This is a genomic window from Chromobacterium sp. Rain0013 (assembly GCF_015291765.1).
Taxonomy (GTDB): domain Bacteria; phylum Pseudomonadota; class Gammaproteobacteria; order Burkholderiales; family Chromobacteriaceae; genus Chromobacterium; species Chromobacterium haemolyticum.
The window spans coordinates 1,690,607-1,748,277 of the sequence record NZ_CP031514.1; the positions used below are offsets into that span (position 1 = coordinate 1,690,607).

The window sequence follows — 57,671 nt, forward strand, 5'->3', positions numbered from 1 at the left end:
ACGACGTCAGCCTGCGCAATCTGATCCCCAACGAACTGGCCAAGGGTTTCGGCTTTTTCCAGAGCAAGCCCGCCACCGCCTTCTCGCCGGTTGCGGTGACCCCGGATGAGCTGGGCGCGGCCTGGCGCGACGGCAAGGCGCATTTGCCGCTGCTGGTTGAATACAATGGCGCGCCTTACGGCCATCCCAACGCCGGCGTGGAAATGCAGTTCAGCTTCCCGCAGTTGGTGGCTCACGTGGCCAAGACCCGAGAACTGGCGGCCGGCTCCATCATCGGCTCCGGCACCGTGTCCAATCACGACCGCAGCGTAGGCTCCTGCTGCCTGGCGGAACAGCGGATGATAGAGACCATCGAGACTGGCGCGCCGACGACTCCGTTCATGAAAGTGGGCGACCGCGTTCGCATCGAGATGAAGGACGCCGCCGGCGCCAGCATCTTCGGCGCCATTGAGCAGATTGTGGTGAAGCATGACTGAACGCGTGCTGTACGGTTATTTCCGTTCCAGCGCCGCCTATCGGGTGCGTATCGCGCTGAATCTCAAGGGGCTGGATTACCGTTATCAAGCGGTCAATTTGCTCAAGGGCGAGCAGCGCAGCCCCGAGTATCTGGCGATCAACCCACAGGGCTTGGTGCCGTTACTGGATGACGGCGGGGTCAAGATCGCGCAGTCCCTGGCCATCTGCGAATATCTGGACGAAGCCTATCCGGATACGCCGCGGCTACTGCCGGCCGGCGTGGCGGCGAGGGCTCGGGTCCGCGCGCTGGCGCTGGCCATCGCCGCGGACATCCATCCCTTGCAGAACACTCGGGTCGGCAAGTATCTGCAGACCGAGTACGGCAAGGACGAGGAAGGCAAGTCGGAGTGGATACGGCATTGGATTCGCACCGGCTTCGACGCGCTGGAGCCGCTGCTGGCTGCAACGCCTGGCCGCTACGCGGCGGGCGAGCAGCCGACGCTGGCCGATGTCTGCCTGCTGCCGCAGGTATTCAGTGCTCGGCGTTTCGGCGTGGATCTGGCGGCTTACCCGAACATTGTCCGCGTGGCGGACGCGCTTGAGCAGGTGCCGGCTTTCGCCGATGCGCATCCATCTCGTCAGCCGGACGCAATCTAAACGCGATCCAATAACGTGTTTACGATCTTGCGAGCAAGAGCGAGATAAGGCGAAAACCGCTGAGGAAGCGGAATGGTCATGCGGTACATGAGCATTTCGAAGCGGTACTCTCCGTGTCCGTCTCTCGGCGCGCAGCGGATGGTAAACAGGTTCTAAGTCGTTGATCTGGCGGGCCGGTCCCTTGAGAGGGCCGGCCCGTCTGTTTTTTCTGCCTGGCTGGCGTCCGTTTTTTTGCAATTATTCCTTGACGTGAATAGCGTCCTCTGATTAAATGCGTGGCTCTGACGGCGCGACAGCGCAGCAGTGATGGCCAGTTAGCTCAGTTGGTAGAGCAGCGGATTGAAAATCCGCGTGTCCGTGGTTCGATTCCGCGACTGGCCACCATCACCGCCTTGCCATAGCACTCGTCGGCCAGTTAGCTCAGTTGGTAGAGCAGCGGATTGAAAATCCGCGTGTCCGTGGTTCGATTCCGCGACTGGCCACCAGATACCAAAAAAGCCGAACTCATTGAGTTCGGCTTTTTGCATTGGCACGGGGGATCTCCTTGGGCCTGGCCCTGATTGGGGTCATGTCATAATGCAGCGATGAAACCGCTACCTCCACTTTATACCCTGATCGCCTTTGAAGCCGTGGCCCGGCTCTCCAGCTTTACTCAGGCCGCCGCGGAACTGAATTTGTCGCAAGGTGCGGTGAGCCGCCAGTTACTGCTGCTGGAGGACTATCTGGGGTGCAAGCTGTTGCAGCGCGGCACTCGTAAAGTGGAGCTGACACTGGCTGGCGAGCAGTATCTGGCAGAGGTGCGTTCGGCCCTGGAGCAATTGGTCGGCGCCACCGCCAGTCTGATGCATTGGCAGCAAGACAAGCAGGTCACCGTAGCCTGTTCCACCGCGATCGCCTCCTTATGGCTAATGCCTCATCTATCCGCCTTTCGCCAAGCGCAGCCGGATCTGTCTATCCGCATCCTGGCTAACGATAATGTCCAGGAACTCCAGGCGGGCGACTTCGATCTCGGCGTTTACTATTTTCGTCAGCCCCCCAAGGGGGCCAATGCGGTGGCCTTGTTCGATGAGCAAATGTACGCGGTTTGCAGCCCTGCTTATTTGCTCGCGGGGCCGCTGTCGGCGGAGGCTTTATTGGATGAGAGGCTGATCACCATGGATGGCGGCCAGCGGGATTGGTTCAACTGGCCGCAATGGTTTTCCGCTCAAGGCATCGCCTGGCGACCGGCAGCCAGACAGTTGAGCGTGACGAATCACCACTTGGCGGTGCAGGCCGCATTGGCCGGGCAAGGGGTGGCGCTGGCCTGGGCTTATTTGATAGACAGCTACCTGGCCAGCGGCACGTTGGTGATGGCGGCGGAGGCCAAGGTAACGATGAGTGGCGCCTTTTATCTGCTGCGTCCGGAACGTAGGCCGCTCAAGCCGGCTGCCCGGTTGTTTGCCGATTGGCTGACCTCGCTGGTGGCGCAGTCATAACGGCAGATGGCCGGGGCCCTCGATATGCGGGTAGCGCAGGAGGATTGATGAGCTGGGAACATAAATCTATCTAAAACTATCGTTTGTTTCGGGCTGGACTTATCGCCGACACTGGTCTGGCCGGCGCAATAGGCTCCGGCTTGTCTGCAAGCCGCGCCGGCCTTAGACCGGCAGCCCTCGTGGCGATAGCGGCGGCAGGCTCCATCAAGGAGACAAACCATGCATCGTTCTCATCGCATCAGGCCTCTGGTGTTCTGGCCCACTTTCTTGCTTCTGCTGGCGGCCTTGCTGTTCAGCTATCTGGACCTGCCGGCCTTTCTCGGCATGGCCGCCGCCGCCAATAAATGGATACTCAGTCACTTTTCCTGGCTGTTCAGTCTGGCCAGTTTCAGCCTGCTGTTGACCTGTGTCTGGGTCTATTGCTCGCCGATAGGCAAGCTGCGTATCGGCGGTGTGGACGCCAAGCCGCTATTGAATCGCAAGCGTTGGTTTGCCGTCACCTTGATGACGACCATGGCGGTTGGGGTGCTGTTCTGGACTACGGCCGAGCCGATTTACCATCTGTACTACCCTCCGGCGTCTTATCACCTGAGTGCAGGCAGCGCCGAGGCCGCGAGTTTCGCCATGTCGGCGATGTTTCTGCACTGGACGTTCACCCCTTATGCCATTTACACCGTGCCGGCGCTGTTGTTCGGCTTGGTGTTTTACAACCTCAAGCAGCCGTTTTCGGTGGGCAGCATGTTGCGGCCCTTGCTGGGGCGCTGGGTGGATGGCCGCAGCGGGCAATTGATAGATGCGCTGGCGCTGTATGCCTTGGTGGCCGGGATGGCGTCCAGCTTGGGCACCGGCGCGTTGGCGTTGGTGGGGGGGATCAATCAGTATCTGCCACTACCTGCCAGCCCGTTCAGCATCGGGCTGGTCATTGCCGCCATTGTGCTGACCTTTGTCGGCTCTGCGCTCAGCGGCCTGCACCGCGGGTTGACTTGGCTGTCCAGCATCAATACCTGGATATTGCTGGCGCTGGCCGGTTTTTTGCTGATCTTTGGGCCGACCACCTTCATCCTGGCGTTTGGTCTGGAATCATTCGGCAACTATTTGAACCAGTTTTTCCGGCTAAGCCTGTCCACCGGCGCGGCCAGCCAGGATGGCTGGGCCGGGTCATGGACCATCTTCTACTGGGCGGTATGGTTTGCCTGGGCGCCGATCAGCGCCATGTTCCTCGGCAAGATCTCCCGCGGCTACACCGTGCGCGAGGTGATTGTAATGAACCTGCTGCTGCCCGCCGGTTTTACCGCGCTGTGGATCATGATTTTCAGCGGCTCCGCCCTTGCCATTGATCTGGGCCAGGCAGGTCTGCTGAAAGGAGTGTTGGAGAGCCGGGGCGTGGAGAATGTGCTGTACACCATCATCCGCCAACTGCCAATGAGCGAAACCATGGTGGCCATGGTGGTGTTCATCGCTTTTCTCAACTATGTCACCGCGGCGGACAGCAATACCGATGCGATCAGCAATTTGTGCACCGCTGGCTTTTCAGCCGACAGCGCCGAAAGTGCCGGCATGGGCATGAAAGTCGTGTGGGGCGCGGTGATTGGCGTGGTGTCCTGGGTGATGACCAGCTACGCCGGCGGCGTCGATGGCGTCAAGATGATGTCCAACCTCGGGGGCTTGCCGGCCCTGCTCATCATTATGGGCTGCATGCTGTCGCTCATCATCCTGGTGAATTCCGGCAAGCTGGTCTCTCGGACTGATATTCAGGAATCCGCTGCCGCGAAGGAGACACAAGCATGAAAACCGTTACGCAGTTTCCGCACGCCATTCGCGAAGTGGAGCATTTCACCATCACGCTGGCTGATGGCTGCCAATTGGCGGCGAGGATGTGGCTGCCGCTGGACGCAGAAGCGAGGCCAGTGCCGGCGATTCTGGAGTACCTGCCTTATCGCAAGCGAGACGGCACCGCTGTGCGCGATCAACTGACCCATCCGTATTTCGCCGGCCACGGCTATGCCTGTCTCCGGGTGGATATGCGGGGGTGTGGCGAATCCGACGGCGAGTGTGTCGATGAATACCTGCGGCAGGAGCAGGACGATGCCTTGGAAGTGATTGCCTGGATCGCCGCGCAGCCATGGTGTAGCGGCAAGGTGGGCATGATGGGCATTTCCTGGGGCGGTTTCAACAGCCTGCAAGTGGCCGCTCGTCAGCCGGAAGCCTTGAAAGCCGTCATTACCATATGCTCCACCGACCACCGCTACGCCGACGACATCCATTACAAAGGCGGTGCTTTATTGCTGGAGAACCTGGGTTGGGCCGGCACTATGTTCAGCTACTGCGCCGCCGTACCCGATCCGCTGTTGGTGGGCGAAGCATGGCGCGAACGATGGTTGCAACGGCTGGAGCGAATGCCGCTGCTGCTCAAGACCTGGTTGAGTCATCAGACTGACGATGACTATTGGCGGCATGGTTCCATCTGCACCGATTACAGCGCCATCAAGGCCGCCGTCTACGCGGTGGGCGGTTGGGGGGACGCCTACCATAACGCCGTCGGCCGGATGATGCAGCAACTGAGTTGTCCGAAAAAAGCGCTGATCGGTCCGTGGGCCCATAAGTACCCGCATTTCGCAGTGCCGGATCCGGCGATTGGCTTTTTGCAGGAAGCGCTGCGCTGGTGGGACTACTGGTTGAAGGATATTGACACCGGCATCATGGCGGAAGACCCAGTCACGTTGTATCTGCAAGACGCAGTGCCCCCGCAGGCCAGTTACGCCGCGCGTCCGGGGGTTTGGCTGCGCGATCCGGCCTGGCCCAGCCCGCATGTCGGGCCGCAGCAATGGGGGCTGAGCGCCGCGGGCGAACTGCGACCGGGGGCGTCCGATACCGGCGAACTCAGCATTCGTTCGCCCCTGACCACCGGCGCCGCTTGCGGCGAATACTGTGTGATTTGGCTGGGGCCGGAGTTTCCGCTGGATCAACGCCGCGACGATGCCGGCTCGCTGGTGTTCGACAGCAGCGCGCTGGAGCGGGAACTGCCGCTGCTAGGCGCGCCGGTGCTGTGGCTGAGGCTGAAGTGCGATAGTTCCAGCGGTCAACTGGCGGTGCGGCTCAACGATGTGGCGCCGGATGGCGCCGTGACCCGCATCAGTTACGGGGTGCTGAACCTGGCGCTGCGCGACGACTATCAACAGCTGCAGGCGGTAAGACCGGACGAATGGATGCAGATCCGGCTGCAACTGGATGATTGCGGCTACCGTCTGCCGGCTGGCCATCGGCTGCGGCTGAGCGTTTCCAGCGCCTACTTCCCGCTGATCTGGCCGGCGGCCGATCATGCCCGGCTGACCTTGGACTTGGCGAGTGCCGAGCTAAGCCTGCCAGTGCATGATTTGAGCACCGTGGTGGTGGAGCCCTTTGCCGCGCCAGAAGCCGCGCCGCCGCTGGCCTTGAGTTATTTACGTTCTCGCGCCAGCAGCCGCGAAATCATCGAGGACGCGATGAGCGGTGAGGTCCGCACCGTGATCCGAGACGATTTCGGCCACTATCGTTTTGACGACCACGGTTTGGAAGTGGCGCAAACCTGCGAGGAAATCTACCGCATCCGGCCTGATCAGCCCTTGTCGGCCAGCGGCGTGGTGAAGTGGAGTTATGGCGCGGGGCGTGGTGATTGGCAAGTCAGGGTGGAGAGCGAGCTGGCGCTGACGGCGGATGCCGGCCATTTCCGCATCATGGCGCGGCAAAGCGCCTGGGAGGGGGAGCAACTGCTACAGCAGCGGGAATGGGACGAGTATGTGCCGCGCCGTGCCCAATAGGGTAGGGCTCCTCAAGGGGAGGGGGCGTCATGATGTGGTATGACTGGATAGGACTGATCGGAGTGTTTTTCTATCTATTGGCTTACAGCCTGTTGCAATGGAGGCTGGTGGATTTGAACGACTACAGCTATAGCGGCTTCAATCTGATTGGTGCACTGCTGCTGTTGATCTCGCTGTGCTATGCCTTTAATTTGGCGTCACTGCTGGCGCAAGTGCTGTGGATAGTCATCAGCTTGGTGGGCATGCGCAAGACGCGTAAGGAGCGTTTGCTGGCCTTGCCGGGAAGGGGCGGTGTTTAGGCGGGCAAGGGGGCTGCTTATCGTAAAGAAGAGGAGCGCGGGATGGCGTGGTCGCGCGGCCATGCTGTCTTCGTGTCGCGATAGGGCTTGCTTTTATCTTTCAATATATGATTAAATATAATATATATTGTTATTTTGATGAGGCAGGCCATGAGTTACAGCTATCCCGAATTAAGCGCGGAACTCGGCGCGGAGTTGAGCAAGCTGCGCAAGGAAATCCCGGAAACCATGAAAGGCTTCGGCCAGATGAGCCGCGCCGCTCACGCGGACGGCGCATTGTCGAACCGGACCAAGGAGCTGATCGCTCTGGCCATCGGCATCGCCAACCGTTGTCATGGTTGCCTGGCTTTCCACGCCAAGGCGCTGGTGGAACTGGGTTGCAGCCGCGCCGAATTCATGGAGATGCTGCAGGTGGCCGTCTATATGGGCGGTGGTCCGTCCTTGATGACGGCGGCGGAGGCCTTGCAGGCCTATGAGCAATTTGGCGGCGAGGGCGCGCCCAACTGATCCCGGTTCGGACCAGAAAGCATTCGCTCGCATTGATGGGCAGCGTCGTCGGCCGCGCGTATAATGTACGCTTCTGTTGTCGCGGGAGTTTGATGGTGTATCACTTCATCGCATCCGATCTGGATGGCACCTTGCTGGACCCCAACCACGCGGTGGACCCGTTCACCGCCGCCACGTTGCAGACCTTGCAGGCGCGCGGCGTGCGATTCGCCATCGCCACCGGCCGCCATTATCTGGACGTGCAGGGCATTCGTCAGGCGCTGGGCATCCGGGCTCACCTGATTACTTCCAACGGCGCGCGGGTCCATGATCCCGACGACAAGCTGGTGCATCGCCAGGATATCGATCCCGCCTTGGTGCGCAGGCTGGCGCAGGCGGAATTCGCTGCCGGCACGGTACTGAACTTCTATCTGGACGACGCTTGGCTGATTGATCAGCCTTGCCAGTATCTGCTCAATTTCCACGCCGATTCCGGTTTGCGCTATCAATTGGCGGATCTGGCCGGGCACAACGGCTCGGGCGTGGGCAAAGTGCTCTACATCGGCGAGCACGCGCATTTGCTGGAGGTGGAGCGCAAGCTGCACCAGGCCTTTGGCGATGAGCTGTACATTACTTTCTCGGCCGACGACTGCCTGGAAGTGATGGCGCCCGGCGTATCCAAAGGTCACGCGCTGGAACTGGTGTTGGCGGATCTGGGCCTGGACAAGGCGCATTGCCTGGCTTTCGGCGATGGTCAGAATGATATCGAACTGCTGCGCACCGCCGGCCATCCGAGAATGATGGGCAACGCCCAGGCTCGTCTGGCAGAGCAACTGCCGGATGTGCCGCGCATAGGCAGCAACCGCGAGGCAGGGGTGGCCCGCCATTTGCGCGAGCTGTTCGCCTTGTAGATCGAATCGGGAGTTCCAATAAAAAACGCCAGCGCAAGCGCTGGCGTTTTGCATGTCGGGGCGCGCCCGTTCAGTCTTGCAGCGCTTGCGCCAGGCCGGCCGCCCGGTCGCCGACGATTAGGTGCCAGACGCCGGGAGCCACTTCCTGCATCGCCGCCACGCCGGCCGCGTGGGCGGCGTCTTGATTGAACTGAGAGCCCTGTTTCAGCTCCACGCGCAAACGGGTATGAGCGATGGCTTCCACCTTGGCCAGGTTGGCCTTGCCGCCCAGCGCCTGGAGCAGCGCCGCTGCTTGGTTCTGATCGGCGGCGGGCGTCGGTGTTGCGGCATGAAGCACTGGAGCCGGCGCGCTGGCGGGCGCGTCGACTTCGGCGTCCGCGCCGGCGCCGCGCAGATAGATTTCCATATCGGTTTTCAGGTTTTCCGACTGCGGGCCGAAGATGGCCTGGATGCCGGTGCCCACTACCACCACGCCGGATGCGCCCATGCTCTTGAGCTTGGCCTGATTCACCTTGGCGGGTTCCCGCACCGCGATGCGCAGGCGAGTGATGCAGGCGTCCAGGCTGCTGATGTTGCTGCGGCCACCAAAGGCCAGCACCAGTTCGCGCGCGCGCGCGTCTTCGCTGACTGTTTCGCCAGCATCGGCGCTCTCGTCCTCGCGGCCCGGGGTTTTCAGGTTGAACTTGGCGATGACGAAGCGGAACACCCCGTAGTAGATGGCCGCGTAGATCGGACCGAGGATGAACACGTACCAGGCGTGCTTGGCCTTGTCTCCGATCAGGTTGAACATCAGGAAATCGATGCCGCCCTGGGAGAAGGTGAAGCCCATGTGCATGTCCAGGGTGTTGGCGATGAATTGCGCCGACGCCGCCAGGCAGGCATGGAGGAAATACAGCACCGGCGCCACGAACAGGAAGGAGAATTCGATGGGCTCGGTAATGCCGGTGAGGAAGGACGTTAGCGCGGCGGAAATCATGATGCCGCCCACTTTGACGCGGTTCTCCGGTTTGGCCGAATGCCATATGGCGATGGCCGCGGCCGGCAGGCCGAACATCTTGAACAGGAAGGCCCCGGACAGGATGCCCGCGGTGGGGTCGCCGGCGAAGAAGCGGTTGATGTCGCCGTGTATCATTTTGCCGCTTACCGCGTCGGGGAAGGCGCCGATTTCAAAGAAGAAGGGCACGTTCCAGATGTGGTGCAGGCCAAAGGGCAGCAGCAGACGCTCGACAAAGCCGTAGACGGTGGCGGCGGTGCGCGGATCGCTGACCGCGGCCCACTGCGAGAAGCTCTTGATGGCGTTGCCTATCGGCGGCCAGATGAAGGACAGAGCCACGCCCAGCGCGATGGCGCTGATGGCGGTGACGATGGGCACAAAGCGCTTGCCGGCGAAGAAGCCCAGATATTCGGGCAATTTGATCCGGTAATAGCGGTTGAACATATACGCCGCCAGTCCGCCGGCGAGAATGCCGCCGAACACGCCGGTCTGTATCGACGGCAAGCCCATGATGGTATCGGGTTTGACGCCCATCAGGCCGGCCATCACCCCTAGTGTGACGGTGGTGACCAGATGGCCGATCACCGCGGCGATCGCGGCCACGCCATCGTTCTCGGTAAAGCCCAGCGCCACGCCGACGGCGAAGATCAGCGGCAGATTGCCGAAGATCACGTCGCCGGCGTTTTTCATCAGCGACAGGATGGCCAGCGCCACGGTGCTCTGGGTGTGGAAATCGGTGGCGCCTATGCCCAGCAGCAGGCCGGCTACCGGCAGCACGGCCACCGGCAGCATCAGCGCTTTGCCGATCTTTTGCAGAAATGCGAATGATTGACTAAACATGGTGGTTCATTCCTTGCTCAACAGCGTAGGAAATAGCGGGCGGCGTTCGCCGCCCCACATCGCTCCGGGTGACCGGAGAGTTTCGTTTATCGAGCTTGCGCGTTCAGATGCTCGCGGACTTCGCTCGCCGTGGACAGGGCCAGAGCCTGCTGCGCCAGGGTCCGGCACTCCGCCGCGCTCCAGCGCGACAGCGTGGCCTTGACCGCGGCCAGCGCCGGGGTGCTGACCGATAGCTCGGTGACGCCCATGCCCACCAGCAGCGGCGCGGCGCGTTCGTCCGAGGCGAGGCCGCCGCAGATGCCCACCCATTTGCCGTGGGCGCGGGCGCCGTCGCAGGTCATCGCGATCATCGCCAGCACCGCCGGGTGCAGCGCGTCGGCTTGCTTGGCCAGCTGCGGGTGGCCGCGGTCCATCGCCAGCACGTACTGAGTCAGGTCGTTGGTGCCTATGGAGAAGAAGTCCACTTCCGGCGCGAAGCGTGCGGCCATGACTGCGGCGGAAGGCACTTCCACCATAATGCCCACTTTGACGTCTTGCCTGCCGCTTGCGGCCTGCTCTTCGGCCAGCACGGCCTTGGCGGCGCGCAGCTCGTCCAGCGAGGCCACCATCGGGAACATGATGTGCAAGCGGGTCAGCGGCGCGGCCTGCAAGATGGCGCGCAACTGGGTGCGCAGCAGGTCCGGACGTTCCAGGCTGACGCGGATGCCGCGCAAGCCCAGGAAGGGGTTGTCTTCCTTGGGCAGGGGCAGGTAAGACAAGGGCTTGTCGCCGCCCACGTCCAGCGTGCGCACCACCAATGGGCGTTCCGTGCCCAGCGCGCGGGCCACCGCACAGTATTCATCAGCTTGTTCCTGCTCGCTGGGCGGGGTGTCGCGGTTGTCGAACAGGAACTCCGAACGCAGCAGGCCGACGCCCTCGGCGCCCATGGCCACCGCTTCGCGCGCGTCGGCGGCGTTGCGGATATTGGCCACCACTTCGATGCGGACGCCGTCGCTGGTGCGGGCTTCCCGCTGCGACATCGCCGCCTCGGCTGCTCGGCGTTCCGCGATCTGCGCGATCTCCGCCTCGGCGGTGGCCAGTTGTTCGGCGTTCGGCGCGATGCGCAGCGTGCCGCGGCCGCCGTCGATGATGACTTGTTCGCTGTCGGGCAGGGCCAGCGCGGCTTGGGAGATGCCGCAGATCGCCGGGATGCCCAGCGAACGGGCCAGGATGGCCACGTGGCTGGTGGCGCCGCCGGTGCGGGTACAGAAACCCAGCACTTTTTTGGGGTCCAGCGCGGCGGTGTCGGACGGCGCCAGGTCTTCCGCGATCAGAATGGAGCCGGCCGGCACGTCCAGGCTGGCCTGTTTGATGCCTGCCAGCAAGGCCAGCACCCGGCGGCCCACGTCGCGGATGTCGTTGGCGCGCTCTCGCAGCAGCGCGTTGTCTTGCGCTTCCAGGCGCGCGGAGTAGGAACTGAAGGCGGCGCGCCAGGACCAGGCGGCGGATTTGCCGTCCGCCAGGCCGGCGTAGGTTTGCGCCAGCAGGTCCGGGTCTTGCAGCAGTTCCTGGTGCATGGACAGGATGGCCTGTTTGGCTTTGTCGGTCAGCTGGTTTTTGACCGCGTCTATCTGCTGGGCCGCTTCTTCAGTGGCGCGGGCGAAGTGTTGCTGCTCCAGGCTGGCGCCTTGGCCGAACTCGGGCACGTCGAATTCCTGCAGCCGGTGATGGTAGACGCGGCCGATGGCCAGGCCGGGCGAGGCGCCGACGCCGACCAGCAGCTCCGCGCTTTCCTGTTGTTGGGCCACGGCGGCGATGGGCGCGGGCGCTGCCGGCGCTTCGTCTTCGGCCTCGCCGCAGCGGTCCAGCAGCAGCTGGGTGAGTTCGGCCAGCGCCTGCTCCGCGTCCGCGCCGGCGGCTTCGATGCGCACTTTGTCGCCCTTGCGGGTGGACAGGCCCATCACGCCAACCACGGACTTGGCGTTGGCGGACTGTTCGTCCAACAGCAAGTGGATGTCTGACTGGAAGCTTTTCGCCTTGCTGGCGAACACGGCGGCCGGGCGAGCGTGAAGGCCGGCGGGATTGGTGATTTCGATTTCCGGCGAAAGCAGTTTGGCTCCGCCTGCCGCCGGCGCCGCCGCGGCGGCCGCGCCGGCCAGTTCCAGTTCCAGCACCGCTGTCTTGCCGGCCTCGGCGAGGCCGCTCGCACGGTGCATGGCGCTGACGGTTTCGTCGCCGTTGGTGATGATGATCTGGGTCAGCAGGCTTTGCGCGTTGCGCGCCACCAAATCCAGATTGAAGTCGATCAGCGCCTGACCGGCGTTGACGCTCTGCCCTTGTTCCACCAGCGGCTGGAAGCCCTGGCCTTTGAGCATGACGGTGTCGATGCCGATGTGCACCATGACTTCAACCCCTTCGGGCGAAGTGATGGTGAGCGCGTGGTGCGCGGAATGGAGGTTGCTGACAACGCCGGAGACCGGCGCGAGCAGACTGCAGGAGGTAGGGTCCAGCGAGATGCCGTCTCCCACCATCTTGCCGGCGAACACCGGATCCGGGACGGTGTCCAGGGCGACCAGCCACCCGGAGAGGGGGGCGAGGATCTTCAGTCTTGGCAAGGGTGTGCTCATATGTAACTCCTCAGATCGGGAATTTATCAGTTGTTTTATTACGAGCGTCGGCCGGCTTCTTCATGAGCGGTTCCGCATTGGCGTGCCGGATAGGGTACACCGTACGGAAAGGCCTGTCTTGATTCGATGGCGCTGTGACATTCATGGCGCAGCAACAGTACAGACGCTTACTGTCCAACTGGCGATATGATGCCAATATTGTAGTTTAACTACATCGAAATAACGGTGCAGCTTGATGGCAATCAAGAAATTGCGCAAGTAGGAATTCACGTATTTGCACTAGTTCGCGCCTTGTCGGCGGTGGAGGGAGGGAAGCGGTGGCGGCGGATATTGATTTTGCGTGGAAAAGAAGCCGCCTTGGCCGCGAGCGCGGCAACGGGGCGGCTGTTGCATTTTTGTTATGCCTGAAATGAAAAACGGCGGCCCGTTGGGGGCCGCCGCCTTGCCGCGCGCCGGAGGCGCCGACGTTTCAAGCCTGGCGCTTGTTGTCGCCGAGGAAGAACAAGGCCAGCGAGCCGGCGATCAGGAAGGCCGGGTATTCCCAGCCGCCGCCTTCGTTGGCGAACATCCAGCCGTGGGCGCCGTGCACCAGCACGATGGTGCCGAGCAGCAGAGGGGTCAGCGCCAATGCCACCCAGCGGGCGAAGAAACCGGACAGCAGCAGCAGGCCGCCGCCGACTTCGGCCAGGATGGCCAGGTAGCCGACAAAGCCGGGCAGGCCCAGGCTGGCGAAGTAGCCGGCGGTGCCGGCCGGGGTGAACACCAGCAGTTTGAGCAGGCCGTGGGACAAGTACATCAGACCCAGCGACAGACGCAGGATCAAGGTGCCGAGGGCGGGGTTCTGGAAGCGGTTCATGGTGGGTTCCAATCAAGTTTGCGATGGGGTGCATTTGACCATGTAGAGAAAGCTCAATAAATCCGCTATTAATAAAAATATTGTTTACCTATAGGAAATGATCATGGACCGCTTTTCGGAAATCCGCGCCTTCGTTTGCGTGGCGGAGTTGGGCAGTTTTGCCGCCGCCGCGGAGCGGCTGGAGCTGTCGCGAGCGATGGTGACCAAGCTGGTGTCCAGTCTGGAAGGGCGTTTGGGGGTGCGGCTCATGCATCGCACCACGCGGCGTTTGTCGCTGACCGAGGCGGGCGAGACTTATCTGGGCCAGGCTGGCGGACTGTTGGCCGAGCTTGACGATCTGGACGCCCGTTTATCGCAGGGCGCCAGCAGTCCGGTGGGCCGCTTGCGGGTGTCCGCACCGGTTTCCTTCGGCATGCGCTATCTGGGACGCGTGGTGGCCGGTTTTCATCAGCAGTATCCGCAGATCGAAGTGGAGCTCAATTTGAACGACAGGCGGGTGGACTTGGTGGAGGAAGGCTTCGACCTGGGGTTGAGGGTGTCGAATCTGTCGGACTCCTCCCTGGTGGCGCGCCGGCTGGCGCGGATACGCGACCTGGTCGTCGCCGCGCCCAGCTATCTGCAGCGCTGCGGCACGCCGGCGACGCCGGCGGATCTGGCCGAGCATCAATGCCTGTTGTACGCGCTGACAACACAGCCCAATTTATGGGATTTCACCGCGCCGGACGGCAGCAGCGGCCGGGTCAAGGTCAAGGGCATGCTGCGAGCCAACAACGGCGACATCCTGACGGACGCCGCCATCCACGGCATGGGGGTGATTCTGCAGCCGCGCTTTCTGGTGGAGCAGGGCTTGGCCGAGGGCACGCTGGTGCCGCTGCTCAGCGATTACGACTGGCATTGCCTGGACCTGTCTGCGGTGTACCCGGCGCGGCGGCACGTGCCGGGCAAGGTCCGGGCTTTTGTCGATTATCTGCAGCAGTTCTTTCAATAGCGAACGGCCGACGACACTCAGCATGCGCTGGACGCCGTCGGCCGTTGCCAAGCTAAGAACCTGTTTACGATCTGCTGCACGTCGGCGATACGGCGTTGAAAACGGCTTCGAAATGCTCATGTACCACACGTACATTCCGCTTTCTCAGCCATTTTCGCCTTGTCTCGCCTTAGCTCGCGAGATCGTAAACACGTTCTAAGAGACGGCTTATTCGTGCATCGCCAGGAAGCCCTTGAGCCGGCTTTCAATAATGCGCGGGTTTTCGCCGTTGGCGATGGAGACCAGGCCTTCCACCACCAGTTCTTTCAAGGCGACCTCCGAGGCGATCAGGTGCTTGAGCTTGTTGGCGATGGGCAGAAACAGCAAGTTGGCGGAGCCGACGCCGTAGACGGTGGCGACGAAGGCCACGGCGATCCCGGCGCCCAGTTTGGACGGGTCCGACAGGTTTTCCATTACGTGGATCAGGCCTAGTACCGCGCCCAGAATGCCCATGGTCGGCGCGTAGCCGCCGGCGGATTCCCAGATCCGCGCCGCTTGTTTGCGCGCGTGTTCGAACATGGAGATCTCCACGTCCATCACTGAACGCAAGGTGTCCGGCTCCGCGCCGTCCACCAGCATTTGCAGCGCCTTCTTGATGAAGGGATCCTTCTGAAGGTTGATGTAGCCTTCCAAAGCCAGCAGGCCGCCCTTGCGCGCGGTCTGGCTCCAGTTGATGATCTCTCGGATCATTTTGTCGTGGTCCAGCACCGGCGGCTGGAAAATCCATTTGAGCATGCGCACGCCGGCGGCGAATTGTTTGGGCGTGCTTTGCAGCATCACCGCGCTGATCGTGCCGCCGATGACGATCATGAAGGCGGTCAGCTGCATCAGGGAGCCGATGTTGCCGCCTTCCAGCGCCTGTCCCGCGATAATGGCGGTCAGGCCCATCAGAATGGCTACAATGCTTATTTTGTCCACGCGAAGTTCCGGTTTTTAATGTTATGCCGCGTCAGGGCGCGGAGGTTCAGAGCCAGTCCTTGATGCGCGCGCGCAGCCGGGCGATGGCCTGGCTGTGCAGTTGGCTGACCCGCGATTCGGAGACACCCAGCACCGCGCCGATTTCCTTCAGGTTCAACTCCTGCTCATAGTACAAGGACATCACCAACTGGTCGCGTTCCGGCAGCAGTTTGATGCCGTCTATCAGCGCTTGGCGGAAGCCGCCGTCGGCCAGCGCGGCGAACGGGTCCGGAGAGTCCTCGTCGGCGACATTAGCCACCGCGTCCGGCAGCGTGTCCCCGTCGTCGTTGGAAAAATCCTCGAAATGCAGCAAGGTCATGCCGCGGCAATCGCCAAGCATGTCCTGGTATTGCTCCAGCTCCAGTCCCATTAGGGCCGCGATTTCCGACTCCAGAGGCGAGCGGCCCAGCTGATGTTCTAGCTGGCGGACGGCGTCCTCGATCTGGCGCGAGTGGCGGCGGGCTTGGCGCGGCATCCAGTCCTCGCGGCGCAGTTCGTCCAGCATCGCGCCGCGCACGCGTTGGCTGGCGAAGGTTTCGAACATGACGCCCTGAGCCGGATCGAACTGGCGCGCGGCCTCTATCAGGCCGATGACGCCGACCTGAATCAGGTCGTCGATGTCGACCGAGGCCGGCAGGCGGGCGATCATCATGCCGGCCAGCTTCTTGACCAGCGGCGCGTAAGCCTCCACGTCGATCTCGACGGGGGGCGAGGCGGCGACGTAGCCGGTTCGGCGTAAGGACGGCAAGGTCATAGCGGTTTGACTCCATCCGCCTCGGCCCAGTCGCGCGAGGCGGCAATCAACAAATCCATGAATCCGGTGCCGCTGCGCGGCGTTTCCTGGGTGTCCCACTGCGGCAGCACCGCGGCTAGCTGAGAGAAGGCCATCGCGGCCTCGCTGTCCGGAAACGCCTCCATCAGCGGCCGGCGCAGCGTCTGGCTGCGGCGCACCGCGTTGTCCATCGGCACAAAGCCTACCCAGCGCAGCGACACCGACAAGAATTCGCCGGTGGCGGCGGACAGCCGGGTGAACAGTTCGCGAGCTTCCTCCAGATGGCGCGCGCGGTTGATCAGCACATTGAAGCGCTGGCGGCCGTAGCTGCCGGACAACCTCTTGATATTAGCGTAGGCCGTTGTCAGCGACTCCGCCGCCGGCGTGAGTACTAATACCAAATTGTCCGCCACGCTGGCGGGCACCGGGTCGTGAGCGGGGCTGGGGGCGTCAACCAATAACACCGAGGCGTCGCGCTCCAGCGCGGCGAACTCGCTGCCCAAGCGCAGCCATAACTGGGCGGAGAACAGCGCGCGCTCTTCCGGGCGCGCGTAGAGATTGATCAACTGAATGCCTTGGCGCGAGCTCACCATCATCTCATCCAGCCCGCCCAGGGTCAGCACCTGGCTTTCCAGCGTGGCGGTGGTGGGCACGCCCAGCCGGCGCGCCTGCACTTGGCCCAGCGTGCAGTCCACCAGCAGCGGCCGCTGGCCGGCGTAGGCCAGGCCCAGCGCCAGTTCGGTGGCCAGAGTGCTGGCGCCGGCGCTGGCGGAACCGATGAAGGCGAAGCTGGGCGCGCGCGAGGACCGGGCGCTGAGCAGGCGGAGGCTGGCGGCTTGATCCTGCATCGCGCTTACAGCCATCCGGCCTGGGCCGCGTTCATGATGGGCAGTTCGTCGGCCTGAAGGGTGAAGGGGGAATGCTGCTGCTGCGAGCGCATCGCGCGGTCCACTAGGAAGCCGGCGTGGGCGGCGTGCAGGTCTTCCGGCACGCGCTGTCCGTTGGTGATGTAGAACAGACGCAGCCTATTGCGGATGATTACGTCCAAGCTGGGGCCCATCGCCACGGATTCGTCTATTTTGGACAAGACGCAGCCGGTGAGGCCGTCGCCGCGATAGCGGCGCACCACGTCTTCCAGCGTCTGGCCGTCGGCGTTGGAGGCCAGCAGCAGCAGCCGCTCTATCGGCCGGCCGGCGGTGCGGAACATTTCAATCTGCGCCAGTACGCGGGCGTCGCGCTGGCCCATGCCCACGGTGTCGATGAAGACGATGTGGCGGTTGGAAAGATCCGCCAGCGTTAGCTGCAGATCGCCCTCGTTCTGGATGGAGAACACCGGGATGCCGAGAATCTTGCCGTAAATGCGCAATTGGTCCTGAGCGCCGATTCGGTAGCTGTCGGTGGTGATCAAAGCCACATGCTGGGCGCCGAAGCGCATGGTGGCGCGCGCCGCCAGCTTGGCCACGGTGGTGGTTTTGCCCACGCCGGTGGGGCCGACCAGCGCGTAGATGCCGCCGCGGTCCATGATTTCCTTGTCGGAGTCCGCGCACTTCAGGTTGTGCATCAGCGCCGAGCGCGCCCATTTGACCGCGACCTCGGCCTCGTACTGAGCCGGCATCTTTTCGATCAGTTGGCGGATCAGGTGGGCGGAAAAACCCATGGCCAGCAGGTGCTTGAACAATTCGAGGCGATTGGGCGCCTTGCCTTCCATATCGGACCAGGCGAAGCTGGCCAACTGGCTTTGCAGCAGGCTGCGCAGCAGTTTGATCTCGTCGCCGATCTGCTTGAGTTCCTGAGCCATCACCTCCGGCTCCTCGCCGTTGGTTGCGACGGGAGGCACAGCGGGGCGCGGCGGCGGGGCGCTTGGAGCCGGCGCTTGCGCGCGCGGCGCGGCGGCGGCTTGAGGCGCGGCTTGCGCGTATTGCTGTGGCGTATAGGAGGGCTGGACCGGCCGGGGCGCGGCCTGGGGTTCCGGCGCAAAGGCCGGTTCGATGCGCTGGCGCGGCTGTTGCGCCTCGATGCGCGGCGGCGGCGGGCTGTCCAGCGGCTCAACCGGCATCGCGTAAGTGCGGGCAATGGCGCGGTTGACCGCCGCTCCCGCCGGGGTGGGCAGCGGCGAGGGCGCGCGGTTGACCACCGGCGGCGCGTTGCGCGGCGGGTGCTTGCTGGAGGAGGTGGCCAGGTTGGTGGCGAGGTTGGCGACGTCGGCGTCCGCCACCGCCATGATTTCCACCCCTCCGCCCATGGTGGGGCGGTTGGACAAAATCAGGGCGTCCGCGCCCAGTTCTTCTCGAACTTGTCTGAGCGCGTCACGCGTGGTTTTGCCGAAAAACTTTTTCACCACCATGTTCGATTAGCCCTTGCTTCCCCCAATTACAGCAATTATACGAATTGATTTATTGTCCGGTATCTCATTATGAGAAATAACACGCAGCTGCGGCAGCGCGCGGCGCAAGAAGCGCGCGAGCAAGGGCCGCAGGCCCGGCGCGGTCAAGAGTACCGGATTGTACCCTTGAATTTCCACTTGTTCGGTTTCCTGGGCGGCGCTGGCCAGCAGATTTTCCGCCAGGCCGGGTTCCAGGCCGCCTCCGGTCTTGGACTGGACCGCCTGCATCAGCACATTTTCCAATGTCGGTTCCAGGGTCATCAAGGGTAATTCTTGCTCGCCGGGGAATAATTGCTGGACGATGACGCGGGACAAGGCGGTGCGGACGATGTTGGTCAGCTCGTCGATGTCCTGGGTGGTGGTCACGTGATCGGCCAGCGTTTCCAGTATGGTGCGGAAATCGCGGATGTGGATGCCTTCGGTCAACAACTGCTGCAGCACTTTTTGCAGCGTGCCCACCGGCACCACCTTGGGCACCAGGTCTTCGATCAGCTTGGGCGACTCCTTGGCCTGGTGATCAATCAAGGCCTGCACTTCCTCACGGCCCAGCAGCTCCGCTGCGTGGGTCTGCAGCAAGTTGGAGATGTGGGTGGCCACCACGGTGCTGGCGTCCACCACGGTGTAGCCCAGGCTCTGCGCCTCTTCGCGCTTGCCGGCGTCTATCCAGATCGCCGGCAGGCCGAAGGCCGGATCGGTAGTGGGAGTGCCGGCGAGTTCGCCGTTGACCCGGCCTGGATTGATGGCCAGGTATTGGCCGATGAAGGCTTCGCCGGTGCCCAGCTCCACGCCCTTGAGCAGGATGCGGTAGGCGTTGGGCTTGATTTCCAGGTTGTCGCGGATATGGACCGGCGGCACCAGAAAGCCCAGTTCCTGCGCAATTTTTTTGCGGATGCCGCGGATGCGGCGTAGCAGCTCCCCGTCTTGGCTGCGGTCCACCAGCGGAATCAGCCGGTAACCCACCTCCATGCCCAGCTGGTCCACGTGCTGTACATCGTTCCAGCTCACCTCCGTCGTGGTGTGTTCCGGCGGCGGCGCGGCCTGTTGCTGCTGTTCGGCCTGCAGCGCCTCGGCTTTCTGGCGCTTCTCCATCACCCGGCCCAGCAGGCCCAGGCTGCCGGCGATCAGCAGGAAGGAGAAGTGGGGCATATTGGGAATCAGGCCAACCATGCCTATCACCGCGGCGGTGATATACAGCACTTGAGGTTTGGTGAACATCTGGCCGAGGAATTGCTCGGACATGTCCTTGTCGGTGCCCACGCGCGACACCACGATGCCGGCTGCGGTGGAGATGATGAGGGCGGGGATTTGCGCCACCAGACCATCGCCGATGGTCAGCAGAGTGTAAGTCTTGGCGGCGACGCCGGCGTCCAGATCATGCTGGACCATGCCGACGATCAGACCGCCTAAGATATTGATGACGATGATCAGGATGCCGGCCATGGCGTCGCCGCGCACGAACTTGGAGGCGCCGTCCATCGCGCCGAAGAAGTTGGCTTCCTCCGCGATGGTGGAGCGGCGCGTGCGCGCTTCGTCCTCGCCGATCAGGCCGGCGTTGAGGTCGGCGTCGATCGCCATCTGTTTGCCGGGCATCGCGTCCAGCGTGAAGCGGGCGCTCACTTCGGCGATGCGGCCGGCGCCCTTGGTGATCACCACGAAGTTGATGATGGTGATGATGACGAACACCACGATGCCGATGGCGACGTTGTCGCCGATCAGGAAGTGGGCGAAGGATTCGATCACCTTGCCGGCGGCGTCCGGCCCGGAGTGCCCCTCCAGCAGGATCACCCGGCTGGAGGCTACGTTCAGCGACAGCCGCAGCAGGGTGGTGACCAGCAGCACGGTGGGGAAGGCGGAAAAGTCCAGCGGTTTACGCACGTTGATCCCCACCAACAACACGATCACCGAGACGGCGATGTTGAAAGTGAAGAAAATGTCCAGCAGCACCGGAGGCAGCGGCAGCACCATCATCGCCAGAATCAGGATGATGAGCACGGGGCCGGCCAACTGGGTGACTTTGAAGCGCTTCAGTATGTCTAGTATGGAGTCCATGCTGGATTTATGGCTCAAGCCGGTCGAATCGGTTCGTCGACCTTATCATTATGGTGGCGTCGCATCTTGCTGGCGTTTGCTTTGCGGGTCAAGTTCGGCGGGTACGTCCAACTGGTCCGGGAACACCGGGGCCAGGCCGCCGTTGTCCTGATAGCTTTTGAGCTGGAACACATAGGCCAGCACTTGGGCGGCGGCGGCGTAGAGCTTGGCGGGGATGTCGTCGCCTAGCTCGGCGTGGAAGTACAGCGCGCGGGCGAAGCTGGGCGAGCGCATGACGATGACGCGGTGCTCTTTGCCGGTGTCTATGATTTTTTCCGCCAGCTTAAGCGAACCCTTGGCCACTACTTGCGGCGCGCGCATGCCGTCGTCGTACTTGATCGCCACCGCGTAGTGGGTAGGGTTGGTGACGATGACGTTGGCGCTGGGGATCTCCTGCATCATGCGTTTGCGGGCGGCTTCGCGCTGCATTTGGCGGATGCGGCCTTTGACCTCGGGCGAGCCTTCGGCTTCCTTGTATTCCTGCTTGACCTCTTCCTTGGTCATGCGCAGTTTCTTGTGATAGCTCCACAGCTGAAACGGCACGTCGATGGCCACCAGCAGAATCATCGCCGAAGTCACCACGAAGAAGGTGGTGATGATCATATCGGTCATCTTGGCGATGCCGGTAGGCAGGGGCATGGAAATCAAGCCTATGATCTCAGTGCGTTCGCGCCAGATGAACCAGGTGGCGATGCCGCCGATCAGCACGCTTTTGAGAATAGCCTTGACGGCCTCGGTGGCGGCGTTGACGGAGAACATGCGCTTGATGCCGGGCAGCGGGTTGAGTTTGCTGAATTTGGGCTCGATCGCTTTGAAAGTGAGGTTCCAGCCGCCCACCAGCATGGGCACGAACAGCGCCACCAGCGCCAGGCCGGTCAGCAGCGGAGCCAGGCTCCACAGCGCGCTGAAAATGGTTTCCTTGAAGCGGAGCAGCGCCGGCTCCACATTGCGCACCGTGGTCTGGTCGAAGGTGAGCAGGGCGCGCATGGTCTGCGCCAGATTGGCGGCGATATGGCCGCCCTGGGCCATCAGCAGCGCCACGCCGGCCATGGTGATGGCGAAGGTGGTCAGTTCCCGCGAGCGGGGGATGTTGCCGTCTTCGCGGGCGAGGCCCAGCCGTTTCGCGGTGGCGGGTTCGGTGCGTTCGAGGTCGGAATCTTCAGCCATGTCCGGTGTTTCATGCTTCTGTCTTGATTTTAAAGAGAATGGTAGCCGAAGCGGCGAGGCCGGGCCAGCTTTTCCGAGGCGGCTTCAAGTCGGGTACAATGGCGGCGTCAACGATGGAATGAACACAATGCGACAGTATCTCGACCTGATGCGCCATGTGCTGGAACATGGCCACGACAAGTCCGACCGCACCGGTACCGGCACCCGTTCGGTATTCGGCCACCAGATGCGCTTCGACCTGCAACAGGGTTTTCCGCTGATCACCACCAAGAAATGCCATCTGCGTTCCATCATCCACGAACTGCTGTGGTTCCTGTCCGGCGACACCAATATCCGCTATCTGAAGGAAAACGGCGTGTCGATCTGGGATGAGTGGGCAGACGAAAACGGCGATCTGGGGCCGGTCTACGGCTACCAGTGGCGCAGCTGGCCTGCGCCGGACGGCCGTCACATCGACCAGATCGCCAATGTGGTGGCGATGATCAAGAACAATCCGGATTCGCGCCGCTTGATCGTGTCGGCCTGGAACCCGGCGCTGGTGGATGAGATGGCGCTGCCTCCCTGCCACAGCCTGTTCCAGTTCTACGTGGCCGACGGCAAGCTGTCCTGCCAGCTCTATCAGCGCTCCGCCGATATCTTCCTGGGGGTGCCCTTCAATATCGCCAGTTACGCCTTGCTGACCATGATGATGGCGCAAGTGTGCGGGCTGCAAGCGGGCGAGTTTGTGCATACCCTGGGCGATGCGCATATCTTTATGGAACCTAAAAAAGTACCAACGTACCACTAGGCATGAGTTTCAGCAGCTAATTGCATGGCCTTATCTTAAAAAGTACCAGCGCACTAACCTCCAATCCGCCAGTTTCTCCTCATTGGGTTTTATTCTCGCGATAGCAGTTTGGTCTGTTTGTCCTCTAGCTGGATGCTTGCCAATAGATGCTCCTTTTCACTCGGAGATATCTGCATCCATGCCAGGCTAACTTTAGCCAGCCCATCATCCTCACAAAAGAAGTACAGAACCGGGATTTCAAGCGCAGCAGCCAGCCGCACTACCGTCTTAAGCGGAGGCGCATGTGTTCCAGTCTCATATCGGCTTATGCGAGCACTCGCTGTGCTCTCATCAAGCCCAATTTGTACGCCTAGCTTGTCCTGAGGAATGCCTCGCTTAAGCCGAGCTTCACGTAAGTGTCGACCGAAAGTTGTCGTAGGGGCTTTTATGCGAACCCTACGAATATCGTAGGGTGCTCTTGCATCGTATCTACGTAAAACGTAGACTTGGTGGTTGATTAAGTCCCTGGACCGCACTCAATGCAGCGCTAGCCCGAATATTGCTAGGGCAAGGTACATCGCCTACGCGCCTAGTCTTCGGTTGCGCCCAAGCGCCATATTCATTTACTTGCTATATGGGGCGTTGCTGTGCAGGAAAATGAGCTTCATCGGAATATACGATGTCATCTGAACATGAAATTGATTTAGACATTGCACTGCGTAAGCTGCATGAGCTTGCACTGGCCGATGGTGACATAGGCTATGCCTACTGGCATCAAGTCAGTCAGCTACTAAAACGGTCTGCGGCCATGCAGTCAGAAATTGACGCGCTCTCCAAAGAGTTGGAGATATGTCGTGCCAAGGTTGAGAAGTAGCCATCGCCCTTAATGATGGCCTCATGAATTCGTTTCCATGGGAGTCTGGTGCTCTGTGCACCAGGATTGATGTTCATTGTGCAAAATGTAAAGCAACAACACCAAGGTGGTACCCCGTCAACAGACGCTGAGCCATTCCCTTTTGAGCGAAGCCGCCTCAAAACGACAGACCAGCGCCTGCTACTTGCCAAGTATCCTATTTTGTTTCGTGCTGCGCGCTATCCAGCGCATTACCCCAGCAATATCGGCTACTGGGGAATTGAATGTGGTCCTGGTTGGTATCCGCTGTTGGATAGAGCGGCATACGAGATTGAGCTGGAGTTAGAGAAGCTTGCCGGGCCAGGAAACAGCGCGAAGAATATCGCTTGGTGTGACCAAAAACTACGTGAAATCCGTGCTGATTGGCAGAGCAGCGGATTGCAAATGGACGTGCCTGGCCCGCTCATTCCGTATTGCCATACCATTGAGGTCGGAAGTGGATGTCTTCAAATCCGTTTGTGTGGAGGCGAGCTCTGCGATGCCTCTACCTGGAAAGAGCTCTTAGCGATTCTAGCTAATGCAGAGAATGCTGCTGCAACGATATGTGAATGCTGTGGTGAGAAGGGGGGGTTCAGGCCCGGATATTGGGAGCGCGTGCTGTGTGATAGATGCGAAGATGGCCAATTTCTCCATGGTGAGTGTCTTGCCCTTCTGGATAGTTATCAGTAGCACATCAAAGGCAATGGCGGGCGCTCGCTACTTGACTGCCCGCCTACCGTACTAATCCTGCGGTCTCCAATTTGCATGCGTCGGTGTTGGGCTCCAGCAAGAGGACATGCGGACCCGGATACTATAGGCCAATGCAGCCGAGCCCAGGAGCGCGGCCGTCTTTTTGCGATTTTCGTCTGATACGCTGCCAGGAGACCCGTCTGCTTTGCTCCGAGGTGTGGTCCAATGACTCCAGTATGGCTTCTCCCGCTCCTCCGTTATGTCTGGCCGGCCTGCAATGATTTCATCTGGGTTTGGGATGTTGTCTTGCGTCGCCTTTGTTGGTGTATTGGCATCAAGCTCCGCAAGAAAATCATTCGGCTGCAACTTGTTTCCAGACAGCCCCCCATTGGTAGAAAGCAATTTGGCTAGCCGACCATACATATCGCCAAAATAGCCGGCGATTCTATAGTCGTCTGTAACTTCAAACAGAAAGAACTCGGACTGGGGCTGTTCTGCCGTGCCTCTTGAGGTTAACGACAGCATATAAGGCGTCTCGCCTGTCGAGAAAATGCACTCAAAAGTCACCCCGCCTTGCCAGCTTCGAAAGCGCTGATGCTCGGCGGCTTCTCCATGGGCATTCAACGTGTTGAGCATGCTCTCATGCAGAGCCTTAAGGTTTTTCATGAACATGGCCATCCCCTTTTGCAAAGTGACAATACGGCTATCTCGTTCTGTATCGAAGTGTTCTGCATGGTCATTTTACTCGCACCGAGAGTCTTTGGACTGTATTCCCGCATGCCCCAATGCGCCCTCTGGCTTCAGCGGTTCCCCACCAAATCCCCTTGTACGGGGATTTGGCTAATAAGTAGCATATTCTTGCCGGTTGTTACGAGGTCGAATGCCTTTGCGACGGCCAGTGTCAGCTTTTTTCTTTACTAGCTTCGCGACAAGCCAGCATCAGTTGTAGCACGCTCGGATTTCCCTTGGACAGCCGCTCAACCTCGGCTAAGTAACCAAAACGTTGATGCAGTGCCAGGGCAATGGCGCATGACCGGGAAAATCCACCTTCGCAATGCACAACTAATGAATGAACGTCACCAGGCAAGCTATTCACGAAGTCGAGGATTTGTGAGGCTTGAGAAGGCGTGAACGCATTTTGAGCTTTTTGCTGGGCCTTCTTGGAAAGCAAGGGATTCAGGAAGTCCACATCCGCGAAGCTCAGGCGCAGCAAGTATGCGAAGCCGTCAACTGCAGCAGTCGGTCGCTCTGGCGCAGTGATGGAAATCATGGCTACCGCTGGCAATCGGGGCAATTTTTCCGCTTCAGGGCGAGATAACGCGAATACCTGACGCCTCCCATCCTTCGGTGGGTGGTACAGTTTATCGACTACCGCTTTCAGACGTCTCACAGCCCATCCCCCATCGCATATTTACGTGAGCTCAAAAGTACATGTCGTCTGACCGAATCCTAGCGTGCTCTGGGAGGGGGAGGAGATAGACTTTCAGTATTGGGCAAGTTTGACCAGCATAGTCTCAATTACTAGGCCGATGGTCCCCTGGTTTCAAGCGGTATTATCCATTTTGAGAAGTATCAAAACCGCAGATATTTCTTGATACTTGCTACCAATATACCTGTGTCCCAATGTCGTCAAGCTACGGAAAAAGCCTGCCCCTATTGCGCGTCCACGAAATCCTGAACCTTAGCCCTCAATGAGATTTATTCCAGAAAGCCAGCCTGGTACGCCATACAGAAACATGATGACGCCTGCTTGCAGAAGGATTGCCAGGATTTCATTTGATTTACTGTGTGATGATGGGCTTCCATCCATTTTCTGTTTTCATAAAGCCCGACCAAGCTTGTCGTGGAACCTTATCCCCGATACGTGCATCATCCTTAAAGCCAAGCTTTTCTAGCTCTGACCACGCTACGATAAAAATATTCCAATGCAGGTCAATTTCACTTTTGCTTCCCTTCGAAAGAAAGTTGGAACAAGGCTTGCAGTTAAGTAAAAAGGCATTACTTCTAGTTGGGAAAGTATCTTTTTGCGGGTTTACCCAATTGTCAGCTTCAGTATATATATTTAAATTCGTTTGCAACTCGTCAACTCCCATAAATCCAGGATTTTTATGCTGTTGCTGGATTTTCTCTTCAAGGCTGCTGGCGAGTTCTAATACAACTTCGGGTAATGGCTTTGTTAGTTTTAAATTGTAGGTATATCTAACGTTATATTTATTTTCAGATGAAGTGTCCTGCCACCCGTTCTCTTTCTTAAAATCATCTACAACCAGCCCATCAAGTTCATCGTTTTTTGCATACGACAATATAGTGTCATAGGTTAGCTTGTCGTTAGGTACATTCTCGGTACAGGCAGCCAAGAGCGTTAGTACGCCTAGCACAGAGAAGTAGCCAAGAGACTTTGAAGTTGTCTTCATGCTCATTCAGAGTAGGTTAGGTAAACAAAATAGTCGGAACTGTACAGCCTGCGTACTCGAAGTATGAGGGCACGTGGACCTAATGAGCTTCCGAACGTCTCAGTCTACGTTTTACGTAGAGACGGTGCAAGGACATCCTACGAGCATCGTAGGATGCGTACGAAACCCCCGGCATCGATATTTGGTAGGCGACTGCGAGAAGTTCGCCTAAAGCGAGACATCCCTCAAGACAAGCTCGGCGTGATGGTAGGGCTCGATGAAGGGACGGCCAGTGCCCGTATCAGTCGATATGAAACGGGTACCCATGCTCCTCCGTTTGACATGGCGGTACGATTGGCTGCGATATTGGAAGTCCCAGTCCCTTATTTCTATTGCGATGATGAAAGTTTGTCTGAAGTTATGCTTGCATGGTCAAAGCTCTCTGCGGAGGGGAAAGCACGCATGCAGATTTACCTTGAAAGGGAAATTCAACAGTCCAGTGAAAATATTGAATAGGGAATCGGTGTAGGCGGTAAATAGAAGCGTGGGCGCCCAAAGCCACAAAGCACTAACACACTGAAATTCAATAAAATTTCTCACAAAACCAACACTTCATACTTGTAAAAGAACCCCACCTTTCAGGCTTTTTCGCTCTTGGGAAATAAATGCGTTGGTTTTGATATCCCCTAACTTGAAAAATCAGCTCCTTTGGCAGCAAATTTGCCTGACTACCGCTCGCACAGCTCGTGAGATGCCTGGTGCACACCCCAGGCATCTCACGATGCCCCCATGCCCTACTAAGCGCCCAGTCAACAGCAGAGATATCAAACTAAGCTAGGCGAATTCTTAGCCCATGCCCGCGCGGGCACTGCTAATTGCCCCGGTTTCTGCACAGACCACCGTATTGAACGCGTCAAATTGAGATACACTTGGCTAAGTGTGCGAAAAAAGGTACAACCATATGCAATCAGCTAGTACGCCCGTGCCCTATGCGGAATTTGGAGAACTGCTGACACAACTTCGTGTTGCAGCAGGGTTCATCAAACAGCAAGAACTGGCTACTGCGCTTGGTGTCACCCAGCAGTCTGTAAGCCGTTGGGAGAAAGGGCTTGCGCGTCCAAGGTCAAGTGCCATTCCCGCGCTCGAGCAGCTAGTACGGGCCAAGGACAACGAACTTCTGATGGCCGCCGGATACCAAACGACATCTGCGAACATTCGTGCTGAAACCGCCACCTCTCACGACCGGCCCCTACCGCTTTCCGCCCTTCCGCCGGAAACATTTGAGAGCTTTTGCGCCGCCTTCTTGCATCGGGTGTACCACCCACTCGGAGGCACGGTACATCGCTATGGAGGTACAGGTCACAAGCAGTACGGCATAGATATCTTCGCTAGCGGTCCCTTTGGAACCCACTCGTTTCAGTGTAAGCGCGTCAATGAGTTTGGCGCCCAAAAGGTTCATGCCGCCGTGGCTGCACAGACCTACGTCGCAAACCTCAAGATACTTCTGCTATCCAGCGTTGCCAGCACAAACTCTCGCGATGCAATGGCAGCACATAGTGGCTGGGAGTTGTGGGACCGAGAAGACATTACCCGCCGGTTTCACGACCTCCCACTCATGGACCGCCTAGACCTAGTCGACCGGTACTTCAGTGGTCAACGCTTTGACCTACTGGGAGTTGATGAGCCGGGCCCTATTCAGAGTCCCGAGGACTTTTTTAAACCGCTCCTGGTTTCTGACCGCTTCTTTAATCACTCCTGGACACTAGTGGGTCGCGACGAAGAAGTCTCACAAGTTGTTGACTGCGTACAAGACGAGTCTGTCGTTCTAACGTGCCTCGTCGGCACTCCCGGGGCGGGTAAGAGTCGCGTTCTACGCGAAGTGACCCAACGGCTTATACAAAGCACGACCCTGCATGTTCGGTTTGTATCACCGACCGAAGAGGTTAAGGCCCACCATCTGGACAGACTTCGCGACAGTCGCGGCTGCGTGACGCTACTCATCGTCGATGATGCACACGAACGCGACGACCTCGGCATCCTACTCAGGTACTCGGCCGTTCCGGAGAACCGCACACGATTACTCCTATCGCTTCGTCCCTATGGGAAAGAGGCGCTGCGGTTGCAGGCTGCCGACGTCAGCCTCTCCGGGCCTTCGGTCCGATTTGCTGACATGCAACCGCAGACTCGGGAGCAAGCTCAAGCACTGGCTGAATCCGTCCTCACCGAATGTAAGGCCCCCCCAGCAGCGGCAGTCGAGATAGCCCGCGCTACGTACACCACGCCACTCGTCACTGTCTTGGCAGCGCAGTTGGTGGCTCGCGATGGTGTATCGCTCGCGCTTCTTGGCAACGCAGAGGAGTTCAGCACTTATGTACTGAAAAGCCTTCAGGACGTCATCACGGTTGCCTTGGTTACAGGGCAGGACGTTCCAAAGCTGAGAGCAATCCTGCGCGTAATCGCACTCCTTCAGCCCATCATTCCCGATGACCCGAACCTGCTCAATATCCTGTTGAAAACCGAAGGCATAGAGCAGCCGGATGCCGGTCGCCTGATACGACTTCTCGGAGAAGCCGGCGTCCTGTTCAAGCGAGGGCTTCGCTCAAGACTCGCGCCAGACCTGCTGGCCGATGAAATCATTCGCTCGAACTACCTCAACACAGATGGCACAGCCAATGAGCGCGTCACCCAGGTCTTCGACCTCGCTGGTACAACTCACCTAAAAAGCATGTTCGTAAATCTTGGTCGCTTGGACTGGCGCCTGCGCGAGGGCAAGACAGATGACAGCGCGCTGCTGACCAGTCTTAGTCCAAAACTGCACTGGGGTGAGCGCTACAGTAACCCACATGTAGAAGCAGTCGAAGCTGTTGCATACTACCAACCCAGATTTGCGCTGAACTTCGCAAAGCGGCTTATTGCCGAGGGGCATGGAGATAACTCATCTGTGTGCAACATGGTGCGTTACGCGGCGTACACCTACAATCACTTACCAGAAGCATGTCAGTTGCTTTGGACTGCAGGACGAAATGACACCCGTGCGCTTAACCAGCAGCCGGGCCATGGCATCCGCATCCTCAAGGAACTGGCCCAGTTCCAGGTGAATAAATCAATCGAGTACGTGCGCGAAGTCGTTCGTTTTGCACTTGCCCTTCTGGAAAGACCTGCCTCGCTCACGTCGACTCACACGCCCTTCGCTATTCTAGAGGGAACACTAAACACTGAAATGGAGTCGACAAGCTACTCGGGCTTGACTCTGACCATCACCCGCTATCAGCTCCCTCTGGAGAGGGTTCTAAGCGTCCGGGACGAGGTAACTGGCGCACTACTCAAGTACCTACGGGAAGGGCCGCCCCATAGGGCGTTTCTCGCCGCCCGCACGATGGCCTATGCGTTGCGAGGGCCAATGCATAGCGACACAGTCGACCTTGCATGGCAGCGAGAGCATGTGAAGCTTTTGCAAGAGCTAAAAGTTGTTTTGAACGAAGTCCACGTATCACCCGTTGTCCTGGTTCGGCTTGCACAATCCATCTCCTGGCATGCATTTTATGGTCGGCCGGAGACGTCCGGTGAGGCCCAAGCCATCTTCGACTTATTGAGCAGAGACCTTCGGACTCGACTCATACGCGCACTCGTGGACGGCTGGGGGAGCGAGACCTGGAAGTTAAGCGAGACTCTTGAACGCGAAGAACACGTTGAGGACCGCAAGCTTCTCACTGCAGACCTCATTACCGAATTCCCTGAGCCAAGACACCTGTTCGATGAACTGCATGCCGCCTTGGATGAAATTGTTACCACCGCACACGATGGATATGGGTCGCCATTCCTTCTCATAAATCACCTATTAGCTTCAGTACAGGGCCTTGCTACCGAACTTCTCTTGAGATGCAACGAGGGCCGAGGCGGTCATCTTGACCAATACGTAGGTGCAGCCCTAGGTGTGGTCGTTGCGGCGGGTGACTCCAATTTCGTGGATGAATACATCTCCCGCTCGGAGGAGGATGCCAAGGTGCTGGCACAGCTTGCGGAGGCGTACATGCGGTTCGAGTCCTCTCGCCCCTATACCCCCCCAGAAGTCGAGTTGTTCAAGCGCATCTTTCAATCGAAGGACCCGACCGTCTTGATGGTTGCGTCAAACCTGGTTCGTCAGGTGGCCAGCAGAAGTCCAGCGTTGGCTGTCGAGCTCATTTGTTTGGCGGACTTTGAGGTCAACATACACGCAACTCACGATATGTTCTTGTGGCTCTCCAACAACAACATCATTCCGAAGGCTGAAGTCGAGTACAAGCGGAATGAGTTGCTGCGGAAGCTAGTTGTACTGAAGAAGCTAGATGACCACTGGGTCCTTGAGTTCCTCACTGCATCTATTAAAAAGACCCCAGCCCCAGTGGTCGCGCTGGTTATGGCACGCCTCTTGGAAGTGCAACAACGCAACGATTGGTCTTACAAACCCCTGCACAAGGAGCACAACGGAAAAGGCCTCGGTCTTATGGAGGCTGAAACCGGGCCACGACTATTGCGAGACCTACTTGATTGGGCTCGAGAAAAGACGGCGGAGACTCTCGACGCAAGGTATGTTGGAGAGGCGGTCTCAGGCCTCTGCGGAGACTATGGTCAAGTCCTACTCGACCTTCTACTTGATTGGTTGTCCTCGGGTACACAGGCGCATGCCAACTTGGTTGCCGCCGTGCTGCGGGAAAGCCAGCCAACTCTCATCTACGACCATTCAAAGTTTATCCGAGACATCCTCGACGCAGCCGAACTTGTTGGCCAGGATGCTTTGGATGAGATTCGCTCGGCAATTGCTATGGCAACATACTCCGGAGTTCGTGGAGGAGCTCCCGGAGAGCCGTTTCCTGAGGACATCCGAATGCAACAACACTGTGAGCAGATGTTGGCATCACTGAGCCGGGCAGAACCAGCATTTGACCTATATGACGGACTACTCAAGGACGCGTGCTATGCAATAGCACGCCAACGTAAATCCAGGGAAGCGCTTGAGGAGGACGATGACTAATCAAGCGCCAAGCCAACATATCTATTGATTCGGCACAGGATATTGAACTTTACGCTTGCAACAGCGAGTAGGGGCGTATCAAGCATGGGAGCCGCCGGCATACATACCGCCTGACAGGACAGGAGCTTGCGGCTCCCTCGGAAGCGTCGAAGGCGCCGTGCATAACACCTCAGCCAAAGGTCAGGTTCGTTATATTCTGTCCTGAATGTCGTTATACGGACGCCGCCTCCGTCATGCATCAGCGTGCACGAAGGCGTAGAAGATGTTGAGTGGGAGAACACGCATGTGGCATGAAGAAATACTGCTAGACGACATCGTCGCTGAGTTAGCCGGTGAGCCTATACCTGAGTACGGTAACGGTCTGAAAGGAGTCGCGTATCTGAAGCTCCGAGCTAAAGGTGCTCAGGTCCTGGCAAGTCTGATACTGCAAGGCAACGCACCTCAGTTTTACATGGGCGATTACGCGAACGCCAAAGCTATCGAACCAGAGGCTCTCCGTAAAAATGTACTAAATCGCTACGTCCAAAATGCGGATACAGAATCAAGAACCCTTTGTTCGTGGATAAGTCACGTAGCAAATCAAAGTTATCGCATACCATTCAATCTTTATTCTCATGTGCAACTGCCTATCGGATTTCGAACAGCCCAATTTAATAAACAACTAGTCCGATACTGGCCCCACCATAAGTCATGCAATGACGCAGGCAGTCAGACTTTACGCGATGTCTTGGCACGTGAGCGGTTGCGTAAAATGGAGTTCCCCCTATGGAAACAATGGCAAAGACGAGGGTTGCCATTCCCTTCTCTAATTGACAACTATGCTGTTGGCATAACCCAGTCGCCTTTTCCTCTAGCATGGTGCTTCAAAGATGAATGGGACCGACTAAAGCCTGAAAAGCGCTCCTCCCAAGTTGACGACATTATCGACCATGAACGACCTGAGGAACCAGCAATACAGCGAGTGGAAAACAGTCGCGTTGGCTGGCGAAAAACAGTAGCCGACTTGTTCCCGCACGCCCCCACATTACTCCACATGGGCAAGCCAAAAGACTTACTAAAGTGGATGAGTGAGCACTCCGAAAACGACTCCTTGAAGCCATATGATGGACGTTGCGACAAGTTTAGCTGGACAACCAACGAAGGCAAAACAAAGGCCGTCAGCATCCGTACTCTGAGTAATTTCTTATCTGAATTGCGTCAAAGTGCACCGCCCGGTCGTACCTCTCACGGCTAGCAGCACAGCTAGCTTCACGCTTCACACCTACCAAGGCGCACACGCCTCACTCCCGGCATAGTTGACCCCGTCAAAGCCGAGCCACCCTGGCTCGACTACTTACGAGGAACCTGTCATGCATAACACATACAGTAGCGGCTCGGGAGCCGCGCCCGTCAGCCTCACGAACCAAGAGACAACCGAAGTTCAAAAGCTATTGACTATCCTGCAACGCGGTCAGAAACCATCACTCGATTGGCTACTTGCGGAAGGTTTCAGCATCCAAGTTATACAGAGAGTCCTTCGACTCCCTCAAGTTTTCACAATCAGTAGCGTGCGCATCGCAGATGGTGCCGCCATTCAGCGGCTCTACTGGCAAGGCGAAGGGGGACGAGATGCAGAGCAATTTTAACTTGTGCCCATCACTACGTGCCTGTCTGGATATTCTGCGAGAAGGTCCAGTACTCCGTGAAGACTTGGACGATAAACTCGGGGTGTCGAACTCGCCCGGCTTGGTACGCCGGTTGCGTGCTGCAGGCTATGACATTGAGTGTCAAATGGAGCCACGTCCCTTTGGAAAGAAAAAGCCCAACGGAGACAAGCTCGCCGGACGCTACGCACTACGGTCATAGATGATTATCGAGCCATAGTCCAAAGCGCCGGCTCAGTATGGCCGGCGCTTTTTCTTACCCTAGAAATCGGGCAGGCCTATCTCTTTATGAACTTATCGAGATGCTTTTCCATAAATTAGGCATCCTCGAACAGTCCTCAGCGTTAGAATTATAATTCTCATCAATATTTACCGGCGACCGGAACAACGCATTTAGAGCTGCCATCAAGGCAGATACTCCGTAACCTGTTCTTTTGGTCAGGTTTCATCAAATATTATCAGTCTCTTGAGCTGATGCATTGCTGGCCTAGGCATGGGAACTTAATATATTTAAGCAACCTAACGATAGCGTGTCTCGGCCATCACCCTCTCCGATGAGGGTGTTTTTTATTCTGTAACAGGATTTGTCGATGGACTTCAATCTCAATACCCTGCTAGCTAGCTTTGCCTCTGCGTTTACCCAAAAGAACCGTCTTCTGACCCTTTCGCTGGGGGAGGGGCAGATTGCCACCGAGCAGCTGCTGCCGCAAAGCCTGGCAGGTGAGGAAGGGGTCTCACAATCCTATCGTTATCAGTTGACCTGTCTATCGCCAGATAACAGCATTGAGTTGAAGACTTTATTGGGCCAAGCGGCCCGCATCGGCATCAAAGATGCCAATGGTGCGGAGATAATTCGCTGCGGCATTGTATCGAGTGCAGAACGCTTAGGTGCAGACGGCGGGTTCGCGCAATACCGAATTACGGTAGAGGCACCCTTTTCGCTTTTGCGCCATCGACGAACCGCGCGTGTGTTCCAAGATATGCCGGTTTCGGAGATTGTGCGGCAGATTATTTCGGAGCATCAAACCGCGAATCCGGTGTTTGCTCGTGTCCAGTCACTGGCATTCGAAACCGCCGAGCTGCCGGTTAGAAGCTACTGCGTGCAATACAAAGAGAGCGACTTCGATTTCATCGTGCGGTTGTTGCACTCCGAGGGATTGGCGTGGCGCTTTATGCACCTGGCTGACGATGGACCCAAGGTCAAGTTGGTGGTGTTCGATGACGCCCACAATTTGCCGCAGGCCGCCGTGGGCCGGGTGCGGTTCCATCGTGCCGACGCCTCCGAAAAAGAGGATGGACTCACGGCCTGGGCATCGCAACGCCAGGTGATGTCAGGGCAAACGGCGCTGGCCAGCTTCGACTACAAACCGGTCGCCACGCTGCACGCCGCCCAGGACAGTGCACAGCAGTCGGGACAGAGCGGACAGGCGCTGCAGTCTACGCTGCAAAACTACGATGCGCCTGGCATCTACTTCGCCGGCGACGAGCAAAAACTGAGCCACTACGCCAAATTGCGCCAGCAGGCGCTGGACCTGCAGTCCAAGCAGTTCAGCGGCAGCGGTACCGTGCGTGGCCTGCTGCCTGGCGAATATTTCCGCCTGGACGACCACCCCGCGCACGAGGCAGACGCGGCGGCGCAACGCGAATTTGTCGTCACGCAGCAAACCCTCCGTGCCAACAACAACTTGGGCGCCGACCTGACCCAACAACTGCGGCGGGCCACGCCGCGCCTGGTGCTTGAGCCTACCGACAACGCGCCGCCGTTTCAGACCACCTTCCAAGCACAACGCCGCGGCATTGCGCTGACACCACCGTACGCCCATACCGAACATGCCGCGTGCACGAGCCTTGGCCCACAGACGGGAACCGTTGTGGGGCCAAAAGACTGCCGCGAGGTCTACACCGATGAATTCGGCCGTATCAAGGTCCAGCTGCATTGGCAAAGAGCCGCCGAGCACCCCACCATCGGCGCCAATATGGATGAGCGCTCCTCCTGCTGGCTGCGCGTCGCCATGCCCTCGGCCGGCGCTGGTTTCGGTCACATGCATCTTCCGCGCGTTGGCCAAGAAGTCCTGGTCAACTTTATCGAAGGGAATATTGACCGGCCCGTCGTCACCGGTGTTTTGTATAACGGCAGCCATATGCCGCCTCAGTTCAGCGGTGCTGGCAGCCTGCCAGGCAACAAAACGCTGTCCGGCATCAAATCCAAGGAGCACGACGGCCAGGGCTATAACGAACTGCTATTCGACGACACGCCAAACCAAGTCCGGTCACGGCTAGCCAGCACGCACGGTGCCACGCAACTCAACCAGGGCTATCTCACCACGCCAAGACAATACGGCAAAGCGGACCCCCGCGGTGAGGGCTTCGAGTTGCGCACCGACCAACACGGCGCCATCCGCGCCGCCAACGGCCTGCTCGTGACCACCGAGGCGCAGAACGGCGCCGGCGGCAAACAGCTGGCACGTGAGCATGCTAGTAGCCAACTGCAGTCGGCACTGGCGCTGAGCCAGGTGCTGGCGGAAACCGCCACCGCCCAGCAGGCCGACACCATGGAGACTGGCCCTGAGGAAATCGATGCCGACAATAGCAAGGGTCGTCAGCGTCCCATTGGCCACCTGCAGCACCAACTCGATGCGCTGCAAGCCTGGGAGGCCGGCAGCAATACCGACACCGACGGCAAGATGGCCAATGGCGACCAGGCTGGCCAACAACCGCTGTTGGTGCTGTCGGCACCGGCCGGCATTGCGAGCGTATCCGAGCAGAGCCAAACCCTGGCTGCCGGCACCAACCTGGACCTGATTGCGCAGCGCGACCTCAACCAAACCTCCGGCCGGCGCTGGTTGGCCAATGTCGGCAAACACATCAGCCTGTTTGTCGCCGGTGTGGCGGACCAAGTGACCATGAAGCTGATTGCCGCCAAAGGTAAAGTCCAGGTGCAGGCGCAAGAAGGCGAGATGGAGCTGACGGCCTCCAAAGATGTAGCTATCACTTCGACGAAGGGGCGCATCACCGTCACCGGCAAAGAAGAAATTCTGCTGACCTGCGGCGGTGCTTACATCCGGCTCAAAGGCGGCAACATCGAGCTGCACTGCCCGGGCAAAATCAGTATCAAGGGCAGCAGCCACGAGATGAGTGGGCCGGCGAGCGTGTCGATGCCGATGCCGTTCCTGCCCAAGGGCTATCAGCGCAGCTATATCCTGCAAGACGAAAAAACTGGCGAGCCGCTGGTCGGCAAAGCTTACCGGCTCAAACTGGCGAATGGCCGCACGCTGTCGGGTTACACAGACTGGCAGGGCAAGACGAGTGCTGCCTTCACGCCGAATGCCCAGCCGGTCGAGCTCGAGGCGCCCAAGCCACCGGTCGAGCAGGACTACACCCTGTACGGCTATGGCACTGGCCAGGCGCAGCGCGGCTTGCAGTTGAAGGATAACAACGGAGAAGACGCCTGATGGCCAAATACCAACCAGCCGGTGGCACGATGACCATCGTGGAAGAGCGCCCCGAGTATGCAAAATTGCCCCATCCGGCCAACAAGCCCTATCTAACCGAGAAGGCCGATAAGGCAATTCTGGCACCTAAAGCGGTAGAGGTGACCAGCAAGAAAACTGGCCGCCGCTACAGTCTCAACCTGCGGCAAATCACCATGTCGACCTTGATTCGCCTGGATGAGTATGGCCATAGTTTCAAATGGTTCTACAAGGCGGAGGTGAGTTTCGACCTAACGCGCAACCCACCAATTCCCTTCCTGAGTTCAAGCCACCGGGCCGAAGGTCCTGGACGGCAACATACCGTCAATCCCTTCCCCAAAGGTTTGTCGAAAGGCTATTTACGGCGCCCGGACCTGATTATCGTCAAGGATAAGGAAACACGCTGGCCTGGGCGTGCTGCAGCCGACCATGATGGCGTCGCACATGGCGATAACTTGGCACGGGTCGTCGAAATTAAATTCCCAGGAGATTACTTAAATGTGGCACAGGAAAGAGCTTATCAGCGCATTGCCGGGGATGAGACGCGGTTTACCGTGCTAGATGTTCGTGACCGCCGCAAGGAAAAGGAATCGACTCAACCTTCGAAAGCGCCAGTATTTAGTTCGCAGTCACAAACCCAATCCAAGTCACAGAGCCAGCGCGTACCGGCGCCTATCTATAGCCCAGTGCCTGTCTCAACCCCCGGCTACATCCAGGACTGGGGTACACAGTTGCAACGCGAGCTGAATGAGATGTGGGCCGGTGCCAAGAAAGGCATGGAGGGCCTGGCGAAAGATACCCGCGATTGGCTGGCACAAGAGGCCGCTTGGCTGTTAGAGTCGGGCCGCTGGGTGCGCGACCAGGCAAGCCACGCCTGGACCTGGGTCAACGAGCAAGGCCGCGTGCTGGCGAGCTGGACCGAGGCGCAATTGAAGGCGGCGTGGGCCAAGATTGAACGCTACTGCGACATCGCCTGGAGCGAGATTGGCCAGATTGAGTGGGGGCAGATTTTGCTCAACGTCGGCAAGGTAGTGGTCGGCATTGCGCTGGTGGTTGCAGCAGGGGTGGTGATGGTGCTCGCCTTGCCGGCCGAACTGGTGGCAGGCTTCCTAGCCTGCGTGGGAATTCTCGGTGGCGCCACGATGGCGACCACGGCATAGATTGGGATGGTGTAATGGAACAAACATCAATGCCACGGCAATTGCAGCGACTGCAGCAGTACCAGGGTGAATTGACCGGAACCATGGGCAGCGACGACACGGTGGTCATTCGTCCTGGCTTGATTGCTACCTTCTTCTACGAGGGTGGCAGCACGGTGGCCGTACGTCACAAAATCGTCGAGTGCTTCGATTATTTTTATGAGCTGTTTGGGGCTGAGCTGAAGGGGAAGTTTTTTTCCGGCGAAAAGTTTGGCCAAATGACGACGGCCATTTACCAACGGTGCCGGACGAAAGCCCTGGAGCTAGTTGACCCGAATGATGAGCTGGAGTGGCTTATCACCTCGGAAAAAACCAAGGATTATGCGCCCTGTTACGCAATGCAATGTCTGACCGCTCAAGGCGTTCACGAGGGATGGGGGGATAAATCGTACCTGAAATTCACCTTGCCGGCCGAGCTACTGCAGTCAGCCAATGGCCGTGAGCAATATCAACGCTTGGTAGCATTTATTGCCGACAAATTGAATCCCGTTCACGGCTACGGAGGACTCTCGCCCATCCTCCCGGCGGACTACCACCAGTACATGCCCTACGAGTATGAGCTTGCCCAACGGTTCATTGGTTTGGAAGTCGATACTAGGGCGTTTGTCGCGGGTTCATTTGCGTTGAAACACCACATCAAGGGTGCCAACTGGCTCACTATCCTGGGTGATGGCTTCGTGCAGCAAATCGGTGGGGAGAGTGCTATCCGCGCTCAGCTAGCAGCCTGGCCGGAGATTACCTTTAGCCACTACACGGGCGGTTTGATGATTCAGGCCGGCGAGTATCCTGACCTTGGCGCACCAGAAGATGGCGCCCCCATCCCTTATGTGGCGGTTAACCGGGTTGTGAAGCCGGTGCGGACCACTGAGCCGGGCTCGCTGCACTACTACCTGCCGCAACAGAATGGTTTTGATGAAGTGGAGTCCGGTAGCTGGTATGCGCGCTTCGACAATATCCCTCTACCCACCCCGGCGCCTACGGGGGAACAAGCTACACCAGGTGGGCGGTGTGAGGGTGGTCAGTCGTGCCCGCAAAGTGGCTTCTGGTGGACACCGGCCAAGCAAGACGCCGCGCGCCATTTCGAACAAGGGGAAATCATGCCTGACTTCCCGAACTCAAAGTACGGCGGCACGATTTGGTATTTGGATACCGTATAAAGCCATAGCGGCAGCCCCTCGGGAATGTGGTCACCACCTTGCTGTTGACGGTTTCTCGGGAGGGGCTGCGATAGCGTGGTGCCCCAACGCCCCAAGCCGCAACCAGAGCCCAGCCCACCATCACCCCTCTGAGCGTACTGCCGCCATACGATACTCGCATGAACTTAACTGTGAGCCCGGCAACGCCTGGCCGCCAACTCAAATTAGCTCAAGACGTTCTGAACCGCTTGTTGCGTCCCATTACAACCTCGCATACGAAAAATCTGCGTGCTTTCACCTGAACAAATACATGCATTGGCATGACATATGACATGGACTGATGACGGGGTTTGTGGGAAACTGCCAAAATGAAATTGGCATAACAAATGTGCTGGCCGCAATACAAATAATATTGACTAGGCTTAGCCCCTGCTCATATGCCTCATGGTGTGTGAACAACAAGAATGAACATGCAGAACAACAATACAAGCTTTGTGCGAGAGGGGTGAGACCTAGCTGCTGCTGCTGGATTATTGCTCACGGCTGAGTTGTTCTGTACTTCAGGCCAATACCGGTCATTGCAAGGTGGATATTCATGTCAACGAGTTCGGGCGACCTATTCTCGGCAGGCGAGCAAGGCCTTGGCTACATTTATCAGCCTCGATTGGCGCTCCTTCAGCTCCTGCAGTTGCCGGAAGATACATCGGTCCTGATTGAAAAAGACGATGACCTAGATTTCATCGACAATAACGGGGCCAAAAGCCTTGGCTCCCTTAAGCACAAGGCAGAGGGAGAACGGGTCACCGACCTTTCAACCGACTTCTGGAAGTCGGTTCGAATTTGGTTATCACGCTACAACCGTGATGGCCGTCGTGAGGCAAGCCTCCGCTTCTTCCTATTCACAACTGCCTCCGTTTCTGAGGCCTCATTTTTGCGCCGCCTAGTGAATGGAGCAATAGCTCATGAGGAAGACAAAACACTCTCTGAGCTGGTTCGTGACGCTTTAGCCAAAACCAAGTCGGAGCTCATTCAGTCGATTGGTGCTGAGTTCACAAAGCTAGATGAAAAAGAGCAAGAGGACTTTCTTTCTCGCATCGTAATTTTTGATGACAGTCCGCGAATTCAGAACCTACCCCCTCTGATAAAGGACCTTATGCGCAGCATAAGGCGCGAACATCGCGATGCGGTCTTCGAACGCCTTGAAGGATGGTGGAACGAATCCATCATCAACCTACTGGTTGGCAAGCGCACAGAGGCGATGACTGGATTCGAAGTATCAGACAAGCTGGCTGCCTTCGCCGAGGAGTACCAAGCGGATAATCTTCCCATCAATTTCAGACGCTCAGAGCCTGCCGGTGGAGTGAGCGTTGATAGTGACTCGCGCCTTTTTGTTCGACAGCTTCGAGAGATTGGTATCACATCAGACCGCCTCCGCAATGCAATTCTCGATTACTACCGTGCTTTTGAACAACGGTCTTTATGGGCTCGCGAAAACCTATTGGTCTCTGGCGAGCTTGAGGATTACGAGGAACGACTGGTTGATGAATGGTCACGCTACCGCGACGTTGTCTTTGAGGAACTCGATGAGAGTAGCGCCGAAGACGTCTTGGTGAAAGCAGGTCGGGCCTTGTACCGATGGGCGGACCTGGAGAGCGGCAATATCGCAGCACTACGCATCCGAGAAAGGGTGGCAGAACCATATGTCGTACGTGGAGGATTCCACATACTCGCCAACTTCGGCCCGCCACCAAAGGTCTATTGGCACCCTCGTTTTCTTGAGCGTCTGGAACATGCTTTGGGAGCCAAGAAATGAAGGCTTGGAACCAGCGACCATTTGAAGTTCGCAATCTGTTCAATCCAGCATTCTGCGGCTTGATTCTCTTCAAAGCGTTACGTGGTTATGAAGAACTAGACGATGAAGGTATGCCTTTCTCACTTGCGTTGTTGGTGCTCCCTCTGTGCTTGCATAAGGAGTCGCGTGAAACGCTCGAAAAGGGCAACCGCGGCTACCTCCTTCGAGTTATCGAAAAGAACCCAAAACTTCTGATTAACTTTGCGTCACGAGCCGCCGACCTACTTCCCTTTACTCATGAAGCATTTGGCATGCTCATGGAACGCGGCTGCATCTTGGTGACACCTGATGGGCGCCTGCGAACTGTTCCTAACCTCGTACGTAAGTCCGACACCGGCACGGCAGAGTCTGTCTCTTGCCAACGGGTCGCACGCTTCGTTGGAAAGGAGTTTGCTCGTATCGATGACCGTGTCACGGTGTATACCACCTTCGGAGTTCGTCCATGAAAATCAAGTCAATCCACATTTACAGCAAGGACGGCCAACGCCGGGACGTCACATTTTTTACCGAAGGTTTGAATGTCATCACGGGCCGCTCATCGACAGGCAAATCGGCCATCTCGGACATCCTCGAATACTGCATGGGGCGCTCTACATTTAATGTTCCAGAGGGCGTTATCCGAGATAAGGTAGCTTGGTTCGCCGTTGTCTTCCAGTTCCCCCAAGAACAGGTCCTTGTCGCAAAGCCCACACCCCCGAATGGAGGAGAGAGCTGCAGCATGGCGATGTATCGCCGTGGGGTGGATATTGCCATTCCTCAGCTTGAGGATTTAGCAGCTAGCTCTGATGACGAGGCCGTCGAATCCCTGCTGTCTCGGCTTCTCGGTATTCCAGAAAATCTAACCGATGTTCCACAGAACAACTCGCGTACCAGTTATGACGCGAATATCAAGCATACCCACTTCTATCTCTTCCAGAAGCAAACGCTGGTTGCAAACAAGGACCAGCTCTTCTACCGCCAGAATGAGAGTTTTTTGGCACAAAGCATCCGAGACACCCTGCCCATTCTGCTGGGTGTTTCATCCAGCGAGAGGTACGAATTAGAAATTAAGCTGCGGGCTGCCCAGCGTGAGTTGAAGCTGTCCTCGAAACGCTTAGAGCAAGCTCAGGAGACCATTGACGTAGCACAGCAGCAGGCCATCGGCCTTTACTCGGAAGCCATGGCGGTAGGGGTTCTTTCTAGCCAACGCGAACAGGAAGGTCCAAGCGAAATCATCGAAGCGCTGCGCTCCGCATTGACTTGGACGCCAACTTCGATTCCGGACAACGATAGTGGCCGTATTGGCCGCTTGGAGAAAGAAATCCAAGACCTCCGCAAGGAGCGTCGTGAGGTTCAGTCGAGAATAGACGCTGCACGCCAGTTTGCACGAAAGGCGGGAGGCTTTGAGAGTGAGGCCAGCGAACAGAGGGACCGCCTTGCATCAATCAAGGCATTTCCCAAAAATCCCTCCACCGGAGAGTGGCAGTGGCCATTTTGCGAGCAGAACCTAGCGATGAATTCTCCCCTTGCAGAGGTTCTCCTGAAGGAGCTTAAGTCGCTCGACGAAGAGCTAGAGGTTGTCGTAGGGGAGCGTCCTAAACTTGATGCTTATCTAGTCGACCTTGAGAAGAAAGTTGCCGAAACTACCAATGGTATCAAGAACAAAGATGTGGAATTGTCTGCTGCCATCGCTGCGAACGAACTACTGTCCCAAATGGGCTCGAGGAATAACGCAGCTGCACGTGTCGTTGGACGAATTAGCTTGTTTTTGGAGAATCTTGTCTCTGACTCCGAGCTCAAGGCGCGCGAAATCGAGCACCAGCGGCTCAAAGCTAAGGTTGATGCACTTGAAGAGAAAATTGATGCTGACAACAGCCGAGAGCGCTTAACCTCCATTCTGAGTAGCATATCGGCCCAAGTCGCTCGCTTCATCGCCGGCTTTGAAGCAGAGTTCAAAGGTGTGCCCGCTCGGCTAGACCTCGTACGCTTGACTGTCGTATTCGACCGACCGGAGAGGGCCGTACCGATGGGGCGAACGGGAGGCGGTGAAAATCACTTGGCCTATCACTTGTCAGCGTTGCTAGCTCTGCATTGGTTTGCGGCGAAGAACAACCGGCCAATTCCCCGTTTTCTTATCATCGACCAGCCAACTCAGGTCTATTTCCCTTCGGAAAAGGTCTATAAGGCAGTCGATGGCTCGGTTGAAAAAACCGAGGAGGATGCTGACTTGACCGCAGTCCGACGGCTATTCGCTTTCCTGCTTAACTTCACTAAGGAAGAGGTTCCTGGTTTCCAGATTATTGTGACTGAGCACGCCAATCTGCGAGACCCATGGTTCCAGGATGCGCTAGTTGAAGAACCATGGAGTAAGCCTCCTTCTCTAGTGCCGGAGGATTGGCCGAATCTGAGCGAAGTCAAGGGCTAACGATATAATCGCTAGATGACTCGGATACTTGCCGCTACACCTTCAGTGAGCGCGACTTCGGCTCCGTATTAGCATCTACGCGTAATATCTTTTGGCATCAGCAAACGGAGCGTAAGCATATGATGGCCCCAGGGGAGGGGCCAATCTTACAATGCTAAACGGAAATTGGCGCCGCGATAGAGGGGTGTGGGTCGTAACCGACAATCTCGAAGTCTTCAAATCGATAGTCGTAAATCGATTCTGGCTTACGCTTAATGACCAACTTCGGTAAGTCGCGGACATCTCTGCCTAACTGGCTCTGAATCTGCGTCATGTGATTAGCATAGGCGTGCAGGTCTCCAATACTGACAACGATTTCGTGTGGTACCAAGTCGCATTGCTGTGCAAGCATCTGTGTTAACAGTGCTAGTGATGCAATATTATAGGGGAGCCCCAGAAAGCTATCTGAACTGCGAATATAAAGCTGCGACGACAGCCGACCATTTGCGACATAGAATTGATAAAGGAGATGGCAAGGCGGCAGTGCCATTTTTCCGCTTCGCGCATTCTCCTGTGGTGTCAGAGACTCGTCTGGCAGGTACTCTGGGTTCCAGCCATGGAACAGGATTCGTCGGCTATTGGGGTTATGCTTTAGCGTGTCAACGACGTAATCGATTTGATTGATGGTGCGGCCATCCTTGGTCGGCCAGGCCGTCCATTGTTTGCCGTACACCGGGCCTAACTCGCCTTCTTCCGTAGCCCACTCATTCCAAATTTTTACCCCATTTTCATTGAGCCATTTAATGTTTGTATTTCCACTAAGAAACCAAATGAGCTCATTAGCAATGCTCTTGAAATGAAGTTTCTTAGTGGTTAATAGTGGAAATCCTTTTGATAAATCATGACGAATCTGGCGGCCAAATACGGATGTTGTTCCAGTTCCCGTTCTGTCGCCTTTCTCGACGCCGTTTTCAAGTATATCAGTGAGGAGTTCGAGGTATTGTTTCATTTTTTAATCCTGAGTCTAAGTATTGGCGAAAGAAAGGTGCTATCTTTTTTGATGTTTTAGGAATTTAATTTCGGCATCTTTCTTTTCAATTATTTGCTGCAGAGAGAGAACTTCTTCGTATAATAGTGCATTTTGCTCAAGAGTACACTTCACGCGTTTTCTTAGCGTATCAAGTATAGAGGTTTCGTCAAGGCTATCAGTCCCTGCATCTGATTCTTTTTTATCTGCTATGGCACTTTTATGCTTCTGTTTGATTGCCTTCAATCGCTCGAGAGCCCACGGTCTGTTTCGAATCGTATTTCTAGATAGACCAGTAAGATTGCATATGGATGATACAGTTGGCTTTAATTTATTTATAGATTTTGTGGCCTCTAGCTTGGTGAGAGCTGCGATGATTAGGGCATCATTTTTCTCAGCCGCAGCCTCAATATAAATTACTAGCTCAGCAGGGCGCTTATCCGCCATTAGTGCTCCCTTATCTCCAGTTTGTTGATATGAGATTCTAGCTTTTCTGCTAGCTCTAGCCAGATTACCTTATATTCCTTATTGTTCTCCTCTTTGGCCTCCACTATTGCATGTTGCCGACGTGCTATCAACGCGTTTGCGCCACGTTCAGTGATAACATGACTATGGCAAGTAGGGTCGCACTGATAGTCTCCATAGCAAGGAGGAGGGGAGTCTTCCGTTGCAGTAAGGAAATTCTTTGTGCAGTTGCCGATGCTGGTTGGCATCAGCTTGACGCCGCGGCGAGCCATTGCCTTGATGTACTGCTTTCGGTCTTCTCCAAACAGTCCGAGGCCGGAAAAGAATGTATCGATTCGAATTTTATGGGCTGCGCCCCCACCCCCAGCAAAATTGGCATTTTCCCCATAAACATCCATTAGCGCACTTTCATTTGCTTCTGCCGTACGGTTGACCACGCTTTGTATTAGCTGACTTCGATATTGACCGTAGCCTGCTGTTACTTCATTTGGCATGCTATTAAACTGACTGTGGAAGTGCTTAAGTTGCATGCTGATGAAAGGTATTCCAACATTCTGCTTGGCTAGCTGGAAAACAAGGGTTTCTCTGCACTGGTGTATAGAAAAACTCCAATTTGTGAATAATTTGTTTGTATCAATTCTATTTATCCACCTGGAAAGTTTTATATTGAGAGTCCCGCCTTTGTAGCCAATATTACCTTTTTTGAAGCCAGGGAATGGGGTTGAGAATAAATAGCTGTTCTCTGTTTGTTTGCAAAAATACATTAAAACATCATAGGCATCTCTGGTTAGGGCGATTGCCAGCCAACCCTCGCTAACTGGTGTGTCTTTTGGACGTTTTTTGACTACCTTGGATTTGAGAAACCAATAACCGTATCCAGAGGTAAGACAGTCTTGCTGTAGGAAAAGCGTTTCTGACGAGCGCATTCCCGTAAAAAGAAGCGTCAGCATGATGGCTGACGTATGAGCATCACGGATAAAGTCAGTAATCTCTGATGCGGTTATACCAAATTTTTCTTCAGGATTCCAACTATCTTCCTCCTCTACTCTATCCGTGTAGTAGGCCTCCACTGCTAAACGGTAAGTAGCATATTGAGCTTCGTCCTCTAGCGGTACCGCACGACAATCGCTGTCGTAAACCTCCAGCCCAAGGGTTCTCTTAAAACGTGCTATGGCACATTTGCAGTAATCCAGAAGAAATAAAAACTGTGCATCCAATAGGGGGGGGATGCCCTTTGCACTTTTTGGAGTAGTCCAGGCTATCGAAGCTTTCGTAATGTCAAGCAGTCCCCACTGCAGCGGAGCCGATAGGTTCTTCTGCACCATCGGGTCGGAGACCAATTTCAGGGCTCGTTTAAGGTGAGAGCTTCGGCCAGGGTATATAGGAATAACTTGCTTAAGTAAAGAAAAAGGAATCTGCTCCAAGCCGAGTATATTTAAGCCAAACCTACGGCGGCCTTCTATAATGACTAATGAAAAAAATCTCGCCAGCTCATTAATTCGCCCTTTGACAGTTTTTGGGTCGAGATGTGATTTCGTGCTTCTGGAATGTTTAATAAGTTTTGGAAAATATCCGTGGATGACGGCTGCAATTTTTAAGTCTGCAACGATTTCTTGGGTAAGGCAATATTTGTACTTGCGTCTTGAGCTCTGGCTGATAGAGTTCCACTTGGCTTTGTCATCGACTATATAGGCATGCCATACGATACTTGATGCCACATGTCCTGAGAAAAGTGGAGACGAAGGCTCGACGAGCGGCCAAATATCATCACCAAAGAAGCCATGCCAAACTGGCATGTCATTACGAAATATGGCCTGACCAGCCATAACATCAGTGATTAATGGCAGCACTCTAGTTTGTTGCAAGGTCACACTCCTTGATAAATTAGTTGGTCTACCAACAAATCATCCAAGGTTGCGGCGATACGCCGAGCTGTCTCTATCACCAGAGCCGGGAATATCACATCAACTGCCAGTATGCCATCTATTAGCTTGAGAACGTCCTGATAAAGACTCCTCCGTGCCTTAATGGCATATGAGTCTTCCTCTAGTGCAGCCGAAACCCGGTTTCGATATACAATGAGCTTGGGAAGTGAATGCTCTGTAATGACCGCGCTATCGCATCGAAGGCACATGTTCCAATATTTGCACACGCTTCCTTCTTTGAATTTTGTAATACTTCGGATGGTTTCGCTTGGGTTGTAAGGATTTGTGCAACCACATCCTGATAGGGTTTCGTGAAACTCAAGTTTTCTACTTTCGTTGCACATCCCGGTGGCGCTATCCAGTACTTGTCTGTGTTTTTGGAATTCGATAGAGCGATGGGCTATTTGTTCCAGAGCTTCAGACATGGTTTTGTTGAAGACCGGCCTAAGCTGTTGTTCATCCAAGTACGTCGCAGTGGTCTGGATGTTTTCGTGCCCCAACGCAGCCTGAACTTGGAATAGCTCTGCTCCTGCTAAGACCATATTAGTCGCCATTGTTGGGCGGCATCGAGCAATATTGAAATTAAATTTCTCCCCAAATAAATCATATAATCCCTCTTCCCGACAAAATCTCTTGTACCAGGATGAGGCTTTGCCACGAGGGTCAAGGCCAACAATGACTCTTTGCTTATTTTTTCTGGATAATTCCACATCCTCAAAAATGAAAAGGCGATGAGATAAATCAGTCGGCGCTTCCGCTCTTATCTTCGAAGTGAGAGCTAATATTAATAGGACAAGTCGGTGCACTTTCATTGCCACAGGCTCATCAAGGTATAGTTCTTCCAATTCAAGTAGAGGAAGATGTAGCTCTCTATCCTCTGAGCGTGTTGTACTACCAGCACGTCTCTTTCTGAAATTGATAACTGGTTGCCCAGTGAGACGATGCTCAGGCTGATACGAGTCTATCTCAAGGGTTTTGAGTGATTCGACATTGAGGCCTGTTAACATACCCATTTCAACCGCTAATGGCATGATTAAGCGGTCGTCAATAGAAGGCCATACACCCCACCGGCTGAACAATTTTAGAAGCCGCTTCTCCGTGCAAAAATTGAAGCCGCTCCTATTGCGCTGATTAAGGTCATCGCGCATTGCAGCCGCATCGCAGCCGTAAATATTTTCAAAACACCAAAGTATGGCTCTCTCATCAGAACGAGGGACATTGATAGGTTCAATGCCGACTGCTTGTTCTGGCGTGTAGCCATGCCGTAATCTATTGGCCACGATGCCATGGTCTAGCCCATAGGCCGTCGCTGCCGTTGTAATACTTTTGTACTCAACGCCTTCTACAGTTAATTTTTTACCATTAGCTTCTCTGCTATCCACTTCTAATGCTTCATACAGAGTCCATCCCAGGAAAAGTCTGTTTTTTACTATGGAGTAATTAAGCCCGTAATGTTGAGATGCTTCCTTTACGGTATTGAATTTCTGACCAGTAATGACTATAGGCGTACCTATTTTTTCTCGGTTCTGTGAGTTTTTTTCTGGCGGAGGTGTTAGGCCAACAATTTGCTCAGGTGTCCAGCCCCGCTTAATGCGATAATGAATAATGCTGGTGGTCACCCCAAATGCTTGAGCTACCGCCACCGCCGATTGATAAATCGTGCCATTTAACACCCAATTAATTGAAGATTTCGCGGGGCTCATGTCTAGCCCAACTGCTTGTCGAGCAGTCCATCCTTGACGAATTCGCTTATTAATCAATGCTGGGCTAATGGAGAATTCTTCTGCAGCCTCGGAGACTGTATAAATTTTTCCATCAATATTTAGTGGAAGGAGGTTGATTCGGCGGCGATAAGGGATACCTTGCCCTGTGGGGGTGTACCCTAGAAGTACATTATTTGCCAAGTCAATCCACTTGGCTACGGCTGCATTGATAATTTCTTGCTCTCTACGGGTATATGCAGCACGCACTTTTGTTTCAGGGACTCCTTTGAAAATAGGGGCATGATAAACAATCGAATCTATCACGCGAAGTGCGTATGCCATATCCATTGCTTGACGCACTGACTTGTAGAGGCTGTACCTGGTCTTGCTCGCTAACTCCTGCTTAGATAGCCATTTATTGAAACGTATTAATGCATCAGCTTCCCAGTATCGTGCCAAGTAGACGCGCCGATTTATCGCTAAATCCTCATAATAAGCATTAGTTTCATCTAAATATTCAATGTATTTATTTCGTGCGTATCTGAAACTTGATGCACGGGGCTCATTATGCTCTGCTTCTATCTGAAAAAATATCCATCGGACTTGGGCGTGAGGGTCCGAAAGCGTTGGCGCAGGAGGCGTCCTGAGCCGAACAATTTTATTCTTCACGGTGCCCTCTTTTTTCTTTGTGCTGCAACGGACCAAGATAAGTATGCGACCTAATATATTCAGCCTCATCAAGTCGATTTATTTCTTTGCCTTTTTTTGTAAGGTTTTCTAGAAGAGCTGGCGATATTTGAGTGTATATTTCTGTTGTCTTTAGATGAGAATGCCCTAGCATTTGTTGAAGCATCAGCATCCTATCTTGGTAGCTCTTTCCCATATCTGAGCCAAGCACTGAAAAAGCTGTACCATGCCTGAGCCAATGTGTTTTCAAGGTATTCGGCAAGGAGGCTCGCCGCACGGAAGCCTTGAATTGCTTGGAGGCATTTCTTGCGCTCCATTTAAGCTGATTGGCAGTCAAGAAAGCGGGTTTGTTTGGGTCGTTGATATCCCAGTCAGGTGCTAGCTTATATTCCCGGCTACTGTGGTAGCGCTTGATTCGCTTGAGTACTGCTCGCGAGATAAGAGTAATTCGTTCCTTTTTTTGACCGCCTCGCCCTTTGACGCCATTAACACAGATTGGGATAAATTCGAACGTTGGGTCGTAAAGCTGGTCATCAGGTATATCTGATGCTTTGAGGTCAACGAGCTCGCTTATTCGTAGCCCCATATCATATTGAGCATGAAACATGCATCTCTCGCACTCATTATGCATGCCATTCAGAACTCCAATCACAGTATCTGCAGAAATGCTTTTCGGGCTACGTGCATTGGGTGTTGCAACTATATATCGTAGTGTTCCGTCACGTCCCCACGGTGATTCTTCTGTTCTGCGAACCCGACCACCTTCATGTGTCGTCAACCATTCAAGGAACTGCCGTAGACAAGCTTCCCGAGAGTGAAGTGTTTTGTTGCTTGCTCCTGTACTCGCCATGTCGCTGAGCCAGCAGACAACATCTTGTCGGTTCAGAAGTTGGATGTTTTCATCGATACTCAGGTCAGGAAAGGGCGGGGCCCGTTCAATCCAGCGACAGAGATAAGAGAGAGTGCGCCCGTATTGCTCAACCGTATTTATGCTAAAAGTAAGGCCGGCTTGTCGCCTTAACTGACTTAGCCACTTGTGTGCGGTTCGGACGAGAAGGCCGTCGCTATCCACAATGCTAAAAATAGGGAACCCGCTACCTGCCAACGATAAGCCCAGGCGCGCACCACTCGAAAGTACAGTCATTGGCTCAACGCTTGATGTAGGCTGCACTCGGATAAGTGTTGCTGCAGAGGTGTGCTGGGCTTTTGTTGACACGGTCCTAATTTACCTCATGTGATGATGAGTTGGCCGTATGGTATGGTTCCTCTTAAGAGAGCGTCAAGACGAGCTGTCACTCATGGCTCCAAAACGATATTCCTACCCCATGATTTGATGTAGAACATTGATGAGGTGGTTTATTTTGTTGGTTACGCTTAAGATGGCGGGTCTTGTAGTGGGCTCCCAGTCAGTGAGGATTCTAAAGCCTATGTTGACCGTTTTTTTTTGGTTCCATAAACACCTGTACAGCAACCATCTGGAGCAGGCCGAGCTGCAACTGTCCCGCGAGCCGCGCGCCTTGCCGACGCTCAAACTCAATCCGCAGGTCAAGGATATCTTCGGCTTCAAGTTCGAGGATTTCGAACTGGAAGGCTACGATCCGCATCCGCATATCAAAGCGGCGGTGGCGGTATGACGGCGGCGGGAAGGCCGCGCTTGACCCTGGTGGCGGCGATGGCGGCCAAGCGGGTGATAGGCATAGACAACCGCTTGCCTTGGCATTTGCCGGAGGATCTCAAGCATTTCAAGGCGGTGACGCTGGGCAAGCCGGTGATCATGGGCCGCAAGACCTGGGATTCGATCGGCCGGCCCTTGCCGGGCCGCCGCAACATCGTGGTGACGCGCCAAGCGGATTGGAGCGCCGACGGCGCGGAGGCCGCGCATTCGCTGGAGCAGGCGCTGGCTTTGGCCGGCGCGGTGGAAGAGGTGTGTTTGATCGGCGGCGCCGAGCTGTACCGCCAGGCGATCTCCAGCGCGGACTGTCTGCGGCTGACCGAGATCGCAGGAGAGTATCCGGGCGACGCCCATTTCCCCGAGGTGTCCGCCGAACTCTGGCGCGAGGACAGCCGCGAGGCGCACGTCAGCGCCGATGGCCTGGCTTACGCCTTCGTCGATTACCTGCGGCGTTGAGGCCGGCCGGGTCTCCAATTCAAAAAGCCCGCGGCAACGCGGGCTTTTTGTGTCGCCGCGATTTTTTACATTCGCGCGATCATCGCGTCGCCAAAAGCGGAGCAGCTGACTTCGACGGCCCCGTCCATCAGGCGGGCGAAGTCGTAAGTCACCTGCTTGTCGGCGATGGCGGCTTCCATCGCCTTGATCACCAGATCGGCGGCCTCCTTCCAACCGAGGTGGCGCAGCATCATTTCTGCGGACAGGATCAGCGAGCCGGGATTGACTTTGTCCTGGCCCGCGTATTTGGGCGCTGTGCCGTGGGTGGCTTCAAACACCGCGTATTGATCCGAAATGTTGGCGCCGGGCGCGATGCCGATGCCGCCCACCTGCGCGGCTAGCGCGTCGGAGATGTAGTCGCCGTTCAGGTTCAGCGTGGCCACCACGTCGTATTCCGCCGGGCGCAGCAGGATTTGCTGCAGGAAGGCGTCGGCGATGGCGTCCTTGACCATGATGTCGCGGCCAGTCTTCGGGTTTTTGAACGCGCACCACGGGCCGCCATCGACAGGCGTCGCGCCGAACTCGTCTTTCGCCAGAGCGTAGGCCCAGTCGCGGAAGCCGCCCTCGGTATACTTCATGATGTTGCCCTTGTGCACGATGGTCACGCTCTTGCGGTCGTTGTCTATCGCGTAACGGATGGCTGCGCGCACCAGGCGTTCGGTGCCGTCTTTGGACACCGGCTTGATGCCGATGCCCGAGGATTCTGGAAAGCGAATCTTCTTCACGCCCATTTCGTCTTGAAGGAAGGCGATTACTTTCTTGGCGGCGTCGCTGCCCGCTTGCCATTCGATGCCGGCATAGATGTCTTCGGTATTCTCTCGGAAGATCACCATATCGGTCAGTTCCGGCTGTTTCAGTGGCGAGGGCACGCCCTTGAAGTAACGAACAGGCCGCACGCACTGGTACAGGTCCAGCTCCTGGCGCAGCGCCACGTTGAGCGAACGGATGCCGCCGCCCACCGGGGTGGTCATCGGGCCCTTGATGGACACCGAATACGTTTTCAATGCGTCGAAGGTTTCTTTCGGCAGCCATTCATCCGGGCCATAGAGCCGGGTGGATTTTTCGCCGGCGTACACTTCCATCCAATGAATCTTTTTCTTGCCGCTATAGGCTTTGGTCACCGCGGCGTCTATCACCTTGATCATTACCGGGGTGATGTCCACGCCTATGCCGTCGCCTTCGATGAAAGGAATGATCGGATGGTCGGGCGCCGGCTGGCCGGGGATGATCTTCTCGCCGTTAGCCGGAACCTTGATATGGGTGACGCTCATACTTTCTCTCCTGAGTGTGGGGTGCGCAACGGCACGCCGCTGGGCAGGCTCGTATTTTGATTATCTATGAAAAATCATGAAAAGCTTGCCGCCTGCGTCGCTGACACGGCGCAAAAAAACGCCAAGACCTATGTCTTGGCGTTTTGTCGGACGGGAAGTTCCCGGGGGGACTGGGAAGGGCTTAGCCGAGCACGGCGGCCAGCGCGGCATTGAAGCTGGCGCTTGGGCGCATCACGGCGCCGCACTTGGCCGCGTCGGGATGGTAATAGCCGCCGATGTCGGCCGCTTTGCCCTGCACGGCTTTCAACTCGTCCAGGATTTTCTGCTCGTTGCTAGCCAGGTTTTGGGCGAGCGGGGCGAAGCGGGCCTGCAGCTCTTTGTCCTCGGACTGTTCCGCCAGTGCCTGGGCCCAGTACAGGGTCAGGTAGAACTGGCTGCCGCGGTTGTCCAGCTCGCCGGTGCGGCGCGACGGGGATTTGTTCTCGTCCAGCAGTTTGCCGGTGGCGAGGTCCAGCGTCTTGGCCAAGATCTTGGCTTTGCCGTTGCCTGTCTTGATGCCCAGTTCTTCCAAGGACACCGCCAGCGCCAGGAACTCGCCCAGGCTGTCCCAACGCAGATGGTTTTCTTCCAGCAGCTGTTGCACGTGCTTGGGCGCGGAACCGCCTGCGCCGGTCTCGTACATGCCGCCGCCGGCCATCAGGGGCACGATGGACAGCATTTTGGCCGAGGTGCCCAGTTCCATGATGGGGAACAGGTCGGTCAGGTAGTCGCGCAGGATGTTGCCGGTCACCGAGATGGTGTCTAGGCCGCGCGCCACGCGCTCCAGGGTGTAACGCATTGCGCGAACCTGGGACATGATGTGGATTTCCAGGCCGCTGGTGTCGTGATCCTTCAGGTAGGCGTGGACCTTCTTGATCAGTTCGTTCTCGTGCGGGCGGTACGGGTCCAGCCAGAACACCGCCGGCATGCCGGAGTTGCGAGCGCGGGTGACGGCCAGCTTGACCCAGTCGCGGATAGGCGCGTCCTTCACCTGGCACATGCGCCAGATATCGCCTTGCTCGACGTTCTGCGACAGCAGCACTTCGCCGGTGGCGAGGTCGACGATGTTGGCGACGCCATCTTCCTGGATTTCAAAAGTCTTGTCGTGGGAGCCGTACTCTTCGGCCTTCTGCGCCATCAGGCCGACGTTGGGCACGGTGCCCATGGTTTTGGGATCAAAATTGCCGTGCCATTTGCAGAAGTTGATCATCTCCTGATAAATGCGGGCGAAGGTGGACTCTGGCATGACGGCCTTGGCGTCGTAAGGTTTGCCGTCGGCCCCCCACATCTTGCCGCCAGCACGTATCATCGCCGGCATCGAGGCATCCACGATCACGTCGTTGGGCGAGTGGAAGTTGGTGATGCCCTTGGCCGAATCCACCATGGCCAGGCGCGGGCGGTGCTCCTGGCAGGCGTGCAGGTCGCGGATGATTTCTTCACGCTTGGAAGCCGGCAGGGTTTCGATTTTCTCGTACAGGGTGGCCATGCCGTTGTTGACGTTGACGCCCAGTTCTTCGAACAGCTTGCCGTGTTTTTCGAAGGCTTCCTTGTAGTAGATCTTGACGCAGTGGCCGAACACGATGGGGTGGGACACCTTCATCATGGTGGCTTTGACGTGCAGGGAGAACAGGATGCCGGATTCGCGGCAGTCTTCCATTTCACGCTCGTAGAAGTCGCACAGCGCCTTCTTGCTCATGAACATGGAGTCGATGATCTCTCCGGCCTGCAGCGCGACTTTGGGTTTGAGCACGATGGTCTGGCCGCTCTTGGTGGTCAGTTCCATCTTCACGTCGCGCGCCTTGTCCAGCGTCATCGACTTCTCGCCGTGGTAGAAGTCGCCGTGGTGCATATGGGAGACGTGGGTTTGCGACCACTGCTTCCATTCGCCCATCGAGTGCGGATGCTTCTTGGCGTAGTTTTTCACCGCCAGCGGCGCGCGACGATCGGAATTGCCTTCGCGCAGCACGGGGTTCACCGCGGAACCGAGGCATTTGGCGTAGCGGTCCTTAATGGCTTTGTCGGCGTCGGAGGCCGGGTTTTCCGGATAGTCCGGCAGCGGGTAGCCCTTGGCCTGCAATTCTTTGACGCAGGCGATCAATTGGGCCACCGAGGCGCTGATATTGGGCAGCTTGATGATGTTGGTGTCGGGGTGCTGGGTCAGTTTGCCCAGTTCGGCCAGCGTGTTCGGCACTTTCTGTTCGTCGGCCAGATAGTCGGGGAATTCGGCCAGGACGCGCGCGGCCAGCGAAATGTCGGCAGTGGCGACTTCAATGCCGGCGGAGCCGGCGAAGGCTTGCACGACCGGCAGGAAGGCGCTGGTGGCCAGCGCCGGCGCTTCGTCGGTCAGGGTGTAGATGATTTTGGGCTGTTCCGAAGGCATTACTCTATCTCCTTTTATCTTGTGACGACAGAACGGTTGCGCAGGGCGCTGCCGGCGCATGGAAAGACCTTGGAAAGGCGGATGGCGGTTCAGGCGACGCGGCCTGAACACGGTCCGGAGACTCTCGGGTAATTTTCAAAAGCGAATTATACCTCTCCGCGCGCGCTTGGCTCGCTGCGCATTTGAACTTTTATGCTTGATAACTGCGCGGCAGGGGTTCGAATGCGAATTATAGGCCGCGCCTGGAGCGTCTTCGCCGGCAAACTTGCGGCGCGCGGCGGCAGGCTCTTGTATCATTCGCCTCATTCTTTTCTCGCCGCTCTTCATGCCATGTCCCGACTCATCCTGCTCAACAAGCCCTACGGCGTCATCTGCCAGTTTTCAGAGCATCCCAAGCATCCGACGCTCAAGTCCTGCGTGCCGTTGCCGGGCGTGTACCCGGCGGGCAGGCTGGACACCGACAGCGAAGGTCTGCTGCTTTTGACGGGCGACGGCGAATTGCAACACCGCATCGCCAATCCGCGCTGGAAGCTGCCCAAGACCTATTGGGTGCAGGTGGAGGGACAGATCCGCGACGAACAACTGGAGCAACTGCGCCGCGGCGTCGACCTGGGCGATTTCACCACCCAGCCGGCACAGGCGCGGCGCATCGACGCGCCCGCGCTGTGGGAACGCACGCCGCCGGTGCGTTTTCGCAAGACGGTGCCGGACGGCTGGCTGGAGATCGTCATCAGCGAGGGCAAGAACCGCCAGGTGCGGCGCATGACCGCCAAAGTGGGGCTGCCGACGTTGCGCCTGGTGCGGGCGGCAATAGGATCGTGGACGCTGGACGGCCTGCAGCCGGGGGAGATGCGCGAGCTGGAGGTGGATCTTGCGGATTTGCCGAGGGTGTCGCATGCTCAGCGCATCGCCAAGCCCGGCGCGCGGCCGCGCGGCGTCGGCGGGGCCCGGCGCGGAGGCCCGCGCAAGCCCTGAGCGAGGGCGCGGCCGTTGGCGTCTCCAGAGGGCGAGCGCATGCAGATTCCCGAGTACTACAACCCGGTGGCGCGCGATATCGCACAGGCGCTGGTGGACGGTTTCGACAAGCATTACCGCCTGTTCCGCGAGTGCAATCGCGGCGCCAAGGATTTGTTCGAGTCCAGGGACTGGCAAGGGGTGCAAAAGGCGGTTCGCGACCGTATCCAGTTCTACGACGAACGGGTGGCGGAAACGGTGGCGAGGCTGCATGGCGAATTCCACGCCGATCTGCTGGACGACGAGATCTGGCAGCAGGCCAAGCTTTACTTCATCGGCCTGTTGGCCAATCACAAGCAACCGGAGTGCGCGGAAACCTTCTTCAATTCCGTGTTCACCCGCATCTTGCACCGCGATTACTTCAACAACGATTTCATCTTCATCCGGCCGGCGATCTCCACTGAGTACATCGAGTCAGACCCGCCGTCCTACCGCAGCTATTACCCCGCGCGCGAGGGCCTGCGGCGGGCATTGCGTCGCATCGTCGAGGACTTTGGCTGGCGGCGGCCGTTCACCTGGCTGCGGCGGGACATCGCCCTGCTGTTGCGCCAGGCGGAGTCCTTTCTGGAGGGGGGCTGGCCGCAGCCGGAGGCCAATTGTCAGATACAGGTGTTGTCGTCGCCGTTCTACCGCAATAAGACCGCTTATGTGTTCGGCAAGGTAATCAACGGCGGCGCGCATTACCCATTCGCAGTCCCGGTATTGCACGACGCACTGGGCGGGCTGTACCTGGATACCTTGCTGCTGGAGCCCTGGCGCATCGGCGTGCTGTTCTCCTTCAGCCGCGCTTACTTCCTGGTGGATATGGAGGTGCCGTCCGCTTATGTGCAGTTCCTTCGAGGGATGCTGCCGGGCAAGACCAAGGCCGAGCTCTACACCATGCTGGGGCTGCAGAAACAGGGCAAGAACACCTTCTACCGCGACTTCATCCAGCACCTGAAACATTCCAACGACAGTTTCGTCATCGCGCCCGGCATCCGCGGCCTGGTGATGCTGGTATTCACTCTGCCGTCCTATCCCTATGTGTTCAAGCTGATCAAGGACGTGTTCGGCGGCCCCAAGGAAGTGGACCGGGCCACGGTGAAGGCAAAGTACCAGCTGGTGAAGCGCCATGACCGGGTGGGACGGCTGGCGGATACGCTGGAATTTTCCAATGTGGCGTTTCCCAAGGCGCGCTTCACCGAAGAATTGCTGCGGGAGTTGCGCGAGCAAGCGCCGTCGGTGATGGAGGAGGGCGCTGAGCAGGTGGTGATCAAGCACTTGTACATCGAGCGGCGGCTGAAGCCGTTGAATCTCTACCTGATGAATTGCGAACCGGCGGAGAAGGCGCGGGCGGTGCGCGATTACGGCCTGGCGATCAAGGAGCTGGCGGCGGCGAATATTTTCCCCGGCGACATGTTGTTCAAGAACTTTGGCGTGACGCGTTACGGGCGGGTAATTTTCTACGACTACGACGAGATCGAATACCTGAGCGACTGCCATTTCCGGCGGATTCCGGAGGCGCCTAACCCGGAAATGGAGATGTCCGGCGAGGTTTGGTACCCGGTGGCGCGCAATGATGTGTTTCCCGAGGAGTTCGGCGTTTTTCTATTGGGCGACCCCGAGGTCAGGCAGGTTTTTCTGCGCCATCACCGGGATTTGCTGAGTCCCGAGTTTTGGCAGCTGCGCCAGCGCCGCATCCGCGCCGGCCACATCGAAGATTTTTACCCTTATCCGGAGGAGATGCGTTTCATCAATGCTTATCCGCGGTTTTACCGGCGGGAGCGGGCGGCCTGGCCGAGGGAGGA

Annotated in this window: 43 protein-coding genes, 2 tRNA genes and 2 pseudogenes (2 of these 47 running past the window's edge); 27 read left to right on the plus strand and 20 right to left on the minus strand. The window is 57.1% G+C overall.

The window, feature by feature from the left end:
• From DXT74_RS07960 to DXT74_RS08005, 10 genes are all read left to right on the plus strand, one after another.
• Positions 1-476, plus strand: partial view of a fumarylacetoacetate hydrolase family protein gene (locus tag DXT74_RS07960; protein ID WP_043642212.1) — the 3' portion only. Its footprint begins 508 nt before the window's first position; only the last 476 of its 984 coding nucleotides appear in the window; its start codon lies off the left edge, out of view; its stop codon occupies positions 474-476.
• On the plus strand, positions 469-1,113 hold the full coding sequence (maiA, locus tag DXT74_RS07965) for a maleylacetoacetate isomerase (protein ID WP_081554825.1): 645 nt from the start codon (positions 469-471) through the stop codon (positions 1,111-1,113). The genes DXT74_RS07960 and maiA overlap by 8 nt, the downstream gene beginning before the upstream one ends.
• Before the next feature lie 308 nt (positions 1,114-1,421).
• A tRNA-Phe gene (locus DXT74_RS07970) sits at positions 1,422-1,497 on the plus strand.
• A 25-nt stretch (positions 1,498-1,522) separates the two neighbouring features.
• Positions 1,523-1,598: transfer RNA gene (locus DXT74_RS07975), tRNA-Phe, on the plus strand.
• A 99-nt stretch (positions 1,599-1,697) separates the two neighbouring features.
• A complete protein-coding gene (locus DXT74_RS07980; RefSeq protein ID WP_081554826.1) occupies positions 1,698-2,588 on the plus strand; it encodes a LysR substrate-binding domain-containing protein in 891 nt (296 codons plus the stop codon).
• A gap of 219 nt (positions 2,589-2,807) precedes the next feature.
• Entirely contained in the window at positions 2,808-4,376 is a 1,569-nt protein-coding gene (locus tag DXT74_RS07985; protein WP_194427688.1) for a BCCT family transporter, read from the plus strand.
• Positions 4,373-6,385, plus strand: coding sequence for a CocE/NonD family hydrolase (locus DXT74_RS07990; protein WP_194427689.1), 2,013 nt, complete (start codon positions 4,373-4,375; stop codon positions 6,383-6,385). Before DXT74_RS07985 ends, DXT74_RS07990 begins: the two co-directional genes overlap by 4 nt.
• Positions 6,386-6,414: 29 nt before the next feature.
• Entirely contained in the window at positions 6,415-6,684 is a 270-nt protein-coding gene (locus DXT74_RS07995) for a cyclic nucleotide-binding protein (protein ID WP_194427690.1), read from the plus strand.
• 150 nt (positions 6,685-6,834) lie between these two features.
• Positions 6,835-7,191, plus strand: coding sequence for a carboxymuconolactone decarboxylase family protein (locus DXT74_RS08000; RefSeq protein ID WP_043642223.1), 357 nt, complete (start codon positions 6,835-6,837; stop codon positions 7,189-7,191).
• 92 nt (positions 7,192-7,283) lie between these two features.
• Positions 7,284-8,081, plus strand: coding sequence for a Cof-type HAD-IIB family hydrolase (locus tag DXT74_RS08005; RefSeq protein ID WP_196783841.1), 798 nt, complete (start codon positions 7,284-7,286; stop codon positions 8,079-8,081).
• Between the two features lie 70 nt (positions 8,082-8,151).
• Here the strand turns inward: DXT74_RS08005 and ptsG are convergent, their stop codons facing one another.
• The 3 genes from ptsG to DXT74_RS08020 form a co-directional block, all read right to left on the minus strand.
• Entirely contained in the window at positions 8,152-9,915 is a 1,764-nt protein-coding gene (gene ptsG, locus DXT74_RS08010; RefSeq protein ID WP_194427691.1) for a PTS glucose transporter subunit IIBC, read from the minus strand.
• A gap of 86 nt (positions 9,916-10,001) precedes the next feature.
• Positions 10,002-12,521 carry a phosphoenolpyruvate--protein phosphotransferase gene (gene ptsP / locus DXT74_RS08015; protein WP_043642227.1) on the minus strand — a complete coding sequence of 840 codons (2,520 nt, stop codon included), beginning with the start codon at positions 12,519-12,521 and terminating at the stop codon, positions 10,002-10,004.
• A gap of 469 nt (positions 12,522-12,990) precedes the next feature.
• Entirely contained in the window at positions 12,991-13,377 is a 387-nt protein-coding gene (locus DXT74_RS08020; protein WP_019103721.1) for a DoxX family protein, read from the minus strand.
• A gap of 103 nt (positions 13,378-13,480) precedes the next feature.
• On the opposite strand from DXT74_RS08020, the gene DXT74_RS08025 reads away from it, so the two are divergent.
• Positions 13,481-14,365 (plus strand): LysR family transcriptional regulator, encoded by an 885-nt coding sequence (locus DXT74_RS08025; protein ID WP_043642229.1) that lies wholly within the window; start codon positions 13,481-13,483, stop codon positions 14,363-14,365.
• Between the two features lie 207 nt (positions 14,366-14,572).
• On the opposite strand, the gene DXT74_RS08030 is transcribed toward DXT74_RS08025, so the two are convergent.
• From DXT74_RS08030 to flhB, 6 genes are read right to left on the minus strand one after another with little or no spacing between them, the layout of a single operon-like run.
• Entirely contained in the window at positions 14,573-15,322 is a 750-nt protein-coding gene (locus tag DXT74_RS08030) for a flagellar motor protein (RefSeq protein ID WP_043642231.1), read from the minus strand.
• Between the two features lie 46 nt (positions 15,323-15,368).
• Complete coding sequence (locus tag DXT74_RS08035; RefSeq protein WP_194427692.1) at positions 15,369-16,115, minus strand: RNA polymerase sigma factor FliA; 747 nt, start codon at positions 16,113-16,115, stop codon at positions 15,369-15,371.
• Complete coding sequence (locus DXT74_RS08040; RefSeq protein ID WP_194427693.1) at positions 16,112-16,981, minus strand: flagellar synthesis regulator FleN; 870 nt, start codon at positions 16,979-16,981, stop codon at positions 16,112-16,114. The genes DXT74_RS08035 and DXT74_RS08040 overlap by 4 nt, the downstream gene beginning before the upstream one ends.
• Positions 16,982-16,986: 5 nt before the next feature.
• A complete protein-coding gene (flhF, locus tag DXT74_RS08045) occupies positions 16,987-18,477 on the minus strand; it encodes a flagellar biosynthesis protein FlhF (RefSeq protein ID WP_081554833.1) in 1,491 nt (496 codons plus the stop codon).
• Positions 18,478-18,483: 6 nt separating this feature from the next.
• Complete coding sequence (flhA, locus tag DXT74_RS08050; RefSeq protein ID WP_043642237.1) at positions 18,484-20,565, minus strand: flagellar biosynthesis protein FlhA; 2,082 nt, start codon at positions 20,563-20,565, stop codon at positions 18,484-18,486.
• 48 nt (positions 20,566-20,613) lie between these two features.
• Positions 20,614-21,771 carry a flagellar biosynthesis protein FlhB gene (flhB, locus tag DXT74_RS08055; RefSeq protein WP_043590786.1) on the minus strand — a complete coding sequence of 386 codons (1,158 nt, stop codon included), beginning with the start codon at positions 21,769-21,771 and terminating at the stop codon, positions 20,614-20,616.
• Between the two features lie 127 nt (positions 21,772-21,898).
• On the opposite strand from flhB, the pseudogene DXT74_RS08060 reads away from it, so the two are divergent.
• Positions 21,899-22,525, plus strand: a pseudogene (locus DXT74_RS08060) (thymidylate synthase); the annotation flags it as partial.
• Between the two features lie 122 nt (positions 22,526-22,647).
• Here DXT74_RS08060 and DXT74_RS08065 read toward each other — a convergent pair.
• Positions 22,648-23,073 (minus strand): helix-turn-helix domain-containing protein, encoded by a 426-nt coding sequence (locus tag DXT74_RS08065; protein WP_231138297.1) that lies wholly within the window; start codon positions 23,071-23,073, stop codon positions 22,648-22,650.
• Positions 23,074-23,216: 143 nt separating this feature from the next.
• Between DXT74_RS08065 and DXT74_RS08070 the strand changes: the two genes are divergently transcribed.
• The gene (locus DXT74_RS08070; protein ID WP_194427694.1) at positions 23,217-23,411 is read left to right on the plus strand and encodes a hypothetical protein; all 195 of its coding nucleotides are present in this window, start codon (positions 23,217-23,219) and stop codon (positions 23,409-23,411) included.
• A gap of 69 nt (positions 23,412-23,480) precedes the next feature.
• Complete coding sequence (locus tag DXT74_RS08075) at positions 23,481-24,119, plus strand: hypothetical protein (RefSeq protein WP_194427695.1); 639 nt, start codon at positions 23,481-23,483, stop codon at positions 24,117-24,119.
• 51 nt (positions 24,120-24,170) lie between these two features.
• Here the strand turns inward: DXT74_RS08075 and DXT74_RS08080 are convergent, their stop codons facing one another.
• From DXT74_RS08080 to DXT74_RS08090, 3 genes are all read right to left on the minus strand, one after another.
• The gene (locus DXT74_RS08080; protein ID WP_194427696.1) at positions 24,171-24,791 is read right to left on the minus strand and encodes a DUF6037 family protein; all 621 of its coding nucleotides are present in this window, start codon (positions 24,789-24,791) and stop codon (positions 24,171-24,173) included.
• Between the two features lie 229 nt (positions 24,792-25,020).
• The gene (locus DXT74_RS08085) at positions 25,021-25,389 is read right to left on the minus strand and encodes a hypothetical protein (RefSeq protein ID WP_196783842.1); all 369 of its coding nucleotides are present in this window, start codon (positions 25,387-25,389) and stop codon (positions 25,021-25,023) included.
• A 511-nt stretch (positions 25,390-25,900) separates the two neighbouring features.
• On the minus strand, positions 25,901-26,533 hold the full coding sequence (locus DXT74_RS08090; RefSeq protein WP_194427698.1) for a hypothetical protein: 633 nt from the start codon (positions 26,531-26,533) through the stop codon (positions 25,901-25,903).
• Positions 26,534-26,686: 153 nt separating this feature from the next.
• Here DXT74_RS08090 and DXT74_RS23190 point away from each other — a divergent pair, with 153 nt between their 5' ends.
• From DXT74_RS23190 to DXT74_RS08135, 9 genes are all read left to right on the plus strand, one after another.
• Complete coding sequence (locus tag DXT74_RS23190) at positions 26,687-27,028, plus strand: helix-turn-helix domain-containing protein (RefSeq protein WP_194427699.1); 342 nt, start codon at positions 26,687-26,689, stop codon at positions 27,026-27,028.
• A 445-nt stretch (positions 27,029-27,473) separates the two neighbouring features.
• On the plus strand, positions 27,474-31,523 hold the full coding sequence (locus DXT74_RS08100) for a helix-turn-helix domain-containing protein (protein ID WP_194427700.1): 4,050 nt from the start codon (positions 27,474-27,476) through the stop codon (positions 31,521-31,523).
• Between the two features lie 283 nt (positions 31,524-31,806).
• Positions 31,807-32,757, plus strand: coding sequence for a hypothetical protein (locus DXT74_RS08105; protein WP_194427701.1), 951 nt, complete (start codon positions 31,807-31,809; stop codon positions 32,755-32,757).
• A 999-nt stretch (positions 32,758-33,756) separates the two neighbouring features.
• Positions 33,757-36,618, plus strand: coding sequence for a type VI secretion system Vgr family protein (locus DXT74_RS08110; protein ID WP_194427702.1), 2,862 nt, complete (start codon positions 33,757-33,759; stop codon positions 36,616-36,618).
• Entirely contained in the window at positions 36,618-37,796 is a 1,179-nt protein-coding gene (locus DXT74_RS08115) for a VRR-NUC domain-containing protein (protein WP_194427703.1), read from the plus strand. The genes DXT74_RS08110 and DXT74_RS08115 overlap by 1 nt, the downstream gene beginning before the upstream one ends.
• Positions 37,797-37,810: 14 nt before the next feature.
• Positions 37,811-38,992: a type VI immunity family protein gene (locus DXT74_RS08120; protein WP_194427704.1), complete on the plus strand. Its 1,182-nt coding sequence runs from the start codon at positions 37,811-37,813 to the stop codon at positions 38,990-38,992.
• 574 nt (positions 38,993-39,566) lie between these two features.
• Positions 39,567-40,784 carry an ABC-three component system protein gene (locus DXT74_RS08125; RefSeq protein ID WP_194427705.1) on the plus strand — a complete coding sequence of 406 codons (1,218 nt, stop codon included), beginning with the start codon at positions 39,567-39,569 and terminating at the stop codon, positions 40,782-40,784.
• The gene (locus tag DXT74_RS08130; RefSeq protein WP_137008750.1) at positions 40,781-41,269 is read left to right on the plus strand and encodes a three component ABC system middle component; all 489 of its coding nucleotides are present in this window, start codon (positions 40,781-40,783) and stop codon (positions 41,267-41,269) included. Before DXT74_RS08125 ends, DXT74_RS08130 begins: the two co-directional genes overlap by 4 nt.
• Positions 41,266-43,227 (plus strand): DUF3732 domain-containing protein, encoded by a 1,962-nt coding sequence (locus tag DXT74_RS08135; RefSeq protein ID WP_194427706.1) that lies wholly within the window; start codon positions 41,266-41,268, stop codon positions 43,225-43,227. Before DXT74_RS08130 ends, DXT74_RS08135 begins: the two co-directional genes overlap by 4 nt.
• A 154-nt stretch (positions 43,228-43,381) precedes the next feature.
• Here DXT74_RS08135 and DXT74_RS08140 read toward each other — a convergent pair whose 3' ends face one another.
• The 5 genes from DXT74_RS08140 to DXT74_RS22830 are packed head-to-tail and all read right to left on the minus strand — an operon-like array spanning position 43,382 to position 49,620.
• A complete protein-coding gene (locus DXT74_RS08140) occupies positions 43,382-44,215 on the minus strand; it encodes a thymidylate synthase (RefSeq protein ID WP_194427707.1) in 834 nt (277 codons plus the stop codon).
• Between the two features lie 39 nt (positions 44,216-44,254).
• Positions 44,255-44,680, minus strand: a complete 426-nt coding sequence (locus DXT74_RS08145; RefSeq protein WP_194427708.1) for a hypothetical protein — start codon at positions 44,678-44,680, stop codon at positions 44,255-44,257.
• On the minus strand, positions 44,680-46,563 hold the full coding sequence (locus DXT74_RS08150; protein ID WP_194427709.1) for a site-specific integrase: 1,884 nt from the start codon (positions 46,561-46,563) through the stop codon (positions 44,680-44,682). Before DXT74_RS08150 ends, DXT74_RS08145 begins: the two co-directional genes overlap by 1 nt.
• A 2-nt stretch (positions 46,564-46,565) precedes the next feature.
• Complete coding sequence (locus DXT74_RS08155) at positions 46,566-48,995, minus strand: tyrosine-type recombinase/integrase (RefSeq protein WP_194427710.1); 2,430 nt, start codon at positions 48,993-48,995, stop codon at positions 46,566-46,568.
• Positions 48,985-49,620, minus strand: a complete 636-nt coding sequence (locus tag DXT74_RS22830; RefSeq protein ID WP_231138298.1) for a tyrosine-type recombinase/integrase — start codon at positions 49,618-49,620, stop codon at positions 48,985-48,987. Before DXT74_RS22830 ends, DXT74_RS08155 begins: the two co-directional genes overlap by 11 nt.
• A gap of 850 nt (positions 49,621-50,470) precedes the next feature.
• Here DXT74_RS22830 and DXT74_RS08165 point away from each other — a divergent pair.
• Together DXT74_RS08165 and DXT74_RS08170 are read left to right on the plus strand one after the other, a co-directional pair.
• A pseudogene (locus tag DXT74_RS08165) lies at positions 50,471-50,647 on the plus strand (thymidylate synthase); the annotation flags it as partial.
• On the plus strand, positions 50,644-51,141 hold the full coding sequence (locus DXT74_RS08170; protein ID WP_043642241.1) for a dihydrofolate reductase: 498 nt from the start codon (positions 50,644-50,646) through the stop codon (positions 51,139-51,141). The pseudogene DXT74_RS08165 and the gene DXT74_RS08170, both read left to right, overlap by 4 nt.
• A gap of 65 nt (positions 51,142-51,206) precedes the next feature.
• On the opposite strand, the gene icd is transcribed toward DXT74_RS08170, so the two are convergent.
• Entirely contained in the window at positions 51,207-52,451 is a 1,245-nt protein-coding gene (icd, locus tag DXT74_RS08175) for an NADP-dependent isocitrate dehydrogenase (protein WP_194427712.1), read from the minus strand.
• A 181-nt stretch (positions 52,452-52,632) separates the two neighbouring features.
• The gene (locus DXT74_RS08180) at positions 52,633-54,870 is read right to left on the minus strand and encodes an NADP-dependent isocitrate dehydrogenase (protein ID WP_081554835.1); all 2,238 of its coding nucleotides are present in this window, start codon (positions 54,868-54,870) and stop codon (positions 52,633-52,635) included.
• Positions 54,871-55,200: 330 nt separating this feature from the next.
• Between DXT74_RS08180 and DXT74_RS08185 the strand changes: the two genes are divergently transcribed.
• On the plus strand, positions 55,201-55,845 hold the full coding sequence (locus DXT74_RS08185) for a pseudouridine synthase (RefSeq protein ID WP_194427713.1): 645 nt from the start codon (positions 55,201-55,203) through the stop codon (positions 55,843-55,845).
• A gap of 39 nt (positions 55,846-55,884) precedes the next feature.
• Positions 55,885-57,671: the 5' portion of a bifunctional isocitrate dehydrogenase kinase/phosphatase gene (gene aceK / locus DXT74_RS08190; protein ID WP_194427714.1), read on the plus strand. 4 nt of this gene lie beyond the right edge of the window; 1,787 of the gene's 1,791 nt are visible here — the first part of the coding sequence; its start codon is at positions 55,885-55,887; the stop codon falls past the right edge of the window.

Excerpts from the sequence above, each read along its gene's own strand:
- DXT74_RS08090 (WP_194427698.1), bottom strand. The coding sequence starts at position 26,533 with ATGAAGACAACTTCAAAGTCTCTTGGCTACTTCTCTGTGCTAGGCGTA.
- DXT74_RS07995 (WP_194427690.1), top strand. The coding sequence starts at position 6,415 with ATGATGTGGTATGACTGGATAGGACTGATCGGAGTGTTTTTCTATCTA.
- DXT74_RS08075 (WP_194427695.1), top strand. The coding sequence starts at position 23,481 with ATGTTCATTGTGCAAAATGTAAAGCAACAACACCAAGGTGGTACCCCG.
- DXT74_RS08100 (WP_194427700.1), top strand. The coding sequence starts at position 27,474 with ATGCAATCAGCTAGTACGCCCGTGCCCTATGCGGAATTTGGAGAACTG.
- DXT74_RS08170 (WP_043642241.1), top strand. The coding sequence starts at position 50,644 with ATGACGGCGGCGGGAAGGCCGCGCTTGACCCTGGTGGCGGCGATGGCG.
- DXT74_RS08110 (WP_194427702.1), top strand. The coding sequence starts at position 33,757 with ATGGACTTCAATCTCAATACCCTGCTAGCTAGCTTTGCCTCTGCGTTT.
- DXT74_RS08040 (WP_194427693.1), bottom strand. The coding sequence starts at position 16,981 with ATGCAGGATCAAGCCGCCAGCCTCCGCCTGCTCAGCGCCCGGTCCTCG.
- DXT74_RS08000 (WP_043642223.1), top strand. The coding sequence starts at position 6,835 with ATGAGTTACAGCTATCCCGAATTAAGCGCGGAACTCGGCGCGGAGTTG.
- DXT74_RS08080 (WP_194427696.1), bottom strand. The coding sequence starts at position 24,791 with ATGTTCATGAAAAACCTTAAGGCTCTGCATGAGAGCATGCTCAACACG.
- DXT74_RS08085 (WP_196783842.1), bottom strand. The coding sequence starts at position 25,389 with ATGATTTCCATCACTGCGCCAGAGCGACCGACTGCTGCAGTTGACGGC.
- flhF (WP_081554833.1), bottom strand. The coding sequence starts at position 18,477 with ATGGTGGTGAAAAAGTTTTTCGGCAAAACCACGCGTGACGCGCTCAGA.
- flhA (WP_043642237.1), bottom strand. The coding sequence starts at position 20,565 with ATGGACTCCATACTAGACATACTGAAGCGCTTCAAAGTCACCCAGTTG.
- DXT74_RS08035 (WP_194427692.1), bottom strand. The coding sequence starts at position 16,115 with ATGACCTTGCCGTCCTTACGCCGAACCGGCTACGTCGCCGCCTCGCCC.
- DXT74_RS07985 (WP_194427688.1), top strand. The coding sequence starts at position 2,808 with ATGCATCGTTCTCATCGCATCAGGCCTCTGGTGTTCTGGCCCACTTTC.
- DXT74_RS07980 (WP_081554826.1), top strand. The coding sequence starts at position 1,698 with ATGAAACCGCTACCTCCACTTTATACCCTGATCGCCTTTGAAGCCGTG.
- DXT74_RS08120 (WP_194427704.1), top strand. The coding sequence starts at position 37,811 with ATGGAACAAACATCAATGCCACGGCAATTGCAGCGACTGCAGCAGTAC.
- flhB (WP_043590786.1), bottom strand. The coding sequence starts at position 21,771 with ATGGCTGAAGATTCCGACCTCGAACGCACCGAACCCGCCACCGCGAAA.
- DXT74_RS08125 (WP_194427705.1), top strand. The coding sequence starts at position 39,567 with ATGTCAACGAGTTCGGGCGACCTATTCTCGGCAGGCGAGCAAGGCCTT.
- DXT74_RS07990 (WP_194427689.1), top strand. The coding sequence starts at position 4,373 with ATGAAAACCGTTACGCAGTTTCCGCACGCCATTCGCGAAGTGGAGCAT.
- ptsP (WP_043642227.1), bottom strand. The coding sequence starts at position 12,521 with ATGAGCACACCCTTGCCAAGACTGAAGATCCTCGCCCCCCTCTCCGGG.
- DXT74_RS08070 (WP_194427694.1), top strand. The coding sequence starts at position 23,217 with ATGTCATCTGAACATGAAATTGATTTAGACATTGCACTGCGTAAGCTG.
- DXT74_RS08185 (WP_194427713.1), top strand. The coding sequence starts at position 55,201 with ATGTCCCGACTCATCCTGCTCAACAAGCCCTACGGCGTCATCTGCCAG.
- DXT74_RS08135 (WP_194427706.1), top strand. The coding sequence starts at position 41,266 with ATGAAAATCAAGTCAATCCACATTTACAGCAAGGACGGCCAACGCCGG.
- DXT74_RS08115 (WP_194427703.1), top strand. The coding sequence starts at position 36,618 with ATGGCCAAATACCAACCAGCCGGTGGCACGATGACCATCGTGGAAGAG.
- DXT74_RS23190 (WP_194427699.1), top strand. The coding sequence starts at position 26,687 with ATGCGTACGAAACCCCCGGCATCGATATTTGGTAGGCGACTGCGAGAA.
- DXT74_RS08140 (WP_194427707.1), bottom strand. The coding sequence starts at position 44,215 with ATGAAACAATACCTCGAACTCCTCACTGATATACTTGAAAACGGCGTC.
- ptsG (WP_194427691.1), bottom strand. The coding sequence starts at position 9,915 with ATGTTTAGTCAATCATTCGCATTTCTGCAAAAGATCGGCAAAGCGCTG.
- DXT74_RS08025 (WP_043642229.1), top strand. The coding sequence starts at position 13,481 with ATGGACCGCTTTTCGGAAATCCGCGCCTTCGTTTGCGTGGCGGAGTTG.
- DXT74_RS08005 (WP_196783841.1), top strand. The coding sequence starts at position 7,284 with ATGGTGTATCACTTCATCGCATCCGATCTGGATGGCACCTTGCTGGAC.
- DXT74_RS08180 (WP_081554835.1), bottom strand. The coding sequence starts at position 54,870 with ATGCCTTCGGAACAGCCCAAAATCATCTACACCCTGACCGACGAAGCG.
- DXT74_RS08020 (WP_019103721.1), bottom strand. The coding sequence starts at position 13,377 with ATGAACCGCTTCCAGAACCCCGCCCTCGGCACCTTGATCCTGCGTCTG.
- DXT74_RS22830 (WP_231138298.1), bottom strand. The coding sequence starts at position 49,620 with ATGTTTCATGCTCAATATGATATGGGGCTACGAATAAGCGAGCTCGTT.
- DXT74_RS08105 (WP_194427701.1), top strand. The coding sequence starts at position 31,807 with ATGTGGCATGAAGAAATACTGCTAGACGACATCGTCGCTGAGTTAGCC.
- icd (WP_194427712.1), bottom strand. The coding sequence starts at position 52,451 with ATGAGCGTCACCCATATCAAGGTTCCGGCTAACGGCGAGAAGATCATC.
- DXT74_RS08145 (WP_194427708.1), bottom strand. The coding sequence starts at position 44,680 with ATGGCGGATAAGCGCCCTGCTGAGCTAGTAATTTATATTGAGGCTGCG.
- maiA (WP_081554825.1), top strand. The coding sequence starts at position 469 with ATGACTGAACGCGTGCTGTACGGTTATTTCCGTTCCAGCGCCGCCTAT.
- DXT74_RS08130 (WP_137008750.1), top strand. The coding sequence starts at position 40,781 with ATGAAGGCTTGGAACCAGCGACCATTTGAAGTTCGCAATCTGTTCAAT.